This window comes from Nocardia sp. NPDC059154, assembly GCF_042755705.1.
Lineage (GTDB): Bacteria > Actinomycetota > Actinomycetes > Mycobacteriales > Mycobacteriaceae > Nocardia.
On the sequence record NZ_JBHZCS010000060.1, the window covers coordinates 1 to 54,235 of the forward strand.

General features: G+C 67.1%; 63 protein-coding genes (1 of these 63 cut by a window edge). 40 read left to right on the plus strand and 23 right to left on the minus strand.

From position 1 onward, the window contains the following. The 6 genes from ACFXN1_RS37735 to ACFXN1_RS37760 all read left to right on the plus strand — a co-directional run. Nucleotides 1-182: hypothetical protein (locus ACFXN1_RS37735; protein ID WP_379463818.1), on the plus strand; the 182-nt coding region annotated here is incomplete at its 5' end. Nucleotides 183-189: 7 nt separating this feature from the next. After that, entirely contained in the window at nt 190-1,491 is a 1,302-nt protein-coding gene (locus ACFXN1_RS37740) for a DegT/DnrJ/EryC1/StrS family aminotransferase (protein WP_379438975.1), read from the plus strand. Then, nucleotides 1,488-2,693 (plus strand): GNAT family N-acetyltransferase, encoded by a 1,206-nt coding sequence (locus ACFXN1_RS37745; RefSeq protein WP_379438974.1) that lies wholly within the window; start codon nt 1,488-1,490, stop codon nt 2,691-2,693. Before ACFXN1_RS37740 ends, ACFXN1_RS37745 begins: the two co-directional genes overlap by 4 nt. Before the next feature lie 27 nt (nt 2,694-2,720). Further along, nucleotides 2,721-3,860 (plus strand): cytochrome P450, encoded by a 1,140-nt coding sequence (locus ACFXN1_RS37750; RefSeq protein WP_379438972.1) that lies wholly within the window; start codon nt 2,721-2,723, stop codon nt 3,858-3,860. Nucleotides 3,861-3,888: 28 nt separating this feature from the next. After that, nucleotides 3,889-5,508, plus strand: coding sequence for an MDR family MFS transporter (locus ACFXN1_RS37755; protein WP_379438971.1), 1,620 nt, complete (start codon nt 3,889-3,891; stop codon nt 5,506-5,508). After that, nucleotides 5,505-5,708: a tyrosine-type recombinase/integrase gene (locus ACFXN1_RS37760; RefSeq protein ID WP_379439059.1), complete on the plus strand. Its 204-nt coding sequence runs from the start codon at nt 5,505-5,507 to the stop codon at nt 5,706-5,708. The genes ACFXN1_RS37755 and ACFXN1_RS37760 overlap by 4 nt, the downstream gene beginning before the upstream one ends. Nucleotides 5,709-5,745: 37 nt before the next feature. Here ACFXN1_RS37760 and ACFXN1_RS37765 read toward each other — a convergent pair whose 3' ends face one another. Continuing rightward, on the minus strand, nt 5,746-6,735 hold the full coding sequence (locus ACFXN1_RS37765; RefSeq protein ID WP_379438969.1) for a LysR family transcriptional regulator: 990 nt from the start codon (nt 6,733-6,735) through the stop codon (nt 5,746-5,748). Between the two features lie 288 nt (nt 6,736-7,023). On the opposite strand from ACFXN1_RS37765, the gene ACFXN1_RS37770 reads away from it, so the two are divergent. After that, a complete protein-coding gene (locus ACFXN1_RS37770; protein ID WP_379438968.1) occupies nt 7,024-8,286 on the plus strand; it encodes an MFS transporter in 1,263 nt (420 codons plus the stop codon). Between the two features lie 85 nt (nt 8,287-8,371). Here ACFXN1_RS37770 and ACFXN1_RS37775 read toward each other — a convergent pair whose 3' ends face one another. Further along, entirely contained in the window at nt 8,372-8,530 is a 159-nt protein-coding gene (locus ACFXN1_RS37775) for a hypothetical protein (RefSeq protein ID WP_379438966.1), read from the minus strand. A gap of 70 nt (nt 8,531-8,600) precedes the next feature. Then, nucleotides 8,601-9,128 (minus strand): hypothetical protein, encoded by a 528-nt coding sequence (locus ACFXN1_RS37780; RefSeq protein WP_379438965.1) that lies wholly within the window; start codon nt 9,126-9,128, stop codon nt 8,601-8,603. Between the two features lie 384 nt (nt 9,129-9,512). Here ACFXN1_RS37780 and ACFXN1_RS37785 point away from each other — a divergent pair, with 384 nt between their 5' ends. Together ACFXN1_RS37785 and ACFXN1_RS37790 are read left to right on the plus strand one after the other, a co-directional pair. Further along, nucleotides 9,513-10,163 (plus strand): GNAT family N-acetyltransferase, encoded by a 651-nt coding sequence (locus tag ACFXN1_RS37785; protein ID WP_379439057.1) that lies wholly within the window; start codon nt 9,513-9,515, stop codon nt 10,161-10,163. Nucleotides 10,164-10,175: 12 nt separating this feature from the next. After that, on the plus strand, nt 10,176-10,340 hold the full coding sequence (locus ACFXN1_RS37790; protein ID WP_379403177.1) for a hypothetical protein: 165 nt from the start codon (nt 10,176-10,178) through the stop codon (nt 10,338-10,340). Between the two features lie 218 nt (nt 10,341-10,558). Here the strand turns inward: ACFXN1_RS37790 and ACFXN1_RS37795 are convergent, their stop codons facing one another. Next, entirely contained in the window at nt 10,559-11,017 is a 459-nt protein-coding gene (locus ACFXN1_RS37795; protein WP_379438963.1) for a MarR family winged helix-turn-helix transcriptional regulator, read from the minus strand. Between the two features lie 91 nt (nt 11,018-11,108). Between ACFXN1_RS37795 and ACFXN1_RS37800 the strand changes: the two genes are divergently transcribed. Continuing rightward, on the plus strand, nt 11,109-11,900 hold the full coding sequence (locus tag ACFXN1_RS37800) for a hypothetical protein (protein WP_379438962.1): 792 nt from the start codon (nt 11,109-11,111) through the stop codon (nt 11,898-11,900). A gap of 50 nt (nt 11,901-11,950) precedes the next feature. On the opposite strand, the gene ACFXN1_RS37805 is transcribed toward ACFXN1_RS37800, so the two are convergent. Next, on the minus strand, nt 11,951-12,160 hold the full coding sequence (locus ACFXN1_RS37805) for a hypothetical protein (RefSeq protein ID WP_379403174.1): 210 nt from the start codon (nt 12,158-12,160) through the stop codon (nt 11,951-11,953). 93 nt (nt 12,161-12,253) lie between these two features. Between ACFXN1_RS37805 and ACFXN1_RS37810 the strand changes: the two genes are divergently transcribed. Continuing rightward, on the plus strand, nt 12,254-12,676 hold the full coding sequence (locus tag ACFXN1_RS37810; protein WP_379403173.1) for a pyridoxamine 5'-phosphate oxidase family protein: 423 nt from the start codon (nt 12,254-12,256) through the stop codon (nt 12,674-12,676). A 48-nt stretch (nt 12,677-12,724) separates the two neighbouring features. Here ACFXN1_RS37810 and ACFXN1_RS37815 read toward each other — a convergent pair whose 3' ends face one another. After that, nucleotides 12,725-13,162: a heme-binding protein gene (locus ACFXN1_RS37815; RefSeq protein ID WP_379438961.1), complete on the minus strand. Its 438-nt coding sequence runs from the start codon at nt 13,160-13,162 to the stop codon at nt 12,725-12,727. Between the two features lie 154 nt (nt 13,163-13,316). On the opposite strand from ACFXN1_RS37815, the gene ACFXN1_RS37820 reads away from it, so the two are divergent. Continuing rightward, on the plus strand, nt 13,317-13,628 hold the full coding sequence (locus tag ACFXN1_RS37820; RefSeq protein WP_379438959.1) for a DUF4158 domain-containing protein: 312 nt from the start codon (nt 13,317-13,319) through the stop codon (nt 13,626-13,628). 196 nt (nt 13,629-13,824) lie between these two features. Beyond that, nucleotides 13,825-14,013 carry a hypothetical protein gene (locus ACFXN1_RS37825; protein WP_379438958.1) on the plus strand — a complete coding sequence of 63 codons (189 nt, stop codon included), beginning with the start codon at nt 13,825-13,827 and terminating at the stop codon, nt 14,011-14,013. 198 nt (nt 14,014-14,211) lie between these two features. Here ACFXN1_RS37825 and ACFXN1_RS37830 read toward each other — a convergent pair whose 3' ends face one another. Genes ACFXN1_RS37830 through ACFXN1_RS37840 form a run of 3 tightly spaced genes read right to left on the minus strand, consistent with a single transcriptional unit; the run spans nt 14,212 to nt 16,198 of the window. Beyond that, entirely contained in the window at nt 14,212-14,784 is a 573-nt protein-coding gene (locus tag ACFXN1_RS37830) for a dihydrofolate reductase family protein (protein WP_379438956.1), read from the minus strand. Nucleotides 14,785-14,843: 59 nt separating this feature from the next. Further along, nucleotides 14,844-15,578: an SRPBCC domain-containing protein gene (locus ACFXN1_RS37835; protein ID WP_379438954.1), complete on the minus strand. Its 735-nt coding sequence runs from the start codon at nt 15,576-15,578 to the stop codon at nt 14,844-14,846. A 2-nt stretch (nt 15,579-15,580) separates the two neighbouring features. Further along, a complete protein-coding gene (locus ACFXN1_RS37840; RefSeq protein WP_379438953.1) occupies nt 15,581-16,198 on the minus strand; it encodes an ArsR/SmtB family transcription factor in 618 nt (205 codons plus the stop codon). Between the two features lie 194 nt (nt 16,199-16,392). Here ACFXN1_RS37840 and ACFXN1_RS37845 point away from each other — a divergent pair, with 194 nt between their 5' ends. From ACFXN1_RS37845 to ACFXN1_RS37895, 11 genes are all read left to right on the plus strand, one after another. Then, entirely contained in the window at nt 16,393-16,923 is a 531-nt protein-coding gene (locus ACFXN1_RS37845) for a hypothetical protein (protein WP_379438951.1), read from the plus strand. Nucleotides 16,924-17,031: 108 nt separating this feature from the next. Further along, nucleotides 17,032-18,213 carry an NAD(P)/FAD-dependent oxidoreductase gene (locus ACFXN1_RS37850; protein WP_379438950.1) on the plus strand — a complete coding sequence of 394 codons (1,182 nt, stop codon included), beginning with the start codon at nt 17,032-17,034 and terminating at the stop codon, nt 18,211-18,213. 188 nt (nt 18,214-18,401) lie between these two features. After that, a complete protein-coding gene (locus tag ACFXN1_RS37855; RefSeq protein ID WP_379438948.1) occupies nt 18,402-18,680 on the plus strand; it encodes a hypothetical protein in 279 nt (92 codons plus the stop codon). A gap of 718 nt (nt 18,681-19,398) precedes the next feature. Next, nucleotides 19,399-19,956, plus strand: coding sequence for a hypothetical protein (locus ACFXN1_RS37860; RefSeq protein ID WP_379445766.1), 558 nt, complete (start codon nt 19,399-19,401; stop codon nt 19,954-19,956). 70 nt (nt 19,957-20,026) lie between these two features. Continuing rightward, nucleotides 20,027-20,416, plus strand: coding sequence for a hypothetical protein (locus ACFXN1_RS37865; protein ID WP_379445764.1), 390 nt, complete (start codon nt 20,027-20,029; stop codon nt 20,414-20,416). A gap of 162 nt (nt 20,417-20,578) precedes the next feature. Continuing rightward, on the plus strand, nt 20,579-20,854 hold the full coding sequence (locus tag ACFXN1_RS37870; RefSeq protein ID WP_379445767.1) for a PadR family transcriptional regulator: 276 nt from the start codon (nt 20,579-20,581) through the stop codon (nt 20,852-20,854). 80 nt (nt 20,855-20,934) lie between these two features. Beyond that, nucleotides 20,935-21,270, plus strand: a complete 336-nt coding sequence (locus tag ACFXN1_RS37875) for a hypothetical protein (RefSeq protein ID WP_379445762.1) — start codon at nt 20,935-20,937, stop codon at nt 21,268-21,270. A 342-nt stretch (nt 21,271-21,612) separates the two neighbouring features. Beyond that, complete coding sequence (locus tag ACFXN1_RS37880; RefSeq protein ID WP_379445761.1) at nt 21,613-22,737, plus strand: tyrosine-type recombinase/integrase; 1,125 nt, start codon at nt 21,613-21,615, stop codon at nt 22,735-22,737. After that, nucleotides 22,734-23,075 (plus strand): helix-turn-helix domain-containing protein, encoded by a 342-nt coding sequence (locus ACFXN1_RS37885; protein ID WP_379445759.1) that lies wholly within the window; start codon nt 22,734-22,736, stop codon nt 23,073-23,075. The genes ACFXN1_RS37880 and ACFXN1_RS37885 overlap by 4 nt, the downstream gene beginning before the upstream one ends. 163 nt (nt 23,076-23,238) lie before the next feature. Further along, nucleotides 23,239-23,946: a hypothetical protein gene (locus tag ACFXN1_RS37890; RefSeq protein ID WP_379445758.1), complete on the plus strand. Its 708-nt coding sequence runs from the start codon at nt 23,239-23,241 to the stop codon at nt 23,944-23,946. A gap of 1,871 nt (nt 23,947-25,817) precedes the next feature. Then, complete coding sequence (locus tag ACFXN1_RS37895; RefSeq protein WP_379445757.1) at nt 25,818-26,555, plus strand: Imm52 family immunity protein; 738 nt, start codon at nt 25,818-25,820, stop codon at nt 26,553-26,555. Between the two features lie 31 nt (nt 26,556-26,586). On the opposite strand, the gene ACFXN1_RS37900 is transcribed toward ACFXN1_RS37895, so the two are convergent. Further along, complete coding sequence (locus tag ACFXN1_RS37900; RefSeq protein ID WP_379445756.1) at nt 26,587-27,033, minus strand: DUF3592 domain-containing protein; 447 nt, start codon at nt 27,031-27,033, stop codon at nt 26,587-26,589. Between the two features lie 648 nt (nt 27,034-27,681). On the opposite strand from ACFXN1_RS37900, the gene ACFXN1_RS37905 reads away from it, so the two are divergent. The 5 genes from ACFXN1_RS37905 (at nt 27,682) to ACFXN1_RS37925 (ending at nt 31,516) form a co-directional block, all read left to right on the plus strand. Beyond that, nucleotides 27,682-28,320 (plus strand): hypothetical protein, encoded by a 639-nt coding sequence (locus tag ACFXN1_RS37905; RefSeq protein WP_379445755.1) that lies wholly within the window; start codon nt 27,682-27,684, stop codon nt 28,318-28,320. Nucleotides 28,321-28,546: 226 nt separating this feature from the next. Then, nucleotides 28,547-29,128 carry a recombinase family protein gene (locus tag ACFXN1_RS37910; RefSeq protein WP_379463820.1) on the plus strand — a complete coding sequence of 194 codons (582 nt, stop codon included), beginning with the start codon at nt 28,547-28,549 and terminating at the stop codon, nt 29,126-29,128. Further along, nucleotides 29,125-29,559 carry a helix-turn-helix domain-containing protein gene (locus tag ACFXN1_RS37915; protein ID WP_379445753.1) on the plus strand — a complete coding sequence of 145 codons (435 nt, stop codon included), beginning with the start codon at nt 29,125-29,127 and terminating at the stop codon, nt 29,557-29,559. The genes ACFXN1_RS37910 and ACFXN1_RS37915 overlap by 4 nt, the downstream gene beginning before the upstream one ends. 39 nt (nt 29,560-29,598) lie before the next feature. Then, a complete protein-coding gene (locus ACFXN1_RS37920) occupies nt 29,599-30,837 on the plus strand; it encodes an AAA family ATPase (protein WP_379445752.1) in 1,239 nt (412 codons plus the stop codon). A 262-nt stretch (nt 30,838-31,099) separates the two neighbouring features. Further along, the gene (locus ACFXN1_RS37925) at nt 31,100-31,516 is read left to right on the plus strand and encodes a hypothetical protein (RefSeq protein ID WP_379445751.1); all 417 of its coding nucleotides are present in this window, start codon (nt 31,100-31,102) and stop codon (nt 31,514-31,516) included. Between the two features lie 936 nt (nt 31,517-32,452). Here the strand turns inward: ACFXN1_RS37925 and ACFXN1_RS37930 are convergent. After that, complete coding sequence (locus ACFXN1_RS37930) at nt 32,453-33,049, minus strand: TetR/AcrR family transcriptional regulator (RefSeq protein WP_379445750.1); 597 nt, start codon at nt 33,047-33,049, stop codon at nt 32,453-32,455. Further along, nucleotides 33,046-33,573 carry a nuclear transport factor 2 family protein gene (locus tag ACFXN1_RS37935; protein WP_379445748.1) on the minus strand — a complete coding sequence of 176 codons (528 nt, stop codon included), beginning with the start codon at nt 33,571-33,573 and terminating at the stop codon, nt 33,046-33,048. The genes ACFXN1_RS37930 and ACFXN1_RS37935 overlap by 4 nt, the downstream gene beginning before the upstream one ends. A 527-nt stretch (nt 33,574-34,100) precedes the next feature. On the opposite strand from ACFXN1_RS37935, the gene ACFXN1_RS37940 reads away from it, so the two are divergent. Both ACFXN1_RS37940 and ACFXN1_RS37945 read left to right on the plus strand, forming a co-directional pair. Beyond that, nucleotides 34,101-34,298, plus strand: coding sequence for a hypothetical protein (locus tag ACFXN1_RS37940; protein WP_379445747.1), 198 nt, complete (start codon nt 34,101-34,103; stop codon nt 34,296-34,298). 156 nt (nt 34,299-34,454) lie between these two features. Continuing rightward, complete coding sequence (locus ACFXN1_RS37945) at nt 34,455-34,628, plus strand: hypothetical protein (protein ID WP_379463822.1); 174 nt, start codon at nt 34,455-34,457, stop codon at nt 34,626-34,628. Here ACFXN1_RS37945 and ACFXN1_RS37950 read toward each other — a convergent pair. Continuing rightward, nucleotides 34,609-35,832, minus strand: coding sequence for a site-specific integrase (locus ACFXN1_RS37950; protein WP_379446685.1), 1,224 nt, complete (start codon nt 35,830-35,832; stop codon nt 34,609-34,611). The two genes, ACFXN1_RS37945 and ACFXN1_RS37950, sit on opposite strands and share 20 nt — an antisense overlap. A gap of 23 nt (nt 35,833-35,855) precedes the next feature. Here ACFXN1_RS37950 and ACFXN1_RS37955 point away from each other — a divergent pair, with 23 nt between their 5' ends. Both ACFXN1_RS37955 and ACFXN1_RS37960 read left to right on the plus strand, forming a co-directional pair. Then, nucleotides 35,856-36,311 (plus strand): epoxide hydrolase N-terminal domain-containing protein, encoded by a 456-nt coding sequence (locus ACFXN1_RS37955; protein ID WP_379446684.1) that lies wholly within the window; start codon nt 35,856-35,858, stop codon nt 36,309-36,311. Then, the gene (locus tag ACFXN1_RS37960) at nt 36,263-37,270 is read left to right on the plus strand and encodes a hypothetical protein (RefSeq protein ID WP_379463828.1); all 1,008 of its coding nucleotides are present in this window, start codon (nt 36,263-36,265) and stop codon (nt 37,268-37,270) included. Before ACFXN1_RS37955 ends, ACFXN1_RS37960 begins: the two co-directional genes overlap by 49 nt. Here ACFXN1_RS37960 and ACFXN1_RS37965 read toward each other — a convergent pair. Further along, nucleotides 37,177-37,605, minus strand: coding sequence for a nitroreductase family deazaflavin-dependent oxidoreductase (locus ACFXN1_RS37965; RefSeq protein ID WP_379463824.1), 429 nt, complete (start codon nt 37,603-37,605; stop codon nt 37,177-37,179). The two genes, ACFXN1_RS37960 and ACFXN1_RS37965, sit on opposite strands and share 94 nt — an antisense overlap. 57 nt (nt 37,606-37,662) lie before the next feature. Further along, nucleotides 37,663-37,857, minus strand: a complete 195-nt coding sequence (locus ACFXN1_RS37970; RefSeq protein WP_379445467.1) for a hypothetical protein — start codon at nt 37,855-37,857, stop codon at nt 37,663-37,665. A 111-nt stretch (nt 37,858-37,968) separates the two neighbouring features. Between ACFXN1_RS37970 and ACFXN1_RS37975 the strand changes: the two genes are divergently transcribed. Continuing rightward, nucleotides 37,969-38,841, plus strand: a complete 873-nt coding sequence (locus ACFXN1_RS37975; RefSeq protein ID WP_379445465.1) for a class II glutamine amidotransferase — start codon at nt 37,969-37,971, stop codon at nt 38,839-38,841. A gap of 29 nt (nt 38,842-38,870) precedes the next feature. On the opposite strand, the gene ACFXN1_RS37980 is transcribed toward ACFXN1_RS37975, so the two are convergent. Together ACFXN1_RS37980 and dinB are read right to left on the minus strand one after the other, a co-directional pair. Next, on the minus strand, nt 38,871-39,668 hold the full coding sequence (locus ACFXN1_RS37980; RefSeq protein ID WP_379445463.1) for a HugZ family protein: 798 nt from the start codon (nt 39,666-39,668) through the stop codon (nt 38,871-38,873). Nucleotides 39,669-39,704: 36 nt separating this feature from the next. Next, nucleotides 39,705-40,934, minus strand: a complete 1,230-nt coding sequence (gene dinB / locus ACFXN1_RS37985; protein WP_379445462.1) for a DNA polymerase IV — start codon at nt 40,932-40,934, stop codon at nt 39,705-39,707. Nucleotides 40,935-41,063: 129 nt separating this feature from the next. On the opposite strand from dinB, the gene ACFXN1_RS37990 reads away from it, so the two are divergent. Further along, nucleotides 41,064-42,968 carry an alkyl/aryl-sulfatase gene (locus ACFXN1_RS37990; protein WP_379445460.1) on the plus strand — a complete coding sequence of 635 codons (1,905 nt, stop codon included), beginning with the start codon at nt 41,064-41,066 and terminating at the stop codon, nt 42,966-42,968. Between the two features lie 15 nt (nt 42,969-42,983). On the opposite strand, the gene ACFXN1_RS37995 is transcribed toward ACFXN1_RS37990, so the two are convergent. After that, a complete protein-coding gene (locus tag ACFXN1_RS37995; protein ID WP_379445458.1) occupies nt 42,984-43,619 on the minus strand; it encodes a TetR/AcrR family transcriptional regulator in 636 nt (211 codons plus the stop codon). A gap of 80 nt (nt 43,620-43,699) precedes the next feature. Between ACFXN1_RS37995 and ACFXN1_RS38000 the strand changes: the two genes are divergently transcribed. After that, on the plus strand, nt 43,700-45,208 hold the full coding sequence (locus ACFXN1_RS38000) for an FAD-dependent monooxygenase (RefSeq protein ID WP_379445457.1): 1,509 nt from the start codon (nt 43,700-43,702) through the stop codon (nt 45,206-45,208). 118 nt (nt 45,209-45,326) lie between these two features. Here the strand turns inward: ACFXN1_RS38000 and ACFXN1_RS38005 are convergent, their stop codons facing one another. Next, entirely contained in the window at nt 45,327-47,357 is a 2,031-nt protein-coding gene (locus ACFXN1_RS38005) for an ArnT family glycosyltransferase (protein ID WP_379445455.1), read from the minus strand. Between the two features lie 98 nt (nt 47,358-47,455). Between ACFXN1_RS38005 and ACFXN1_RS38010 the strand changes: the two genes are divergently transcribed. After that, on the plus strand, nt 47,456-48,682 hold the full coding sequence (locus ACFXN1_RS38010; protein ID WP_379445453.1) for a serine hydrolase: 1,227 nt from the start codon (nt 47,456-47,458) through the stop codon (nt 48,680-48,682). Nucleotides 48,683-48,739: 57 nt separating this feature from the next. Here ACFXN1_RS38010 and ACFXN1_RS38015 read toward each other — a convergent pair whose 3' ends face one another. Both ACFXN1_RS38015 and ACFXN1_RS38020 read right to left on the minus strand, forming a co-directional pair. Continuing rightward, nucleotides 48,740-49,411, minus strand: coding sequence for a TetR/AcrR family transcriptional regulator (locus ACFXN1_RS38015; protein WP_379445452.1), 672 nt, complete (start codon nt 49,409-49,411; stop codon nt 48,740-48,742). A gap of 197 nt (nt 49,412-49,608) precedes the next feature. Further along, a complete protein-coding gene (locus ACFXN1_RS38020; protein WP_379445450.1) occupies nt 49,609-50,832 on the minus strand; it encodes an oxygenase MpaB family protein in 1,224 nt (407 codons plus the stop codon). A gap of 495 nt (nt 50,833-51,327) precedes the next feature. Here ACFXN1_RS38020 and ACFXN1_RS38025 point away from each other — a divergent pair, with 495 nt between their 5' ends. Continuing rightward, nucleotides 51,328-51,663 (plus strand): DUF4158 domain-containing protein, encoded by a 336-nt coding sequence (locus ACFXN1_RS38025; RefSeq protein WP_379445448.1) that lies wholly within the window; start codon nt 51,328-51,330, stop codon nt 51,661-51,663. Here ACFXN1_RS38025 and ACFXN1_RS38030 read toward each other — a convergent pair. Then, entirely contained in the window at nt 51,572-52,681 is a 1,110-nt protein-coding gene (locus ACFXN1_RS38030) for an AraC family transcriptional regulator ligand-binding domain-containing protein (protein WP_379445446.1), read from the minus strand. The genes ACFXN1_RS38025 and ACFXN1_RS38030 overlap by 92 nt on opposite strands. Nucleotides 52,682-52,762: 81 nt before the next feature. Here ACFXN1_RS38030 and ACFXN1_RS38035 point away from each other — a divergent pair, with 81 nt between their 5' ends. Then, nucleotides 52,763-53,101: a hypothetical protein gene (locus ACFXN1_RS38035; protein ID WP_379397119.1), complete on the plus strand. Its 339-nt coding sequence runs from the start codon at nt 52,763-52,765 to the stop codon at nt 53,099-53,101. A gap of 51 nt (nt 53,102-53,152) precedes the next feature. Here ACFXN1_RS38035 and ACFXN1_RS38040 read toward each other — a convergent pair whose 3' ends face one another. Continuing rightward, entirely contained in the window at nt 53,153-53,440 is a 288-nt protein-coding gene (locus ACFXN1_RS38040) for a hypothetical protein (protein WP_379397117.1), read from the minus strand. Nucleotides 53,441-53,559: 119 nt separating this feature from the next. Between ACFXN1_RS38040 and ACFXN1_RS38045 the strand changes: the two genes are divergently transcribed. Next, a protein-coding gene (locus ACFXN1_RS38045; RefSeq protein WP_379445445.1) for an endonuclease/exonuclease/phosphatase family protein crosses the window boundary here: on the plus strand, nt 53,560-54,235 show its 5' portion. It continues 182 nt past the right edge of the window; only the first 676 of its 858 coding nucleotides appear in the window; its start codon is at nt 53,560-53,562; its stop codon lies beyond the right edge, outside the window.

A 54,235-nucleotide genomic window follows, 5' to 3' on the forward strand; every position in this document is an offset into this window, starting at 1 on the left:
ACAACAAGATGGGCTATCTGCCGCCTCGGCCCGATGCGGTGCCGTTCGTGCTGCTGCGCGCCCTCGGCCGCCCGGAGAACACCGGCGATCTGCCGCTGGTGCCGGTGGCGGTGCGCGAGATCCGCGCCGCCCTCGACGTGATCGCTCAGCTGTCGGCGTCCGCGCCGGTCGTGGTCGGGTAGGCCCGCGGTGCTCGCGATACTCGGCGGCACGCCGGTGCGCTCGGCGCGTGCGTGGCCATGCTGGCCCCAGTACGACAATCGCACCGCCGCGGAACTGCTTGCGGCGCTGCACTCCTCGCGCTGGTCGGTCACCTGGTACAGCCCGAACGGCGGCAAGTCCCGGGAGCGGATGTTCGGGGAGGCGTTCGCCCGCTACAACGGCGCGGACTACGGGGTCAGCGTCGACCACGGCTCGAGCGCCCTGGTCATCGCGCTCGAAGCGCTCGGCATCGGCCCCGGCGACGAGGTGATCGTGCCCGCCATGACCTGGGTCGCCCCGGCCACCGCGGTGCTGCGGGTGGGCGCGGTCCCGGTGCTCGTCGACGTCGATCCCGCCACCGGCTGCCTCACCGCCGACCACCTCGGCGCCGCGGTCTCACCATGTACCAGAGCGGTCATCGTGGTGCACCTGGCCTGTACCGCAGCCGAACTCGACCGGATCACCGCGGTCACCGACGCCGCGGGGCTCGAGCTGATCGAGGACTGCTCGCAGGCCCACGGCACCCGATGGGCCGGACGCGCGGTCGGCACCTTCGGCCAGATCGGCGTCTTCAGCCTCGGGGCCGCCAAATCCCTCGCCGCCGGGGAGGCGGGGGCCGCGATCACAGGCAGCCACGAGCTCTACCGGCGAATGCTGATGCTGCGCGCCGACTCCCGCGGATACACCGACGATGGTCCCGCGCCCGGGGAGTACGAGCTCGTCGAGGACGGCACGGTCATGGGCGCGAACTATTGCATGTCCGAACTGACCGCGGCGCTGCTGCTCGACCAGCTGCCGCGCCTGGACGACCAGCACACGATCCGCGAGACGCGCGCCAAGGAACTCGAAACGGGGCTACCCGGAATCCCCGGCCTGGCGCCCATTCCGGTGCCCGCCCCGGTGGATCGCCGCGCGGTCTACGAATACGGAATCCGTTTCGAGCCAGGCACTTTCGGTGAAGCCGCCGTCGACCAGGTGGCCGCGGCCCTCACCGCCGAACTGGGCACCAAGGTGTACCCGCCGCGCGCGCCCCTGCACCGCAGCGCCCTGCTGCGCCCGCACACCAAACCCCGCTTCGCGCGCTGGTGGGTCGACGCCGTCGAACGCGCCGCCGGTCGTCCCTTCCCCGGAGCCGACCACTACCGCGACCACACCCTGCTGCTGCACCACAGCGTGCTGCTGGGCCGGCGCGGCGACGTCGACGACATCCTGACCGCGCTCGACAAGGTGCGCACCCACGCCGCCGACCTGCCCGCGCACCCCGCCCCCGACCCGAAAGGCATGGCATGACATCGGAACTCATGGCGGACTGGGAGAGCCGCATCATCGACGGCATCATCACCCGCCGGGCCGTCGAATCGGACTGGGACGAGCTGCGCGGGCGGTATGCCCGCGCATTCGGCGGGGTGAAGACCCACGACTTCGAGGCGTGGAAGCGGCAGTTCCGGCTCGAGGACATCGCGGTGGTCGAGGACGTCTCGATCGCGCGGCAACCGCGCATCGTGGGGACCGCCGCGATCATCCGCACCACGGTGACCGTGCCCGGCGGCGCACAATTGTCGGTCGCGGCGTGCGCGCAGGGGATGGTCGCCACCACCCACCAGAAACGCGGCATCTACGCCAAGGTCCAGGCCGAGCTCATGACCATCGCCATGGAGACCGAGGCGGACGTGCTGGCCGCCATGCCCGGCCCGGGCGGCAGCTACGCCTATGTCGGGGTCACGACGCACACCCGGCACCTGCGCATCGACCGGGGGCACGCGAAACTGCGGGTCTCCGAGCGGGATTCGGCGTCGGTGCGGGAGGCCGGGCTGGCGGAATCGGTGGGGGAGCTGCGGCAGATCTACGCGCTGTGGCAGCAGGCCACCCCGGGCGCACTGGATCGCGGCGAATCCTGGTGGGCGAGTGCCATCAGCCCGCAGTCCTTCATCATCGTGCACCCGGACGGCTACGTGATCTACGACCTGGCCGGGAATACGGTGCTGGTCAAGGACTTCTGTGCGCTCACCGTGGCCGCGCACCGGGAACTGCTGCGGTGCCTGCTCGGGCAGGGCGAGTACACGGAGATCCGGATGGACACCGCGCTCGACGACCCCACCCCGCTGCTGCTCGAGGACTCCCGTGCGGCCGCGGTGACCGGAATCGACGCGGGCATGTGGATGTGGATCCTGAACCTGCCCAAGGCCATCGCGTCGCGGGAGTTCCGCGGCGACTTCCACGGGGTGGTCGAGGTCGCCGATCCGTGGGGCCTCAGTTCCGGCGCCTACCTGCTCGATATCGCGGGTGGTCGCGGCAGCTGGTCGCCCGTCGAGGAGGCCGTGGCCGATGTCCGCATCGGCCCGCTGGAACTCACCACCGCCTACTTCGGCGCCCATACCCTCGGCGAGCTCGCGCGCGCCGGCCGCGCGGAGGAGATCACCACCGGTGCCCTCGAGGCGCTGGACCGCGCCTTCACCCCCGCGCGGAAACCGTTCAACACCACGCCGTTCTGATCGAACTCCCCTGAGGACAGCACCGCCATGACAATGCCGCTCCCTCCGTCCATCTGCCCGGTGACCGGGGTCGTCGGATCCGGGGTCACCCGGGTCACCACGCCCACGGGCGATCCGGCCTGGCTGGCCACCGGTTACGAGCTGGTGCGCGACCTGTTCACCGATCCGCGGCTGGGCCGCGCGCATCGCACGCCGGAAACCGCGGCGCGGCTGGGGGAGTCGGCCTTCTCGGGCGGGCCGATCGGCAATTTCGACACCGAGCTCGAGGATCACGCGCGCATGCGCACCCTGCTGCAGCCGCACTTTTCGCCCAGGCGGATGCGGGAGTTGCGGCCGCGGGTCGAGCAACTCACCTCGGAGCTGCTCGACGCGATGACCGATCAGGGCTCGCCCGCCGATCTGCAGGCCGCGCTCGCCCTGCCGCTGCCGCTGCTGGTGATCTGCGAGCTGCTCGGGGTGCCGTACACCGACCGGAACCTGTTCCGGGACTGGGTCGACGCGGTCGGCAATGTCGCCGACCGTGCCAAGGTCGAGCAAGGTGTGGCCGAGCTGTTCGCCTACTGCCTGGAGCTGGTCGGGGAGAAGCGACGCGATCCCGGCGACGACGTCGTGTCCCGGCTGTGCGCGATCGACGGCGTCGCCGACACCGAAATCGCCACGCACGCCATGGTTCTGCTGTTCGCCGGGCACGAGACCTCGGCGGTGCAGATCGGGGTCGGGGTGCGCATGCTGCTGGAGAATCCCGGCCAGTGGCGGCTGCTGCACGAACGGCCCGAACTGGTGGCCTCGGCCGCCGAGGAACTGCTGCGTGCCTGCGACGCCAGCAGCCTGCCCCGGTACGCGCGCAGTGCGCTCGAGGTCGCCGATGTGGAGATCGCGGCCGGTGATCTGGTGCTGCTGGGCATCGCCTCCGCCAATCACGACCGGGCGCTGTTCACCGATCCGGAGCGCGTGGACATCACCCGGCAGGAGGCCGCGCATTTCCTGTTCGGCTACGGCCCCCGCTACTGCCTCGGTGCGCCGCTGGCCCGGCTCGAATTGCAGGTCGCCTTCGGGCAACTCGTGCGCCGATTCCCCACCCTGACCCTCGCCGTCGACCCGGCCACCCTCGCCGAGCGGGACGAGGTCTTCACCGGCGGACTGACCGCGCTGCCTGTGCGCTGGTGACCACCCTTCAGCACCGAGGACTCACGAAATGGCTCTCGCCACCACCGATTCCGCGCCCCTCGTCATGACACAGCGGCGCATCTGGCTCATCTTCGCGGCCCTGTCCGCCGGACTGCTGCTCGCCAGCCTCGATCAGATGATCACCGGCGCGGCCATGCCCACCATCGTCGGTCAGCTCGGCGGCGTCCCGCACATGGCCTGGACCACCACCGCCTACCTGCTGGCCACCACCCTCATCATGCCGCTGTACGGCAAGTTCGGCGACCTGTTCGGGCGGCACCGGCTTTTCCTGTTCGCCATCACCCTGTTCACGGCGGCCTCGTTCGGGGCGGCGGTGTCGACCGGGTTCTGGGAGTTCATCGTCTTCCGGGCGCTGCAGGGCGTGGGCGGCGGTGGGCTGATGATTCTCGCCCAGGCCACCATGGCCGATGTGGTGCCCGCCCGGGAACTCGGCAAGTACGGTGCGCCGATGGGCGCGATCTACGGGCTCACGGCGGTCGGCGGACCCATCCTCGGGGGCGAGTTCGCCGATCACCTCGGGTGGCGGTGGTGCTTCTGGATCAATGTGCCGATCGGGTTGGCGGCCTTGATCATTGCCGCACGGTATCTGACCCTGCCCAGCAAGCAGCCGGCCGTGCGGCCGGACTATCTCGGGGCGGCGCTGATGAGCGCGGGCACCACCCTGCTCATCCTGATCAGCGACTGGGGTGGCAAACGCTACGGGTGGGGCTCGCCGACGATACTCGCCATGATGTTGACCGTGACGGTGGTGATCTCGGTGTTCATCGGCGTGGAATCGCGAGCCGCCGAACCGATGCTGCCGCTGCGACTGTTCCGCAACCGCACCTTCGCGACCACCTCGCTGCTCGGGTTCACCATGGGGCTGATCATGTTCGCGTCGGTGGCGTTCGTGCCGACGTTTCTCCAAATGGCCACGGGCGTCTCGGCGTCGGCGTCCGGGCTGCTGTCGATCCCCATGACCATCGGCATGTTCCTGACCGTGTCCGTCACCCTGGGCGCGGTGACCCGCACCGGCCGCTACCGGGTCTACCCGCCACTGGGCGTGGTCATCATCGCCGCCGGCATGATCTGGATGACGCGCCTGGACGCACACACCCCGGCGTGGGTGGTGTCGGCGATGTTGTTCGTCATCGGACTGGGACTCGGCATGGTCATGCAGCTGCTGGTGCTGCTGGTCCAGAATGCCGTTCCCGCAACGGATGTCGGGACCGCGACGAGTGCGAACAACTACTTCCGTGAGATGGGCGGCGCGCTGGGCGTCGCCATCTTCGGTTCCATCTTCACCCACCGCCTCACCGGCAATCTCGACGCCGCCTTCCGGGCGCACCCCGGCGAGGTGCTGTCCACCGGGGCCACCCCGGAGGCCCTGCCGCCGGCGGTCGTCAACCACCTTCCGGTGGCCCTGCGCGATGCCATCGTCGGGTCCTACGCCCATGCCCTGGTTCCGGTATTCGCATACCTGCTCCCCGGCCTGGCGATCGCCTTCGTTGTGGCCCTGCTGATTCCACACATCCCGCTGGCGGACGTATCCGGTCTGGTGGCCCGCAAGGAGGCGATCCATGACGCCGACCGCGATCCGCGCGACGAGAAGGAACCCACGACGATCCTCGGCACCCCGCCCGCCTGACCCTCTCCCGCACCGCCGAATTCACCCGCGGCCCGTTCACGCTGCACCAGCTGCGGCATTCGAAGCTGACCCACTCCGCCGAGGACGGGGCGTCCACGCCGATGCTGATGCGCATGAGCGGGCATTCCTCGGTGCGATCGCTGGCCAAATACGCCATGCCCTCGGCGGAATCGCTGATGGCATGGCTGCGACACCACTGACCGACAGCTGGACGGTCCTGTCGAGGGGACTCGTGCCTCACGGCTGGAAGATCGTGCGATCCGACTCCGGAATCCAGCAGTCGGCCAGGATGTCGGCGCTGTAGTTCTGCCGGACGTGATCGATCAGGTCCGGCAGCGCAGGGTGGGGATCGGCGGTCGACCAGAGCAGAGCGTAGGGATAAGCGGGGGTGGGGTCCAGGACCGGCAGGCGGCGGATGTGCGGATGCCATGGGAGATGCAGACCTGCAGCGGCGAACATCGACAGCGAATCCGAGGCAGCGATGCGGTCCAGCACACCCGACTTACCGAACAATCCGCGAGCTCGATCGTCCTCCCGTTCGGGCTCGCCGCCTGGTTCGCGACCGGTGAGTATCGTGATTCCGCTGAAGTCTGCCCAATCCCGGTAGTAGTCCGCCCATTCCGAGGGCACCGACGCACCGGGCGCCCAACTCGGGTAGGGCACGATGTCGGCGGGGGTGACCGCGGCGCGCCCGGCGAGCGGATGCTTCTTACCGACCAGCAGATGCCACGGGTCCACGAGCGCCGCGACGATGCCGATCCCCGACGGTAGCCGGTGCGGACCGCCGTGCGGGCGGGCGAAGGTCGCATCCACGCGGCCGTTCAGCAGGGCATCGCGGCCGGATCGGAAGGCGGTGCCGATCACGAGCTCGATGTCCGCCTCCGGGTGCCGATCCACGTAATACCGGACCAAATCCGCCGCCGCCTCTCGCTCGCTCTGCACGGCGATCCGCAGCGGACGGGCCTCCGGCCGGGCGGCGACGACCGTATCGGCCGCGATCTCCAGCAGCGACCGCGCATGCGGCAGCACCCGCTTCCCGGCGGCGCTGACCACGCTGCCCGAGGATGCCCGGTCGAACAGGCTCACCCCGAGCTGGCCCTCCAGCTTCGCAATGCGCTTGGACACGGCCTGCTGCGTGAGCCCCAGCACCGCCGCCGCATATCCGAACTGAACCTCGTCGACCGCCGTCACGAAGGCCCGTACGGCCGCCAGGTCCAGGTTTGTCACTCCACCTCCCTACACCGCATCCGTGCACAGTTGGTTGTGGAGGGTATCGCACCCAAAGCTCCGGCACAGGATCGGGAGCCCCTGCGCATCGAAAGGTTGCGGGCCAGATTTCGCACCGAACACCATTGGCTCTCAGGGAATTTCGACCCGGACCGCGACACGCCCGGACGCATCACCCGCTCCGGCCACGCTGCCCCGTACCTCGGCCTCGCCGGACAACTATTGGTTGTGCAACCGAGACGGCCGGTTGTTTGTCCGACGGTCCGGCATCCGCTTTGATCACCTCCCGTGGCATGGGGAACGAATACGCTGCGGGCGGCCGCGCGAGGACCAGCGTTGGGCCGGGAGTTCTGGTGGCTGTGGGTTGCGTATGCGGCCAGCGCTTACGGATCCGGGTTCGGGCTCGGGGCATTTTCGATCGTCGCCGTACTCGCGCTGCACGCGGGACCCTCAGCGGTGTCGGCCCTGTCGGCGGCGGGGCTGGCCGTGGGTGCGGTGCTGGCGGTGCCGCTGGCCCCCTGGGTGGAGGCGCGTCCCAAGCGTCCGGTGATGATCGCGATGGACGTGGGCCGCTTCGCCGCGCTGCTGAGCATCCCGGCCGCCTACCTCCTGGGCATCCTGACCTATACCCACCTGCTGCTCGTGGTGGTGCTGGTGGCCACCGCCAAGATCGCCTTCAACGCGGCCAGCGGCGCCTATCTGAAAACGCTTGTGCCCAAACAGAATCTGATCGTCGCCACCGGACGATTCGAAGCAACGACCTGGACCTCGGTGATCATCGGTCCGTCGCTCGGCGGCGCGGCGATCGGGATCTTCGGCCCGGTCGTCACCATGGCGGTCGACGCGATCAGCTATCTGCTCTCTGCACTGGGCATCTCCGCGATCGGCAGAGGTGAACCGCACCCCGGCCATCCGACCACGCCGGGCATGCGCGTCGCTGATCTGCTCGACGGCTGGCGGCACATCCTGTCTCATCCGTCGCTGCGACCGCTGCTGTTCAACACGAATCTGTGCAACGGGCTCATCATGGCCGGCGAACCGCTGATAGCCGTGCTCATGCTCCGCCAGTTCGGCTTCGCGCCGTGGCAGTTCAGCCTGGCCTTCGCCGCACCGTGCGTCGGCGGACTGATCGGTGCCCGCAGCGCGGCACCGCTCGCGCAGCGGTTCGGGCGGCATAGGGTCATGATCGCCTCCGGCATGCTGCGCGCGTTCTGGATAATCGGCCTGGCCTTCGTACCTCGTGGCGTGCCCGGCCTCGCGCTCGTCATCGCCGTGCAGTTCGGACTGGTCACCAGCTGCGGTGTCTTCAATCCGATCTTCGCCGCCTACCGCCTCGAACAGACCCCGAAGGCACTCACGGCGCGCACCCTGTCCTCGTGGTCGGTGACCAGCAACCTGTCCATAGCGGCCCTGACGATGGTGTTCGGCGTGCTCGCCTCCTCGGCCAGCGTGCGCACGGCGCTGGCGGTTGCCGGGGTCGCCATGCTGGCCACTCCTCTGCTGCTGCGCGGTGTGCGAGCGACCCCGACGCCGCAGCCGGTGAGCGCGTGAGGCGAGCGACATCGACGCAGTCGGGATCGATTTGCCCGATCGTCCGGACCCGTGACCAGAGACGAGCGGTGAACAGCAACGGGATTCAATCGTCTGCGGTGTCCGGATCGCGCAGCGGCCGGTGACCGCCGCCGAAGTCTGGCAGATGGAAGGCGTAATGCCCGTCCAGGCCGATGTGCTCACGCACGAACGGTGAGAGCCGCGCTGCGTCCTCGTCGCGGACGGGGTAGTCCTGGGCGCGCACCGCATCCAGGGCACGATGGCCTCCACGCGCGTCCGCAGATCGGTCAGACTCGGTGGGTCCGGGACCGCGGTCAGGGCGGCCACGTGCAGTTTCCGTCGGCGTCCACACTGGCCGGGGCGTCGTCGCCCAGGCGTGCGATCAGCTCCCGGTAGGCGGTGTCCAGGGCGGTGGCGTGCTCGGTGAGCATCGGATGCGGATTATCTGGCAGCCCAAGGGCATTCATGCCCGCCCCGCGCGCGAATTCCCGCACCAGCCCTGACAAAAGGTGCGCCCGCGGATCGCGCCACTTCGAGGAGTCCTCCACGAAGGTGTTGCGGTGCTCGAGGTTCCGGTGGAACTGCACCAGCACGCACAGCGTGTAGGCTGCCCGGTCCACGGTCTCCTCCGGGCGTCCCGTCGGAAACACCAGGCGCTGCCACCCACCGGCGACCAGGTCGTGATCGACCCGGCGCGCGTCCAGCCAGCACCCCGGTACCCCACGCGGCCGCTGTTCGGTCAGCAGATCCGCCAGTCCGACCATGGCCGCCGGCGCGGGCTTCGACTCTCCGGTGGCTCCGAAGTCGACGGTGCGCACGAGCGCGGGCAGAAACCTGCGCACCGTGTTCAGTCGTCCAGCGAGTTCCTCGAAGCGCTGGGAGTCCAGGTCGGTGTCCGAAGCCGGGACCGTTCCAGCTCCACCCGCGACGACACACCGAAACAGCCATACCCGGCAACGCCCTCATCACGCACAGCCGCACATGAAACCACCAGCACCACAACGATGCCCGCGATTCGCCATACAGGTCGGGCGGCCTGAACCCCAGGTCGCGGGCTTAGCGCCGGATTCCGGCCGGATGCGCCACTACCCCCGGACCGCTCTGCGCACTGGGCGAAGAATCTCGGCCGCCGGGCCGCTGGAGAGCTACGGATCCAGGCATCGTAGGGTTGGGTTGAGCGGCGAAAAGTCGTGTGGGGCAATCGTGCAGGGGCGGGCGTGGCGTTGATGCTGTCGGGGAAGATCGTCGAGTTGACCGAGCTGACAGTGGCCGATGTCGCGCCGCTGACAGCGGCGGCCTGCGAATCGCGCACCTCCTACACCCACGCCCATGTCCCCGCCGACAGCGCGGGCATGCGGCGCTGGGTGGACCAGGCTCTGGCCGCCCGCGCGGCCGATCGGCAACTGCCGCTGGTGATCCGCCGGGCAGGCTCCGGTGACGTCCTCGGCACCAGCAGCTTCCACCTCGAACAGTGGCCCTGGCCCGCCCACGCCACCGCGCGACCCGCCACCCCCGACGCCGTCGAGATCGGCTCCACCTGGCTGGCGCAGTCCGCCCAGCGCACCGGCGCCAACCGCGAAGCCAAACTCCTGATGCTCGACCACGCCTTCACCAGCTGGCAGGTCCACCGGGTCCGCTTCCGCACCGACGTCCGGAACGCCCGCTCCCGCCAGGCCATCGAACGCCTCGGCGCCACCCTGGACGGCATCCTCCGCGCCGACTTCGCCGGCTCCGACGCCACCATCCGCGACTCCGCGTACTACTCCATCCTCGCCACCGAATGGCCCGCCCTCCGCCCGCAACTTCTGGCCGCAACCCGGACACGAGAATTCGCCGATCCGGACCTCGGCCTCCACCCCCACAGCGGCAGTGCGTAGTACAACTACAACATGGGAAGAGCGCCAACAGTCGTTCTCTACGTCCTCGCACTGATTGTCGTAGTCGTCGGCGTGGACATCCTCTTCTTCCGAAACCATTTCTGGGAACGCCTGATGGTGAACATCGGCATCGTCCTGATCTTCGCAGCCTTCTACCTGAGGTTCCTGAAGAGCTAGCGCCGGTGAGACGCTTGGTCATCCAGTCGTAGACCTCGTACGCGGTCCGCAGTCGCCGGACACAGGCGGTGTCGGTCCCCGCCAATTCCATTCCGGCGGCGGTGACATCGCGGAATGCGGCCAGGCTGGCCACGCGCCGCCGAACCACGGTCTCCCACGCGTCGTTCGCACCGGAGGCCGTTGAGCCGATCGCCGGCAATCGAACCGACGAAACTCGGTCAGTCCGCCTGCGGGCCGAGTTCCTTGTCGAAGCCTTCCTCGACGCGGGTCAGGAAGCCGGTGATCAGAGTGAGTTCCTCGACCGTGTAGGCGGACAGGGCGCGCCGCCAGGTGCCGAGGAGGGGACCGTAGAGGGGGGCGATGTCGGCCCGAGCGCGGGCATCGTTCAAGTGGATCAGGACACGCCGCCGGTCGGCGGCATGCCGGACGCGAGTGACGAATCCGGCTTTCTCGAGCCGGTCCACCAGACCGGTCATGGAGGCGGTGGTGAGACCGGTGAGTTTCGCCAGTTCACTGGATGTGCGCGGGCCCGACTGCAGCAGTTGCAGTACCTGCATGTCGGTGGCGTTGATACCCAGGCGCGCAGCGGCGCTCTGATTCATTCGCATGCCGCGTTCGGCCGTGCGGCCGATTCCGGCCAGGGCGGCGTCGATCAAATCCGTTTTCCTCGTTGACATCTCGCAAGCCTCTCGCCATCCTTATTACTAGGTAACCTAGCAATCAAGTTTCCGTGTATTCAGGATAGTCAATCGAAGGACCGTGCGAGTCATGTCCCGATCACCGTTCCCTGCCCTTGCCCTCCTGGGCGTCACATTCGTCGTCGTCACCGCACCCGCGGCGGTGGCCGAGCCCGACTCCGGCGCGGCCTATCTCGGGCGCTGGAACTACGACTTCCCCGACCACTCGACCATGGTCAACTACGCGACCGAGAACGTCCCCGGCGTCCCGGACGGACCGCAGATCGGCGACATCATCTTCACCTCGTCCGCCCCCGGGCGGGTCACGGGGCGCACCGACGTGGGCTGTACCTGGGAATTCAAGTCCGTAGCCGACGGACTGACCCTCGACCCGCCCAACCAGACCTGCCACAACCCCACCTTCGGCTACTCCTACACCACCACCGCCTGGACCGTACGGGTACACGGCGACAAGGAAACCGAATCCATTACCGCCCTCAGTCATCACCAGGACGCCGACTACACCTTCACCCTGCAACACGGGGCGCGTACCAGGGTCCGCGAGGACGACCCGGACGCTGCGAAAGCCTTCGAGGGAAACTGGTCGGCCGACAACGCACCACAGGGAAACGTCACGCTCGCAAGGAATTACGGCGACCGGCTGGTCGCCCGCACCGGCGATGGCTGTACCTGGACGCTCGTCTCCCGCGGCGACACCGCCAAACTCGATCCCCCCGCCCAAACCTGCACTCAGGGCGATTCCGCTGTGACACTACGTTTCTGGACCATTGCCGACTCAGGCGATCACCAGATCTCGACCATGACCGGCACCGACGCCAAGGGCGACCCCATCATGATCAACAGCGAACTCACCCGGCACTGAGGGATGTTTCCACCCTCCCACGGCCCGACCGACCGGCGGCCACCCACAGGTCAGACGAGTTCAACCTCGTCGAACCGGACGGTGAAGCTGTGGCGGCGTTCGCTCAGGACGCCGCCCTCCCGGTGGACCAGGCCCTCGCTGAAGTCGATGCGTAGTTCTTCCCGGTGCTTGTCGACGGTGCGCACGACGCCGCAGATTCCGATGAACGGCCCCTCCGGGAAGTACACGACGTCGCCCGGACCATATTCGGTAAAGCCCACGCGGTCACAGTAATCCACGCTGCTGTTCTTTGCCTGCGGGCGCGCTGGCGTGGTCGCCACCGGTCCGGCCGATCGATATGACATGGTGGACCGATGGCCACCTGGAGAGAGTTCGAGCATGCCGCGCCCGAACTGGCCGCCGCCGTGCGGGCCAGGTTCGAGGCGACCAAACACCACGTGCTGGCGACCATCCGCCGCGACGGCGCACCCCGGGTCAGCGGCACCGAGGTCGAGTTCACCGAGAAGGATCTGAAATTCGGATCGATGGCCGATGCCGTGAAGGTCCGCGACCTGCAACGTGACGGCCGCTGCGCCCTGCACGCCAACCCCGGCGACGGTTCCATGGACGGCGGCGACGGCAAAGTTTCGGGCGTCGCGGTCGAAATCCCGGTGCGGGACGGCAATTCGTTCCGGCTCGATATCCGAGAAGCCGTGCACACCACGGTCGACGGCGACGAACTGGTCATTCGATGGTGGACACCGAACAACGGATTGCGCGAGATCCGCCGGAAATAGCCGGTCGGGCCCGCGCCGACTCACCCTCGGTGCGGGCTCGACACTCGGTCACGCCGTATGAGAACGGTCTTCGTGCCACTGCTCGACAGCAGTTTGCACAGCCAACTCATCTTCCTTGGCATGTGCACCCGAGGCCCCCGCCGCGCCGAGAATCACTCCGTTCTCGGTAACGAGAACACCGCCGGCGTACGGCACGAAATCACCGCCATACAGATGCTGGATACTGCCGGTGATCGCCCCTGGCAATTCGACGCCCCCGGATGCCTGCAGCGTCAGCAACGCCGTGCGGGCCTTGGCCACCGCAATCCGGCTCGTCATCGGCATCCCGCCATCCGCACGCCGCAACACGATCACCGATCCGGTGACATCGACAACGGCCACCGCAAGTGGTGGAAACCCATGCTCGGCCCCAACCCGCAGTGCGGCCGCCACCAACCAATCAGCATCAACCAAAGCGAAACCCGGCAACCGGGCAGTCTCACCCATCCACACACCCTAACCCCGCGCGCGTGGACAGCCGTCCGCCCGGTGGCTCGAATTCGCCTCGTAGTCAGTATCTTCGACGAAAGTCGAGGGGGTAGTGGCGCAACCGGCCGAACTCCGGCGCTCGGCCCGACCAGGTCTTGAAACCGGTTGACCTGTGCGCTACCTGGGGATGTTCCTGCCCGACCCGCTCGACGTCCCCGCGGAACTGGTCGACTACCTCGCCGAACAGCTCGATATCGCGGATCCGGCGTGCGTGAAGTCCTACACCGACCGGGAGAAAACCAAGCTCGAGCATGCGTGGGAGATCCAGCGCGAGTATGGGTTACGCCCGTTCGCGGAGGTCGAGGCCGAGTTGGTGGCGTGGATCGGTGACCAGAGGTGGATGACAGGCTACGGCCCGAAAGCGATCTTCGAGAGGCGGTGGCGTAGCTGCGGAACCGTCGCGTGCTGCTGCCCCAGGGTGTGACGACGCTGGAACGTCTTGTCACGCAAGGCCGTCAAGCGGCTGACCAGCGGTTGTGGGCGCGGCTGGCGGGACCGCTGACGCTGGTCGATACCGGCTGCTGCTCGGGATGCTGGAGCCACGCCTGGAGGATCGTCGGAAGGTGAGACAGGACGGAGACCCTGATCTTGGAGTGGCGAGTAGCGAAGGAGGTAGCGCGATGTCGAAGTCCGGAAGCAAAGGCGGTAGCCACAGCGGCGGCAAGATGACCGCCGGCAGAGCCTCCGCGATCCAGAGCGCCAGAGCCCGCAACCCGGGCAGCCGCACGGCCGCAACCTGGTTGGCCAGCCGAGCCCAGTCCGCGGGCGCGACCAACGCCAACAGTGGCAGCGGATCCGGCAAGAAATAGCAACAGCTACAACCGATTTCGTGATGCCTTGAACTTTGCCCGGGGCAGCACTGCGTTAGCGGCGGATTCCGGCCGGTTGCGCCACTACCGCCGTCGACCCCACATCCGAGCAACGGTGGAGTGAGGGCCGGTTGGCCTGTATATCCACGGGCCAACCGGCGAGTCCTCCAGGGAACTGCCGGATCCGGGCCGGATGCCTCAGCGGACGACGTCGAAGATGTTCTTCTGGATTCCGTTGGAGTAGGTGGCGGCCTCGACCAGCTTCAGCTTCTGGGCGTCCTTGTCGGACTCGGAGAACAGGCGCTTGCCCGCGCCGAGCAGGACCGGGAAGACCAGCAGGTGGTAGCGGTCGATCAGGCCCGCGTCGGAGAGGGCGCGGTTGAGCGAGGCGCTGCCGTGGATGATGATCGGGCCGCCGTCGGTGTCCTTCAGGGCGGCCACCTCGTCGACGGAGCGCAGGATGGCGGTCTCGCCCCAGTTCGTCACCAGGTCGGCATCGGTGAGGGTGGTGGAGACGACGTATTTCGGCATGCCCTTGTACCCGGCGAAATCCGCCATGTCCGGCCACACCGGGCTGAACGCCTCATAGCTGACGCGGCCCATCAGCATCGCGGTGGCTTCCTCCTGCTCCCGTCCCTTGATCTCGTAGGCCTCGGGAACGAATTCGACATCCTTGAAGGTCCAGCCGGAGTTCCGGTAGCCGGGTTCGCCACCCGGGCCCTCCACGACGCCGTCGAGGGAAATGAAGGCGGTGCTGATGAGAGTGCGCATGCTCTGCTCCTTGATATGTGGTGTCGGTTGGTGATTCGAATGGTTCGGCGGGGGCTGCTTCAGCCCAGCAGGCTGGTGAGCCACTGTTGCCAGGCGGCCTCGGCCCCGGCGGTGTCGGGACCGAAGAGGTGATGGAACATCAGCGCGAGTCCGGTGGGGGCGTGGTGGAAGGTGTAGAGCCCGTCGGCCGTACGGATCTCGAAACGCTCGTCGTCGGCCCACACCACCTCACCGTCCAGCGACGGCAGGCCCGCCGGTTCGGCCTGCACCCGCGCGCCCACCGCCACCGGGTCCGGTAGCGCCAGCGCCCGGATGAGCGCCGACCGCACCGCCTGCCCGGAAGAGCCCATGGCGACGGCGAATACGGGAGCCGCGATCCGGCCCGGGAAGTGCGTCAGGTATTCGCGCAGCGTGTTCAGGTGGAACGGCCAGCCGCGGCGCAGGGCGTCGTATTCGTCCTGCCAGTCGTCGCCCAGCATGCCGCTGTGGACGACCCGCAGCACGGTGCTGCCGCCCTCGCGCCCTTCGAGCAGATACTCGAAGGCCATGAACCGGCCGTCCTCGTCGGTCCCGGTGCGGGTGGCGAAGTGCTTGCCCGGCTCGTACGCGGTGATCACCGACTCTTCCCGCCGGCCGCCGGTATCCATGGCGGCGATCCCGCCCGTCCGTGCCTCGACCTCGTTGCGCCCCATGAACCAGGAGTCGATTCCCGGCCCGGTCGCGATCGCCTCCCAGACCTGGTCCGGACTCGCGGGCAGGGTCGCCTCCAGCTCGATCTCGAACGGATGCCCCATCGTCAGTTCTCCTGTTCTGCTTCGGATTCGGTGTTCTTCCGCGCGGCGGGTATCTGGTGCATGCCGACGACCACTCGATAGTCGCGCCCGCCCGGTGCGGACTCGTCGTGGTAGCGGCTGACCAGTGTCGTCACCGCCTGTGCCAGCTCCTCGGCGAACGCCGCCCGGTCGGCCGCGGAGGCGAACCGCACCTGCGCATCGATCCCGAAGGTCGCGACCCGCCGCTGCGCCCGGGCCGCGCCGGTCAGCAGCGCCCCGACCTCCTGCACCAGCCGCGCGCCCAGCGCCACCAGCCACCGCGCCGACAACTGGTCGGGCGAGCGCGCCGGATCCGGACTGACCGCACCCAGCGCGCTGGGGGAGATCACGTAAGAGGCTGCCGTGGCCCGGAATACACGCTCGGTGACATTGCCCTTACGCCGCTCCTCGACCAGCTCCACCAGCCCGTGCCGCTCCAGCTCCTTGAGGTGGTAGTTCACCTTCTGCCGCGGTAGCCCGAGCCGGCCGGCGAGCATCGCGGCCGAGCCCGGCTCGGCGAGAGCGGCGAGGATCCGGGACCGGATCGGGTCCAGGGAAGCCTCGGCCGCAGCGGGTTCTTCGATCACAGCGACGTCCAGCACCACCCCAGAGTCTCACCGACAAAAATATTTGTCAAGGAAGACGAAGTTGTCGGTTGCCGAGTGCCGCGGGCCCAGTCCGCGGTCGACCGGGTTTCCGGCATTGACACCGGCCGGGTCGCGCCGCACGCTGCGCCGGTGACGATTTTCTTCATCGTGGCCATCCCGACAGCGGCGGCTCCATCGACTGACGCGCGATGACCGTTCCTGCCGACTTCGGTCCGGACGCCTACGTCGTACGCACGGGACTGTGGCGGTGGCGCCGCGCGTCACACGGCCGAGTGGTCTTCGCCGTCCACGGTGCGGGTGTCTATTTCGCTGCCGACGCGTTCGGCCCTGACCAGACTGTGCCCTGGTCGCGAATCTGCGCGATCGAACTGTTCACCGAAACCACCTCGACACCGCGAAATCAGTTCCGCCACCGCTGCATCGGCGTGCGGGCCCGCGGCACCACCCAACCCTCCCGAGGCGGTCCGGCCGCCCGCCCGATACCCGAGTCGTCGGCCCGGCTCCTGCGCGACGCCGGTCGCGCCGACCTGATCCCGGGCGCCGACGGCACCATCCGCTGGGCATACCGCCGCATGACGGGCTGGCGCGTATCGCGTGAGAGCCTGACCGCGGCAGTCACCTGCCACGCTCCGCACATTCCGGTCATCGACGGTCCGTCCTGGCCGCCTGCCCTGACCTGGTCCGAGGCGCTCACGGCCCGCAAGCGACGGCCTCGGTGACGTCGGCGCCGCGGTGAGCCGCGTCACCCGACACGCGCCGCGATGTCACACATCGGGCTCGAATGGTGTCTTCATGTCCGATACCACCAACGGTGAAGGAGGGCGGACATGGAACGGGTCGTCAGGGTCGTCGTGGTCGGCGGCGGATATGCGGGGATCATCGCGGCCAACCGGCTGCGGACTCGGGAGGACGTGCAGATCACGGTGATCAACCCGCGGCCGCAGTTCGTGGAGCGAATTCGGTTGCACCAGTTGGTCGCCGGCTCCGGTTCCGCCGCGGTCGAGTACGACGCGCTGCTCGGCGCGGGGATCCGGCTGATCGTCGATGAGGCGACGGTGATCGATGGGGTGCGGCGCAGCGTGGCGCTGAAGAGCGGAGGCAACGTGGCCTACGACTACCTCATCTACGCCGTCGGCAGCCACGGGGCGGCCCCGGCCGTCCCGGGCGCAGCCGAATACGCCTACGACATCGCGGAATTCGAGCACGCCGAGCAACTGCGCGACGCGCTGGCCGGTGCGGACGCGGCCGCACCGGTGACCGTGGTCGGCGCCGGGCCCACCGGCATCGAAACCGCCGCCGAGCTCGCCGAGCAGGGCCGCCCGGTCACCCTGGTGTGCGGGGGCCTGCTCGGCCCGTACCTGACAACGACCGCCCGCCGCTCGGTCGCCCGGCAACTGACCACACTCGGCGTGACCATCGTCGACGGTCCGGATGCCAAGGTCATCGCCGTTCACCCGCACAGCGTCGTGCTGGCCGACGGTCGCGAACTGCCCAGCCCGATAACAGTGTGGACGGCCGGTTTCGGCGTCCCGGACCTGGCTGCCCGCAGCGGCCTGAGCACCGACGCCGTCGGCCGCCTGCTCACCGACGAAACCCTCACCAGCATCGACGATCCGCGCATCCTGGCCGCCGGTGACGCCGCCGCCCCCTCCGGCCAACCCCTGCGCATGAGCTGCCAGGCCGCCATCCCGCTCGGTGCCCACGCTGCCGGAACCATCCTGAGCCGCCTCGCCGAATCCGAGCCCGCCGCAATCGATATCGCGTTCATCGGCCAGTGCATCAGCCTGGGCCGCAAACGCGCGACCATGCAGCTGGCCCACTTCGACGACACCGCCCGTCGGGCCTACCTCGCCGGCCGCGTTGCCGCCACCGTCAAGGAGGCGATCTGCAAATCCACCGTGTGGGGCCTCGCCCGCGAAGCCCGCAAACCCGGCTCCTACGCCGCCATCAAGGGCGGCAAGCGTCAGCAGCGCATCGCGGCCGCCACAGCGATGGCCGATCATAGGTAGGGGTGAAAGTAAGAATCGCGTCAGGTGGTACATGAAGCCGCTGAAATGCCTTGCGGCAAAGCGCCGCCGCGCTTTCATTGCGTTGGGCGACCAGCGGTTTCAGTAGGTCCGGGTTTGCTGGCCGGGCAAATCGGGCGTCCTCGTCGCGCCTCGTCCGCGGAGGGCGTGGGTGGCGCTACGGTTCCGCCATGATGCTGCTGCAGCCGCCCACTATCGCGTCAGCGCAGGAGAAGGGGATGATCCTCGATGTGGCCGCTCTCGGCCGCCACGATCCCCTCGGTGCCGACATCCCGTACGTGCGCGCCACCGACGGCTGGATGTTCGAGCTGCCCGAAGAGTTGCGGGAGTGGGCGACGTTCGTCATCGGAGGCAATCTGCACAACCTCCATGCCGGATACCCGTCGGAGTTCCCGTGTCGGATCGAATTCGGGGTGCGCGACGGCCGCATGTACGCCGAGATGCTGTAGCTCGCATAGGGGCCGAAGACCGGGAGACACGCTCATGTACCAGGCGACACGATTCTTACCGGCACCCCTACCAGGGCACATCCCGAACTTCGTTGGATTTTCGGCGATTACTACTTTCGCCGCCAATTGCATTGGATGCGAACTCGCGATGGTATGCACATCGACCGGTTCGGGGTAGCAATTGCGGCTCCTGGCAGTGGATTTCGGATGCCGCGGCACTGGTGATGGTAGCGATCCCCGGCGCGTCGGAGGCCGAGTGTGGCTCAACTGCCTGCGGATTCATCCATCACTCGCATACGATGCGACTTTCTCGCATCAGATGCGAGTGATGGAGGGTCGGTATCACCGGCATCGGTCTGATGATCGCGTGGGAACGATCCGCCGAACGGCTCCAGGCCTACCTGCAGGACATCAGAGACGCACTAAAGGCTGCCTACGCACCGTACGGGCAGCCCGTGACAGGCCGTTCCGCTGGCACCCGCACCGCGTGCCAGCGGAACGGCCACCGAGTGGCATGTCGTTTTGGGGTACACCGCGGCACCACACTCCGACCTGCGGCGAAAAGTGTTGATCTAGGGCCGATTACCGATATTTCCTGACAGGCACCGTATTCGGCACTGTGCCCGTGGGCTCTACGAGTCGGTGCCGGCCACCGGCCGAGGGTGCCGCCGCGGGGTGCGCGACTGTGGGCATGTCCAGCAGAGCGTACAGACGGGCGATGAAGACGGGCGATGAAGACGTCGATGCTGCCGTAGCGCGCGAGGATCTGCGCGAGCAGTTCGTGCACGGTCGATCCCATCAGATCGGTCATTTCACCCCATTAAGGTTCACCGACCGGGCGGGCCCGGTTCTGTCCGGCATTCTGCACGACAATCTCGATCACTTAGCTAATTCGGAGATATCTGCGACCTTCCGTGCCTGGGCACTCTCGATTTGTGCCACCAGTGCGGTATTCGGGCAGCTCCGACACAGGATCTCAGTACGGTGCAGAGCGGGTGAGCTGATCGTGGAGCGCGGCAGGAATCAGGGTGCGGTTATCGCGCCGCATTCTCACGTCGGACCATCCGACCGGGGTCACAAGTGGACGACTCCGGAACTGATGCCCCGCTTCGGCAACTCCGAGCGGCGCATCATGCTCGGCAGCCGGGTGGATCGGCCCACAGACTCTTCCTATCCACCCGGCCCGAGCAGCAATCGGACCGTCACGGTGGAAATGGTCGTGTGCTATGAGCAGTACGGATGCGCGTCGCCGCCGGTCGAGGGCGCCGGGCTCTGATGGTGGTGAAGGCATGTGCCGCCTCGCAGACCTGCACGTGCTGTGTGCCCAGATCCACCGGTGGCAGTCGATGATCGCCATCGGTAATGAGCTGCACGACCGCTACCCGGAACTGTTGCCGGTGCTGACCGGTCTGGACGGTGGCGCCGGTCTCGTCCAGGCCGACATCCGGATCCGCCGTCAACTCCTCGACGCGGACATCTACAGTCGCACTGCCGATTTCACCACCATCCCCGACCGGATCCGCCGGCGCTGGCGCGCCACCACCGACGACCTGCTCCCGGCCGCCTATCTGCGCTATCAATGCGCCGCGATCGACACGGCCTGCAACGCGCCCTCGACGTCGGCCCAGCCCTGCGAGATCCGGCGCCCGGCCGCGCAACGATATAGCCCGCCATCGCCGGTGTGGCCGGACTGCTGCGTCGGGTCGATGGATGCCATTGCAGGAGAAAGACGCTGAGCCGGGTGCGGCGCTCGAACTGACATGGGTGAGGCGGGCACCTGCCCGCCTCACCCACTTTCAAGATGAGGGCTGGTTGCGACACAAAGTCTATCTAGATAGAGTTAGCGTGTGGTTGATCGCCGTCCCTCAGCGCAGACGAGACTTGTTTTGGACACCTTGATGGTCCCCGGTGATGAGTGGCGGCACGGGTACGACCTGGCGCGGGCGAGCGGGCTCGCGGCAGGCACGTTGTACCCGATCCTCGGTCGGCTCACCGATCGCGGAATCCTCGAAAGCCGATGGGAAGAGGATCCGCCGGTCGGCAGGCCACGGCGGCATCTGTACCGGCTCACGCGGGATGGTCGGGCATTCGCCGAGCAGGTGGCCGTTGCCGCGCAATCGACGCGACCACGCCCTACGAGCGGCTCGCCGCGACTGGCGGGTGGTCTGGCATGAATTACCCCGACCGGATAACTCGCGCACTGTCGTTCGGCGTGCGGCTACTGCCGTCGGGGCGTCGCGACCTGGGAGCGGCCATGCTCGCCGAGGCCGCGTTGATCACTGCCGGTCCCCTCCGCCGCCGATGGTTGCTCGGCGCGGGTTGGTTCATCGCGAAGGAAGGCATCATGACCTGGCTTAAATTCATCTCCATCGCGGGCAGCGCGCTGTTCATCCTGTGGATCCTCTACAACGGCATGGATTCCGGATGGACCGGTACCGGACCCGAGATTGTCTCCTATGTCGCCATCATGGCGCTGTTGGCTTTGAACATTGCGCTGATGAGCCGCGGCCTGCTGGCCCAACGACGCTGCGCCGGAGGTAGCGGTGGTTTCGACCGCCCCGTGATCGATCAGGCCCGTGAGGGCCAGTGACGCGAAAAGTCACGCTAGGCACCCGCGGGCGAACCTTGGATTTCGAAATACGCTGTCTGGCAGAATGTTCCGGGTCCTTGCTGATGTCGGCGGCCCACTTCCACGAAAAGTCACGCTAAGGAGTTACCGCAGACAATGACGCACTATGTGCGCTCTGTCGCGTATTTCATCTGATGAATGATTCTGGTAGCCAAGGGATTTGGGTGATGAGCTGCTGGTATTCGCCGTTTGTTGACTTGCGGCGATAGCTCGGGAGAGCTGGTCGCCAATTCTGTGATCAGGGACTTTCCAGCTGCCTTATCATCTAATGAACGAATCCTTCGACAGATGTTGGGGTGATGGGTGGCGGGATCACGGAAGTTCGAGGTCGCCGGGGCGGCTCATCGGGTCGTGGCGGCCGGAGTGCCGTTGCTGCGTCCGGACGCGCAGGTGTTCGACGCGATGCTGGAAGGATGGCGACAGCAGCAGCTGAGCCGGAACCTCGCCTTCGGCACCGTCGATTCACGATTGGAGCTGCTACGACGCTTCCAGGACCACTCCGGCGAGTTCCCGTGGCAATGGACGCCACAGCATCTCGAGGAATGGTCGACCGATCTTCGGGCGGTGCGTGGGGTCGCGTTGTCGACCGTGCGGTCCTACCAATTGGCGATTCGCGCGTTCCTCGCCTACGTCTGCGAACCGCTCTACGGCTGGGATATGGAGTGCGAGAAGCGATTTGGGACTCATCCAGTTCAGATCAGTCACGACTGGAACAGCGCCAAACATGTCCTGGACGTTGAGGGACGCCCGCAACGGCGGGCGTTGACACGGCCCGAGTTACAGCAGCTGTTCGACGCGGCCGACGAGATGGTGGAGGAGATTCGACGGCACGGCCGCAAGGGCGCGGTCGCGGCGTTCCGCGACGCGGCAATGTTGAAGACCGCCTACGCTTTCGGGCTTCGCCGGCGTGAGCTGATGCGGCTGGAGGCGCACGATTTCGGCCGCAACCCCAAAGCGGCGGAGTTCGGAGACTTCGGCGTCTGCTACGTCCGTTTCGGCAAGGGAAGCCAGGGCAGCGGTCCGAAGCGACGCAGCGTGCTGACCGTGATGCCTTGGTCGGTCGACGTCCTCACCGAATGGGTGCACGACATCTGGCCGCACTGCCGACGCGACGGCAGCGCAGCATTATGGCCGTCCGAACGATCGGAGCGGATGAGCGAAACCCGGTTCAACGCGGTATTCGTCAAGCTTCGGGAGCGCGTGGGCCTGCCCGAGGAACTGGGACCACACTGTCTACGCCATTCCTACATCACGCATCTGATCGAGGACGGCTTCGACCCGCTGTTCGTCCAACAGCAGGTCGGACACGAGCACGGCAGCACGCTGTCGGTCTACACCTCGGTCTCCTCCGACTACAAGACGACGGTGTTGCGGGCCGCCCTCGACAAGGTGATCGAGCAGGCCCGCAACGAAAAGGAGCGACGATGACGAAGAAGATGGGCTACCGCTGGCTGTTGCGCGAACGGATGGCAGAGCAAGGCATGTGGAAGACCACCGAACTCGTTCCTCTGCTGGCCGACCGCGGCATTCATCTGTCGAACGTGCAGATATACCGGCTGGTGTCGGGCACCCCCGAACGCCTGTCCTTGCCGATCCTGGTCGCGCTCTGCGACATCCTGTCCTGCACACCCAACGACCTGATCGCCCCGCAGGTCGAAACCATCAAGGCGCGCAAGGCGGTTGGGGAGAACCTCGCCGACGACGTGGTGGACCTCAACCGGATCGGCCGACCGCGTCGGGCCCGCATCACCCCAGATTCCCAATGAGCCCCGAACCTGGCCCATGCGCGCGCTGCGACCGGCCGCGCCGGCGCTCGGTCCTCTGGCCCGACGGCATCATCTGTCCCGGCTGCCATAGAGCGGCCTACCGCCGCATCGGCGTCTGCGCCGACTGCGGACACCGCCGTGTCCTTTGGATTTCCTCGACTGGTTGAGAGCACGGGGAACAACTCTGGCCGAATGCGCACAGCGCGACATCGACGACTGGTTCGCCGACGGCCCGAAAACCCGCCTGACGGCCCGCATTTTCATGACATTCGCCATCCGGCGGCGGCTCTGCCCGAAGCTGCAGATCCCCAACCCGCCCAGAGTCACACCCGAGGCACAGCCCCAGGCCGAAAGAATCGCGCTGGTCCGTCGTCTGTTCGCCGACGACTCGCTGGCGCCCATCGATCGCGTCGCTGGCTTGTTGGTCCTGCTCTACGCCCAGCCAGCCACTCGCATCACCCAGATCAAGGTCGACGACTTGACCGCACGCAATGGTCAAGTGCTCCTGCGGATCGCTGAGGAAGACCTGCTGATGCCAGAGCCGTTGGACCGCCTCATCACCGGCCTGATCACCCAGCGCCGCAACATGGGAACCGCCGCCAACCCCACCTCGCCCTGGCTGCTCCCAGGGCAGCGGCCGAACCGACCGATCACGACGAGCCGACTCCGAGTCCGGCTTCGCAGCTTGGGCATCACCGGCACCAGCCGGGTCGCAGCCTTCAACGAGCTTCTACGCGAAATCCCCGCACCAGTCCTGGCCGACCTGGTCGGCTGCCACCCTCGATTCGCCGCGGAACGCACTTCCGCCCTCGCGACCGACTGGGCCAACTACGCGGCCATCCGGGCACGCCCGTCACCCACGAATGCGTGAGATCCGAGGGCATACGAGCACGCCGAATATGGGATGGCACCGGTCGTAACTCCCGCGCCAACCCGAGGAGACGGCCCGGCCTGACAGCCATGACTCCGCAAGCTATCTGCGATAGCGGGCTACCGCCGGATCCGGAGGATTTGGCCCTCACATGTCTAGCTGGACCGAAACCGGCTGGCCGGCACTGAGATACTGAATCCTGCGATACCACTGGCCTTCTCGATGCAAGGACCCTGAGGTGAGTGCTGCCACTGTCGTGCCGCTGCACGCACACGTCGCTAGCGCTGTGTCGGAGGCGATCGTGCGAGCCCGCCCGCAATCGGCGGGAGCGGACCCAGTGGTGTGCTGATCGGACCGGGCCGACTTCTAATCCAATGCCGCCCTGCCTGTGACTCGCAGCGCCACCTGGCGGTGTCCTCGCACCGTCAGGTGGCGCCGATGACGCCGATTATTCGGCCCCGATGCCCGGGCAGGACGACAGGCATCCATGGTGGAGGAGGTTGTCAAGCAAGGCCGACCCGGTCGACGTCGTTGCTGCCGACCCCGTCGCGGGCGAGTTCGAAGACCCAATCGGTGCGGCGGGCTGAAGGGTGATCGGTGTAGCGACGGCTGCACCTTTGGCTGCAGCCAGTCCGGCGAAAAGCACAGCGGCAGCGAGTGATCCACGAAGCGTCGTTCGAGCGTCAAATTTGGACACTGTAAGTCCCCCGAATAGGTAGGTGCAGAGGGCCTCGAAGCTACCTTCTGTGAAGTATCTGTATTTCATATCGCGTGCCCTATTTTTCGGCGCACTGTTCCGACTGAAGGTCCCCCAAGACCTGAACGACCAGCGCATGGACACGCACATTCGGCGAACGCACCGTTCGGCCGCGTGGCACGCAGCATCGTGGTTCGGGAATGATCATCTCCCCGAACATTCGGGTGTCGTTTTGGGGTAGACCCTCACCCGACACCACGCAGCGCCGACCGACCGTGCGAGGACAGTCACCGTGGCGCTCCCCGCCTCGGACGGTGAAACAGCCGGGTCTAGCCGTTCGCGAGCGGACTAACCGGCGTAGGCAGAGAGCTACCGGTAGCGCCGGCAATCGGTGCGGCCATCGGGGAATCAGCGGCTACCGAAGCATCTGCGGCTGCCGGAGTAGCAGGCGTGAGCGAGAGCGGCTCGGCCGCCGCCTGGCTGGCCCCGACGGTCAGCGCCGCCGCGATACCCGCCGCGACAATGAATATGCGCATGAGAGAAACCCTTCGATGGAGTGCGCGACCGGACCTCCTGGCCACCCGAACCAAAGTTAATCATGCACATTTCAAAACATGCCCGGAATCCGCCGCCCCGGTCGCCCCCAATTACATGGGCCCCAGACGAAACCAATGCCCCTCGGCGGCAGTGGTTGGGGTGCCGCCGGTAAGAGTCGCGCCACACGAGGCAATCGGGGGCAGCGATAACGAACGACCGCGAGACGCCGGCCGGGGCCCGAGTCTTCATCCGCCCGCCGCAGCAATGGGAAGCCGATCCCGCCGTATGGCAGCCGTTCTCCGACGCGATCGACGCCTGGAAACAAACAGGCACCGGCGCAGCAATCTGCCCCTCCTGCACCACACCGAGCCCCATCACCTCCTGGCAATGGCCAGACAACTTCGCTCTGGGCACCCTCGCCTTCGACTTCTGGAGTTGGCCGCCCCTCACCGAGGACTTCATCACCGAATTCTCCGCCCGAATCGGGCACCGAATCGAACACCACACCGGAAAGTTCTGAACCGAGGCTTCTCACAACCCCGTGCGGATCGAAACCCGAAATACGCAGGGCCAGAAGCAGAAGAGACCGGCTGTCGGCCCCGCGTCTTATGGTGGCGGCGAACCAAGGACTGAGGGAGTGCGTGTCGTGCTGTATGTCGTAGTTAACGGATTCTGGGGTCTACGCGGGGAATCCGTGCCGGGCATCGCCGAACGCTGGTACGCCACGCTGCGCGCACTCGCGGACATCGACGGCTCGATGTTCGAGCGATGGCACGAGGCCGGCGCCGACCTCCCGACCGATCCCGTGGTGGAGCCCTCGGTGCCCGCACTGGCGGAGTACATCGAGCGCACGAACACCGGTCCCGATCTCGACGTCATCGGATACACGACGTCGCTGTGGGCGCAGAACCCCGGTACAGCGCACGTGTCCTTGGCGATTCACGCGGGCAGTACCTCGCGCTACGCGGTGAACTCCGTTGCACTCGCCTTCCGCTCGCGCGAGATCGACGAAACCGCGCAGGTGATCCGGCGCGCTCCGCAGATCCTGCGCTTGCTCGCGGAAAACTGGGAGATCGACGCCGGACAGGTCTACGACAGGCACCAGTACCGGGCGGTGGCCGAACGGTTCGACCTGGCCAACAGCGACCCGCGCTGCGGCCGTGCGGTTTTCCTCTCCGCCGGCCGTGCCGCCCTCGCACCCGAGGGGCTGCCCGCAACCTACGTCCGCACCGCGCACGGTGGACTGGTCATCGACCTCACCTGTGGTGGTGCGGACGCCCCGGCCATCGAGACGATACTCGAGGTGAACACACGACTGCGGGCTGCCGGGGCTCTGGACAAACTCCCGATTCCGTTCGACCGGGCCACGTTCTGACACCTGCGTGCCGCTGAGCGAGCGTGCCCCCTCAGAGCCAGCCCCGCTCCGCCGCGAACCCCGCCAGCGACCCCACCGCGAACATCCCGAGCACGAGCGCGAACACCGCGGGCATCACCACCGGCCCCCACGCCCCAGGCCCGGCCACCGTGGCGTTCGCCGCCGGGTCCGCCGGGTCGTAACTGACCCGGACCCGCGCCCCGACCGCCATGCCGAACGGGCCCGGGGCATGGTCGGTGAACTCGATGCCGCGGCCGTCACGGGTGTGGAACGCGAAGACGTACTCGGTGGCGTAGCTGCGCTCCATGTCCGGCCGCTCGACTATCCGGCGCTCCACGCACCGCCCCTCGGCGTGTTCGCCGTGTCGCACCAGCCGCAGCACCCGGAACAGGCGCAGCGCCGAACGGATCGCGAACGCGCCGAGGAACAGGCTGAACAGCAGCAGGAACGTGGACACACCGCCGAGCAGGAACTGCATGGAGCGCTCCCAATCCTCTACTCGGCCATGATCGAGTCAACGAACCCGATCCGGGCGTGCGTTACAGGCGCTGTCAGCACCCCACTGCTGTGGCGGGCCGAGTTCGAGCAACTGGCCGCGCTCGGTGACCGGGCCGGCGCACCCGGCTCTCGCGCCACCGCCCGCCGGTCCCGCAGTGTCAGCAAGTCAGACTCCAATTCGCTCATACCCCAACCACTTTCGACACGATCCGAGCCTAGCCGCGCCCACTCGGCAATCGGTAATGCTCCTACACACGACACCACCCGACCCCCATCCTCGATTCGCGTACCGTGCCCGAGCATTCGTGTTCGGAAAACCATCGTCTGACGAACCCGAACACGACCGACCAGCCGCGCGCGTTGTGACTCGCGCCGATAGATGGCGGTCTTTCGCGTTGTCAGGTGGCGCCGATGACGAGGGTGCTGCGGGCGGTTTCGACGACGCCATGGGAACGATTTCTGGGCTACGCGCGTGCCCGATGCGCAGACGCGGGACGGCCGAACCCGGATGTTCACCGATGCGGGAGGGTGACGGTATGGGTGGCAGGTGGCGGGTCGTGCCGGGAGGCACACGGAATCCGCACATTTCTCACGCGGATTCTGCACATCGTCCGGATAGGTTTCCAGGATGCCGTCTGAAAAACGCAGTTCGGTTCTGGGGCTGGGAGTGGCCGCCGCGCCGGTCGTGGTTTCGATTGTCGTGACACTGCACGCCGAGCTCTTCTTGTACTGGATCGGGGTGCTGTACCTGCCGTTGTTCGCCTTCGGTTATCTGATCCTGGCCATCGTGTTCGTGGTGTTGCAGCGGCGTGTTACTCGCAGTGGTTCCCAGGGGCTGGCGGTGGCCACCGCGGCACTGGCGGTCGTGGGTGTCAGCGGGTCGTTGTTCCTGTTCGTCGATACCAAGGCCAGCGGGTGGGCGCGGTTCTGGCTCGAGTATCCTGCGTTCGCCGCGGCGGCCACGGTGGAGGTGCCCAAGCACGGCGAAGGTGATCTCTACGGTGTCGAGCTACCGAGTCATTTGTGCGTCGTGGCGCCGAACTGCCGGATCGCGAACCTCGGTTACAGCAATGGAGCACCGGTCCGGTACGCCGCCGACTACGTCGACGTCTTCGAGGACACCTACGGTTACGGGCACTTCGTCGGCACGCCGGAGCCGAGGCCGTACAACGGATTCGGAATTCCCTTGTGCCCCACCGTGGAGTTGGCGGGCGGATGGTGGTGGCTCGAACGTTGCGACGGCCCGGAGTACGAGCGAGCCCGGTGAACTCGACGATCAGCCTGCTAGTCAGGAACTAAGGTCTGATCGGGAAGCTTCTGCCACATGCTATTCGGCACTACATGACGTTCGCCTGATCTGGAAAGGCGAGCGCGACGGCATGGGCAGCTGGTAGCAGCGTCCGCGAACGAACGTTCACGAGACACTTTGGGGTGCTGAAGATTCCCGCAGGTCGTATCCCGTCAAATCTGTAAAGGTTGCCGTGTACGCTCCAGTGTCAACCTGTCGGGGGTTCGCAATACACTGCGCCGCATGCGAATCGGCTATGGGCACCGCGGCCGGCTGCGAGCAGATCTTCATCGACAAGGCCTCGGGGAAGCTCGCCTCCCGCCCGGAGTTGAGTAAGGCGCTGCTGGTGGCCAACCGGCGCAAAGATCAACTGGTGGTGACCAAGCTCGATCGGCTCGGCCGTTCCCTCGAGCACCTCATCGAACTGTCCAAGACATTGCAGGACCGCGGCGTGGATCTGGTGGTGCTGGATCAGGGCATCGACACCTCCACCGCTGTCGGGCGGATGTTCTTCCAGATCCTCGGCGCCATCGCCGAATTCGAGCACGCCCTGATGTCCGAACGCACCCTCGACGGCCTGGCCGCGGCCCGCGCCCGCGGCCGCACCGGCGGCCAGAAACCCAAACTCGGCCCCCGGCAGGTGGATCTGGCGCGCCAGATGTACGACGAACTCGACGAGCGTGGCAAGCGCCGCTACACCGTCGAGCAGATCGCCGCCGAGTTCGGGGTCACCCGCCCCACCATTTACCGCCATTTGTCAGCTGCCGCACCGAAAATGGAGGCGTGACCGCAGTCGGATTGACCGAACTGACCGACGCGGACCGCCGCCAGGCGATGCGTCGTTACGAGATCCTGCGCCCGCACCTCGACGATGGTGTGCCCCTGACCCGCTCCGCAGCACATGCGGGCGTGCCACTGCGGACCGCACAGCGATGGCTGCACCGCTACCGGGACGCGGGCCTGGCCGGATTGGCGCCGTCGCGACGCCGATCGACCCGCCGGCGCACCAACCCGGAGCTGGTGAGACTGATCGAGGGCATGGCGCTGCGCCGGCCGCGACCGTCACTGGCCACCATCACCCGCCGCGCCACGCGGGCGGCCACCGGTCGGGGATGGACCCCGGTGTCCTACAACACCGTTCGCGCGATGGTGGGCGACGTCGAACCAGCGATGCTCACCTTGGCCCACGACGGCGCCGTCGCCTTCCGCGACACCTAAGAGCTGGTCTACCGCCGCCGTGCCGAATACCCCAACGCGATGTGGCAGGTCGACCACATCCAGCTCGACATCCTCATCGACGACGCCGGCACCCTGCGCCGGCCGTGGCTGACGGTGGTGCTCGACGACTGCTCGCGCGCGATACCCGGCTATGCCGTCGCTTCGGGCGCGCCCTCAGCCCTGAACACCTCGCTCGCTCTGCGACAGGCGATCTGGTCGAAAGCCGATCCGGGCTGGCCGATGTGCGGGATCCCCGAGATCGTCTACGTCGACCACGGCAGCGACTTCACCAGCGACCACCTCGCCCAGGTCGCCGCCGACCTGAAGTTCCAGGTCGTGCACTCCACCGTGGCACGGCCACAAGGTCGCGGCAAGATCGAACGCTTCTTCGGCAGCATCAACACCGAACTACTCACCGAGCTGCCCGGCCACCTCGTCCGCGGTACCCCGGCCACACCGCCGACGCTGTCGCTACGCACGCCACGGAACTGGCCGTTCATCGCCACCAAGGAACACCGCCGGTTCGTCGAGTTCGCCGACGTCGTCAAACGCGAGCAGACCATCGGAATCTGTTACGGCCCAGCAGGAATCGGCAAAGCCCTCTCCGCCACGCACTATGCGCGATGGGACACCGCCGAACCCCTGCTGCGGACCTGGGGCCCGCGCGCCGAATCCGACCACGACGTCTATGCCGCACTCGACGACGCCCGCACCGTGCTCTACACCCCGATTGTTGCCGCGCCCGTGCGGCAACTACGCGACGACCTCAAGCTCCTGCAGAGCCGAGTCAGCATCTGCATCGACCAGCACGACCACAGCCGACGCGACAGCAGGATCGGTGACAACGTCGAACTGGTCGTCATCGACGAATCCGAACGCCTGTCGGCCACCGCCATCGAACTGCTGCGCGACCAGTACGACCGCGGCCACCACGGCCTGCTGTTCATCGGGATACCCGGCATCGAGAAGACCTTCTCCCGCTACCCGCAGCTCTATAGCCGCGTCGGCTTCGCCCACCACTACCGGCCCCTGACCGGCGAAGAACTCACCTTCGTCCTGACCCGCCACTGGCACAAACTCGGCCTCGAACTCGACGCCGACGACTTCGCCGACGCCCAAGCCGTCGCCGCAGTTGCCCGCATCACCGGCGGCAACTTCCGCCTCCTGCAACGACTCTTCGCCCAGATCCAGCGCATCCTGCAGATCAACGAACTCCACACCATCACCGCCGACGTCGTCGAAACCGCCCACAGCACCCTCGTCATCGGCGCCACCTGACCCTACGAAAACACCGCCACCATCGCTGCGAGTCACACGCTCGCAGTCCGCAGGTCGTGTTCGGGTTCGGCGAACGATCGTTTTCCGAACGCCTCGGCTTGGGTCGCCGCGTCCGCACCTCGGGCAAAGAACCTATGTCGAGCGCGGTTCGAGCACCCCCCAATTCCTTTGCCTTGACACCCCTTCCACCCCACCCCAATATGAAACAACTGCATTTCATATGGGGTCCGGCGAAATCCGGGCCCCGCTCGGGGAGGAAACCTTGATCAACCGACTGGCACCCCTGACCGCGATCGCCGCAGGCGCACTGTTCTTCCCCACACTCCTTGCGCCCCCGGCATCGGCGGCAATCGGCGATTTCACCGCCGAGACCCAGGTTGGCGCCCCCGAGATAGGCAACCTCGTCCCCTGCACCACCACGGGGAAAGATTGCCTGGTCGGCGCCTGGTTGGTAGGTGAGGACCAGCACACCCCCGCATCACTGACCCTCAACGGCCGCCTGGTCGCGAGGACCGACAACGGCAGCATCTGGCTGACATACAACTGGACGCCCACCGCCACGGGCACCTACACCTTCACCGCAACCCAGGGCGCATCGACCAAAACCATCACCGTCGACATCACGAAGGTCGGCGACACCGGATCCTCGAATCTGTTCCCCACAGGCTCGGCCAGCTGACAAAACGCGGCCCGCGCCTCCATCGACCGGACCACATGGGCCGTATCGGCCTCATCATCAATAGGCCACGATCGGGCACCGACCGGTTGAGAAGGCCGACCTGTTGGTATGCGCTGTGTGTCAGCGCAGTGCACGCGAAATCCGCCAGATGTTTTGAAATGGAAATGATTAACTCTCCGGCGGTGGGCCGAGATGTTCGGCCGCACGCTCGATCGAAGGGTTTCCCGCATGCGCACTCTCATTGCGGCAGTTGGCATTGCCATGGCATTGACCATCGGAGCCGGACAGGCGGTGGCCGCGCCGCTCCCCGTCCACGACGCTCCAGCCGCCCCGGTCGCAGAGACCGGCTCTTCCAGCGGGTCGGCCGGGGCCCTGAACTTCATCGCAGCTCTCCTGCTGTGCCTCCTCCCACCGTCTCCCGGTTGCACCACAGGAGGAGGTGATATCTCGTAGCGCCGCTGCGCTAGGCCATCGTTTTCCGAACGCGATCGAAGGCCTGGATCACTGCGGCGGAACGAATCCGTCCGGCCATTGTGTGGTTTTGGTACATCGTGCTTTGGTCAGGTTTGCGCCGATCAGGTACGCGTTGGGCTGCTGGTTGTCGATGCGCTGCTGGGGATGTCGCGGTTGCGGTGGTTGTCGACTGGCCCGGTGGAGGCCTCGGCGAGCGCGGTGGAGGTGGAGAAGCAGGGGTTCCTGCGCGGTCTCGGTGCCGACCGCCTCGGCATGTCGGTGCTGCCCCGGGACCTGGTTACCTATCCGCCGAGCGCGAGCCGGGGCCGTGACTGGGACCGCCTCACCTCTGTCGCTGCCACAGCGCCAACGTCGCGCCGCCGGGTTCGTCGATCACGACCACCGACCCTGGCGGAAGGTCGATGCGGGGCTTGACGATTCGGGCGCCAACATATGACGACGGCCTGGACGGGTAGCACGCGGTCAGCGCGGGCCCGGCTGGTCGGGCTCGGTTACATCGATGAACAGGGGGCGTAGGGAGTGGATCACGTCGTCGACCGGGTCGATCGAACCATCGACGCGACTGAGCACCACTGCGCCTTCGATCGCTGCCACCGCTAGGTTCGACAAGCGTCGGGCTGTGGCCGGTGCCGCGCCGTGGTCGCGCAGCACCGACTCCAAGGCGGTGCGCCAGGCTGTGAAGGCCCGGCCGGCTGCGTCGACCACACCCGGTGTGCGGTCGGCGGATTCGATGGCGGCCGCCAATATGGGGCAGCCCGAACGGAATTCGCCGGAGATCAGGGTTTCGCGCCAGGCACCGGCGAAAGAATCGAAGACCTCGACCAGGCTGCGTTCGCCGGCATCGCCGAGGATTCGGTCGATACCGCCTCCGGCGATATCGACCGCCTCCTGGATGAGTTGGTCACGTCCGCCAGGGAAGTGGTGGTACAGCGAGCCGCGTGGTGCGCCGCTGTGGGCGAGGATCTCATCGAGACTGGTGCCCGACGCACCGGCGCGGCGGATCAGGGCGATGGCGCTGGTCAGCATGCGTTCGCGCGCATCGGAACGGCGTGGGCTCATCGCTGCCGTCCGGTCAGGGTCCGGCGGGGATCGAGCTGTGCGGAGATGCCGCGCGCGGGAAAGCCGAGCCCCGACCTCCACCAGCGGCCCCAACCCCGGGGTCGCAACGCGATCGCGGCGAAGAGAGGCAGAGGATCCAGGTAGGTCACCCGGCCGCGCACCAGACCGTCCTCGAACCAGAAGCGGTCGCAGGCATCCCACGTCAACGGCCTGCCACCGACGGTCCCGGTGAGCCGCACCTCGATGTACACGCCACCGTCGAACACATTGGCCGCGAGGACCTCTCCCCGCATGTCCGGAGCCAACGCGTAGACCCGCGCGAAGAAGTCGAGCAGCCCCGCCGGCCCCACCGCCGGTGGAGTTCCCGGCTGCACCGCAACGTAATCCGGATGCGTCACCAGGGCCAGGTCGGCCACCGCATCGAAACGACCGGTGGCGAAGGCCGCGGTGAACAGCTCTACCCAGTGCCCCGGGTCGCGCACCCGTTCAGGAAAGGGACGATGGTCGACAGGTGTGTATTTCACGAGAACCCCTCCAGCCCAACGTATTATGTTATATGGCATAATATATAGTCCACGGGCTGAAGAGGTCAACCGTCCACCCCACGCCGAGCGGTGACCGCAACAACCGGAACGTCGTTGTTCGGTTGTCTCTCTAAGTGAGGTTTCGTCGACGAACCAGGTGGCCCATGGCGATCTCGGTCCGTTCCATATCCACCTGGCGCGCGATGTAATCGACTGCGGCATAAGGGATTTCAGGACGCCTGCGTGAAAACCGGCCCCGCTCGGTATAGGCTCATGAGGTCCAAACGGCCGAAATCCGGCGGTAAGCCGTGTCCGCAGATGGTTTCGGGAGTCGGCATCCCCTGCACGGTGGAAGAAGTCGAACGGCCGGACAGCGAAGTCGCCGGATGGCAGCCGGTCTGCGAATGCGGCTGGCGCGGGTCGCTGTGGCGGCGCGTGGCCACCGAAGCCGAGCAGGACCTCACCGCATACCGCGCCTACAGCCCAGATTCGCTCAGCGACGACTTCGACGACGTGCTGATGGTCGAGTGGGAACAGCACATCGCCCCGTCACCGCGGTTCACGAGGTCGCGCTCATCACCGCAGAGATCAGGGACGCCGAGCAGCGGCGCATCGAGGCCGTGACCCGCGCCCGCGTCGCCGGCGCCTCCTGGGAAGCAATCGCCCAGGCTGCGAACATCACTCGCCAGTCCGCTCACGAACGCTGGTCGAAGATCACCTGCTGATCGATTCCCGACACATGGGTCAACTAGTCAGCGACGTCTGTACCAGGCGGGCGAGATGGATCGCCCGCTCGGCTCCGAGCCAGCCTTTGTTGTATAGATGCTGCTCCCAATCGATTTCGTCGAGGCGGGCGTACAGGATTTCGTACGACGTATCGTGTGGCACACTTCTATGCCGACGGCAAGCCCCTGCGCGCTGCCGATATGACCGACCGATTCCGCAAGGGCATGCTCACCCTCGCTGCGGCAACCAGCCGCGCGGACCGCGCCCGGTTGGAGTCCACGATCGCAGACCTCGTACCCGATCGGGGCTCTACAGGCCCAGCTTGGTGACGGCGTTGTCTTCCAAAGGATTTGCCGTGCGGATGTAGCCGTGGACGGTGCGGGGGTTGGACCAGCGGCCCTGGCGCATGATCTCGCGGTCGCTGGCGCCGCCGAGGGCGGCCTGGGTGGCGAAGCCGGCGCGCAGGGAGTGCCCAGAGAAGAGGGTGGGGTCGAGGCCGGCGCGGGCGGCGTAGCGCTTGACGAGTTCGGCGACCGCGCGGCCGGACATGGCGGTGGCGGCGATGCCGCCGTGGCGTGAAATGGCCGGGAACAGCGGCAGATTCGGGTCGGTGAGGGTGGTGCCGGTGAAGCCGTGGCAGCGGTGGATGCGGGGGTCGGGCGGTGGGGTGGCGTCGAGCCAGGCGCGGAGGTCGGTGGCGGCGTGCGCCTCGCGCAGGCGGGTCCAGTCGGCGAAGGCGCAGACGGGGCAGGTGTGCGGGCGCCGGCCGCGGGGCAGGGCGACGCGTTGTTCGTTGACACCGGTGGCGTCGGTCTTGGTGGCGGGCAGCTGGATCAGCAGCAGCGGCTCGCCGGTGGTGTGGTCGGTGGTAACAGCGACATCGGCGACCCGCAGCGCGGCGATCTCACTGCGGCGCAGCGCCCCCGCGAATCCGACCAGCAACAGCAGGGTGTCGCGACGGCGGGCCGGTTCGGTGGGCCACTGCGCGGTCGGCAACTCGTTCAGCAGCTGATCGAGGGTGTGCAGCAGCACCGGCCGCTTCCGCTTGGGACGGGTGCGCCGGGTACGGCGGATGCCGCGCAGGGTCAGCCGCACCACGTCGGCGCGGGTGGGGGAGGGCAATCCGTTGGCGGCGTGCACGGCGGCCAGCGCCGCGGCCTTGCGCTCCAAAGTGGCGGCGCTGAAGGCCCATTCGCCGTTCTCGCGCCGTGCGTCCGCCGCCGCGGCCAGATACACCGCCACATCCAGGGCGTCCGCCGGTAGTGCCTGCCGCGTTTCCGCCGCGCACCAGGCCGCCCACGCGATCCAGTCGGTCCGGTACGCGCGCAAGGTATTCGCCGACTGCGACGCCTCGAGATACCGCCGCAGCGATCCGGCCTGTACCTCGTCGAAGCGATCGCGCACCAGCCGCAGCGCCGCCGCGTCCACCAGCACACTGCGCACCCCGCGCCGCAATTCGCCGCGCACCTCGTCGGGCACCGCGATCACCGCGGCCTGTTCCACCGGCTCGGTGACCTCCGTCGGATCTGGCATGTCCCCGACCCTAGATTGAATATGTGCTCCCGTTGCAGCAGACCCCGATTCACGTGTCCGACGACATCCTCGACGACCTCCGGCAGCGCCTGACCCGGACCCGCTGGTTCGACGACGACGGCAATGCCGACGGCCACTACGGCGTGCCCACCGCCTACCTGCGCGACCTGGTCGACCACTGGCGTACCGACTTCGATTGGCGTGCACAGGAAAAGGCCATGAACGCCTACGAGCACTACCGCGTCGAGGTGGACGGCGTCCCGATCCACTTCCTGCGTAAACCCGGCGTCGGCGACAACCCGATCCCGCTCATCCTCACCCACGGCTGGCCCTGGACCTTCTGGCACTGGTCCAAAGTGATCGACCCGCTGGCGATCCGGCGGCGCACGGCGGTGATCCCGCCGACGGGTTCGAGGTCATCGTTCCCTCACTGCCCGGTTTCGGCTTCTCCACCCCGGTCCCGTCGCGCCCGGATCTGAACTTCTGGAAGATCGCCGACCTCTGGCACACCCTCATGACCGATGCGCTGGGCCATCGCACCTACGCCGCCGCCGGATGCGATGTCGGCGCGCTGGTCACCGGCCAGCTCGGCCACAAATACGCCGACGCCCTCTCCGGGATCCATATCGGCTCCGGTCAGCGCCTGGACATGTTCAACGGCGAACGTGCCTGGGACGTCACCGGCGGCCGCCCGATTCCCGAGGGCCTGCCCGGCGACGTGCACGCGCGAATCATCGAGCTGGAGAAGCGATTCGCGGTCCACCTGTCCGCCCAGATGCTCGCCCCCGCCACCCTGGCGCACGGCCTGTCGGATTCACCCGCGGGCATGCTGGCCTGGATCCTGGAGCGCTGGAGCGACCACCGCGGCGGCGACTTCGAATCCGTGTTCAGCAAAGACGAGGTGTTGACCCACGCGACCATCTACTGGGCCACCAACTGCATCGGCAGCTCGATGCGCCTCTACGCCAACCATAATCGCTACCCCTGGACCCCGTCCCACGACCGCTGGCCCGTGATCGAGGCCCCCACCGGGCCTCACCTTCGTCGCCCACGAGAACCCGCCCGGCGTCACCACTGCCCAACGCGCCCAGCAGTTCCGCGACAGCGACCGCGGCGCCTGGTACCACCTCGTGAATGTGACCGCCCACGATCACGGTGGCCACTTCATCCCCTGGGAGGTCCCGTCCGAATGGACCGACGACCTCCGCCGCACCTTCCGCGACCTCCGTTAGGCTTCCGCCACCGCTGTGATGGGGCTTGCGGGGAGGTCGCTCGCAAGCCCCACGGAACTCCGGCGGAAATCGTGTCAGGGGTCTTGCCGCGATCGGGCGAAACGCGACACACTCACGCTGCGGCCGTGCGGGTCAGCACGACGACGGGAATCTCCCACTCCACCTTTGCTTGGAAATCGGCCATGAACGGCGTCATCTCGAGCTGACGGTCCCACAGCCGCGCCCGCTCGTCCCCACTCGCGACGACGGCGGTGACCGGCCAGGTCTCGGTGCCCACCTCGACCGTCCCGGCCGGGTTTGCCACCAGGTTGTGATACCAGCCCGGCCGGTGCGGCCGGCCACCATTGGCGGCGAAGACCACCAGGCGGTCGCCGTCGCGCTGATAGGCCAGCGGCCAGGTGCGGTCCTGCCCGGTGCGGGCCCCGGTAGTGGTCAGCAACAGGAGATCACGCTCGGCGAACTGCCCGCCGACCTGTCCGCCCCCGGCCCGGAATTGCTCGATCACTTCTTCGTGCAGTCGCTGACGCGCAATGTCGGTCATGGTCGGCATCAACTGTGTTGCCGCCGTGGGTATTCCGCTCCCGGCGGCGAATCCGCCTCAGTGCTGCAACCGCCATTCCGCATCCGGTTTCGGAAGCGGCCAGGTCCACCCGCTCTTCATCCGCAGCTCCAGTAGCTGCTGTCGGCGACCACACGACTGCTCGGTGTCACCGGCGCCCTCGACGCAGTTGCGGTGGATCCACATCATGGCTTCCACCGTGCCCGAGAGGCGCATGGCGTCATGCTCGGGCATACGATGATGCTCGAGTACCGACGGCGTGTCCGACATGGCCCAATCATCCCTCAGCCCGGCCGTGCTGTCGTCCAGTCCACGCGTCTTCGCCTCTCGTGAGAGGAGTTGGTCATGTGTCGTCTGTTCGGACTCTCGGCCGCGCCGCAGCGGGTGCACGCCACCTTCTGGTTGCTGGAGGCGCCCGACAGCCTGTCCCAGCAAAGTCACCGCGAACCCGACGGCGTCGGCCTGGGCACCTTCACCGCCGCGGGTGCGCCGCTGGTGGAGAAGCAGCCGATCGCCGCCTACGAGGATCGGCTCTTCGCGCAGGAGGCCCGCGAATGCGAATCCGAAACCTTCGTCGCGCATGTCCGCTTCGCGTCCACGGGCGGGCTGAACACGCGCAATACCCATCCGTTCGAGCAGCACGGGCGCCTGTTCGCGCACAACGGGGTGCTGCAGGGACTCGACGAGCTGGATCACGAACTCGGTGACTATCGCCGACTCGTCCACGGCGACACCGACTCCGAGCGCTTCTTCGCCCTGATCACCGCCCGGATCGACCATCATGCGGGCGATGTCACCGCGGGCATCACCGACGCGGTCGGCTGGATCGCCGACCGGCTGCCGCTCTACGCGCTCAACCTGATTCTCACCACCGCGACCGAGCTGTGGGCCCTGCGCTATCCCGACACCCACGACCTGTATGTCCTCGAGCGCGCCGCCGGTGGCGCACAGGGCGATCGGCGGCTCGACCACGCGAGTCACCGTCATAAGGGCATTCGCACCAGCAGTGGCGCGCTGACCGACTATCCTGCTGTCGTCATCGCCAGCGAACGCATGGACGACGACCCCGGATGGAGGCTCCTCGCCTCCGGCGAACTGCTCCACGTCAACGGGCGTCTGGACGTGCGGTCCAGCATCATTCGGGATTCCCCACCCCGCCACCTGCTTTCGCTCGCCGACCTCGACGAGACCGCCGCCGCCTCCCAGACCGCGCACTGACGATCACCGTTGCGGCATGGTCCGCTCGGTCACTCGGGTCGCGAGGCCCGGGCGAGATCGACAGTGGCCGCACGCAAGTCGGCGATGCTGTCGATCGGCGCGAGATAGCCGATGCGGGTGACCGCGATGCCACGCGGGGTGGTGACCCGCAGGTCGAGGCCGAAGCGGTCGGCGCGTTCGCAGACCGCGGCGGTCGCGTCCGGATAGCCGCCGCGGGCGTGGGCCATGTCCAGCAACGCGTCCGCGTGATCGCCATTGAGGTGTGCGATGGCGCGGGCCGCGCCCGGGATGATCGGATCGGCCTGGGCGGCCGCGTATTCGTCGGCGGTCGCGGAATCCATGCGGCCGTACCCGCCGACCCAGCGGGCCCGCTGCACACGCAGCACCCACACCGTGAAATCGCTGAAGTCGATGTAGGTCTTGGCCGCCGGGACCGCGGCCAGGTGGGCCTCGCGGGCCGCTACCGCCTCCTCGCCCTGCGGGCGTTCCGCGACACCGGCGAGCGTCAATCGCGTTCCGGCCAGCGGGTCCTCCGGCAAATCCGGGGTCACGATGGACAGGCTGGCGCGCGGATCGGCGGCCAGGTTGCGGCCGTGCTCGGCCATCCGGGACACGCACAGGACCGGTTGTCCCGCAAGCAGTCCATACGTGACGAAACTGGCCCAGGGTCCGCCGTCGGCCGACAAGGTCGCCAGGGTGGCCGTATTCGTCGCCGCGGCAACGGTTCTGGCCTCATCCGCCGCGGACGGCCGGGTGGTGATCGCGATGGGGGTCAGCGGCGGGGGAGTCGAGGGCGCGTCGCCCGGGTCGCCGTGGTCGAGAGCCATGTGTCACAGGCTACCCGCGCGGCCGAACAGGACCGATCAGTCGGGAAGGATTGGCACCGACAGCCCTTCGCCCTTCCGCAGCAGGGCCGCACGCGTGACGGTGCCCGCGCCGAAGCGATCGCGCAGTGCGTCCAGGGTCGAATCGAGGGTGGATTCCGCACGCGGCTCGAACGGCAGCGACAGCTGCATGGTGTCGGCGTCGTCCAGATTGGTGAGGGACAGGCCGATGAGAGTGAGGCCGCCGCGCTCCCGGATCAGCGGCATGGTCGCGGCCAGCAGAGTGCGGGCCGCCCGCAGAACGGTCTCGCCGCTGTCGGTCGCCTCGGCCAGCGTGTGCGAGCGGGTGGCGCGCGTGAAATCGTCGAAACGCATGCGCAGCACCACCGTTCGGCACACCCGCCGGGCTTTGCGCAGCCGGTGCCCGAGCCGGTCGGCCAGTCCGTGCAGATACGCCTCGAGCTCCTCGTCGCTGCGATGGCGGCGGCCCAGTGCCCGCTGCGCGCCGATGGAGCGCCGGCGCCGCCCGGTGTCCACCCGGCGCGGGTCCCGCGCCCACGACAGGGCGTGCAGATGCCTGCCCGTGGCCGGTCCGAGCACCGCCGCGAGCGGCCCCTCGCCCAGGTCCGCGAGTTGCCCGACCTTGGTGATGCCGCGTTCGCGCAGCTCTCGCGCGGTCACCTCGCCGACACCCCACAGGCGTTCCACCGGCAGTGGATGCAGGAATTCCAGCTCCCGGTCGGGCGGAACCTCCAGCAGCCCATCGGGTTTGGATACCGCGCTGGCCACCTTGGCCAGGAACTTCGTGCGCGCCACCCCGACCGAGATGGGCAGTCCGACCTCCGCGCGCACCCGCGCCCGCAGCCCGCGCGCGATATCGACCGGAGTGCCGGCGATCCGCCACAGTCCGGCCACATCGAGAAACGCCTCGTCGATGGAGATGCCCTCCACCTCGGGCGTGGTATCGCGAAAGATCTCGAAGACCGCCTTGCTGGCCTCCGAATACGCCGACATCCGCGGCGGCACCACGATCGCAGTGGGGCACAAGCTCAGTGCCTGACGCACATTCATGGGCGTCCGCACCCCGAACGCCTTCGCCTCGTAACTGGCGGCCAGTACGACCCCGCCGCCGACCAGCACCGGCCGCCCCCGCAGCCGCGGACTGTCGCGCTGCTCCACCGACGCATAGAAGGAGTCCAGGTCGGCATGCAGAATCGCCGCCCGCTCGGGGCGCGCGCTCATCCTCGTGATCGAACCGGACACGAACATATGTTCGCATACCCGATGGTCTGTTGTCCGCGTGTCCCGCTCACCCGACCGATTCGCGCCGAACGGCTGAGGCGTAGCTTCAAGGCGCGGCAACACTTCGGGCAACACGGATCGAAGAATGGAGTCGACATGTGCACCCAGCCGAAACCTGCGACCCCGGACACCGCCCGCGTGCATCGTGAAGCGGCCGCGCGCTACGACCTGGCGAACGTGCAGGACTACTCGGATGTGCGACGCGGCCTGATCGCCGAACTGCCGGGCAATGTCGTCGCCGGTGACGGTTCGGTCATCTTCGACCCGCACGCCCTGGACTGGATCGAAGAGGGTGCGCCTGCGCCCGACACGGTCGATCCGAGCCTGTGGCGGCAGAGTCAGCTCATCAAACTGGGCGGCCTGTATCAAGTGTCCGATCGGATCTACCAGGTCCGCAACAACGACATGGCCAACCTGACCGTCATCGAGGGCGACGACGGATTGATCGTGGTCGACTGCATGTTCGGGGTGGAGTCGGCGAAGCAGGGCATGGACCTGATCCGCGCGCACATCTCCGACAAACCGGTCGCGGCCGTCATCTACACCCACACGCACGTCGACCACTACGGCGGCGTGAAAGGCGTGATCGATCCCGCGGACGTGGCATCGGGGAAGGTTCCGATCATCGCCCCGGGCACGATCAAGTCGTTCGACAAGTTCGCCATCGGTGAGAACGTCATCGCCGGAAATGCCATGTCGCGCCGCAGTTTCTACGCCTTCGGCGGTCTGCTGGACCTGGACGCCACTGGACACATCACCTGCGGCATCGGCATCGTCTCCACCAAAGGCGCGACCGTCTCCTACATTTCGCCCACCGACTCGATCACCGAGACCGGCACGCGGCGCGAGATCGCCGGACTGGAATTCGAATTCCTCTACGCCCCCGACACCGAGGCGCCCGAGGAACTGCACATCTGGATTCCGGAGCTGAAGGCGCTGACCTGCGCGGAGAACGCGAACCATGCGCTGCACAACATTCAGACCCTGCGCGGCGCACGCACCCGCGACGCCCGCAATTTCGCCCGCTACCTCGACGAGTCACTGGAACGGTGGGGCGACGATGCCGTGGTGCACTACGGCCCGCACACCTGGCCGGTGTGGGGCAACGACCAGGTGTGTGCCCTGTTGGAATCACAGCGCGACACCTACAAGTACATCCACGACCAAGCGCTGCGGCTGGCCAACAAGGGATACACGCCATTGGAGGCGGCCGAGATCATCGAACTGCCCGACGAATTGGGCCGCACCTGGGCCAATCGCGGCTACCACGGCACCGTCCATCACAATGTGCGCGCGGTGTTCACCAAGGAACTCGGCATGTGGGACGGCGATCCGGTGTCGCTGCACCCGCACACGCCGGTCGACTCCGCCACCCGCTTCGTCGAATTCGCCGGAGCCGACGCGATTCTCGCCGAGGGCCGGCGCGCTTTCGACGCCGGCGACTATCGGTGGGCGACCGAGATCCTGCACAAACTGGTCTTCGCCGATCCGGGCAATACCGCGGCGCGGGAATTGCAGGCCGACGCCTACGAGCAGATGGGGTATCAGGCCGAGGGGCCGCAGTGGCGGGGCGTCTTCCTCAGCGCGGCAAAGGAATTACGTGCGGGTGTGCAGCCGCCGCCCTATGTGACGGCCAGCCCGGACTCGATTCTGGCCATGCCGATCGACATCCTCTTCGACTTCGTCGCGGTCCACGTCATCGGCGAGCAGGCCGCCGGCGCGAACATCAGCATCAATCTCGATTTCACCGATTCGGGACAGCAGTGGACGATGTGGGTGCGCCGCGGCGTTCTCAACGCCCGCCAGGGGCGCGCCGACGATGCCCGGGTGACGGTGTCGGGTCCGAAGGCGGCGCTCGTCGGGGTGCTGCTGACCCCGGGAGGCGCCGGGGAACTCGCCCGCTCGGGCGCCATCACCCTCGACGGCGATGTCACCGCACTCGGCGAACTCGCCACACTGCTGGACGATTTCGAGCCGACATTCCCGATCGTCACCCCCTGATCGGGCGGTACTCGGCTACCGGCGATCCTCGCGGACCGTGCCCGCGAGGATGGCGGTGAGGCCGGCGGTGAATCTGCGGTCGCGTTCGCCGGTCATGATGGAGATGGTGTCGCCGGTGGGGTTCGGGCGGGGGGCGTCGGCGGTGAGGGCCGAGACCAGTGGCTGCCATTCGCCGGACCGCTCGAGTTCCAGGTAGGCCTGTTCCTCGATGACGAAACCGGTTGTGTAGGAACGCAGGACCGATTGCAGGTCGCCGGGTTCGAAGGGCGGTACGACGATGCCCTGTAGAAGTGTCATGAGGTTGCCCGACAGTTTCATCGTGGCCGCGAAGGGGGAGTAGGAGCCCGCGACGATGCGGCCGCCGTCACGGAATCGGAGCATCGCGGCGCGCATGCGCTCGCAGCAGGCGATGACCTGGGCGCGGGTCGGGGCGCCGAGGTCGATATCGGAGAGGTCGATGGTGGCGTAGACGGCATCGGACATGGCGCGCTGGAGGTCTCGGCGATCCTTCAGATGCTTGTACAGCGCGCCGGGAGTCACCTCGGCGGCCGCTGCCAGTCGCCGCATGGTGAGCGCGTCCAATCCGTTCGCCGACACGTACTCGTGGGCGATTTCTACCAGCCGATCCCGGCTCAATCCACGTTTGACCATCGGCCCAGAGCCTAGCGGCGGCCTGGGCGGCCGGGTTTGCGTGGTTGACGACACGGATCACCTCCCCTAGCCTTCGTGTGGTGAACAATGTTTACCACACTGGTGTCGTCATCGCCGGAGCCGGTCCGACCGGGCTGATGCTCGCCTGCGAATTGCGGCTCGCGGGAATCGAAGTGGTCCTGCTCGACGCCCTCACCGCGCGCACCGGGCAGTCGCGGGCGGGCGGCATCAATGCCCGGACCATGGAGATCCTCGATCAGCGCGGGCTGATGGAGCGAGTGCGGCCGCACAGCTATGTGTTCCGGGGCCGGGGTCCGGGGCACTTCGCCGGGCTGCCCATCGAGTTCGGCGATCTGGCCACCCGGTATCCGACCGGGCTGGTCATCACCCAGGCCGACCTCGAGACCCAACTCGACAGGTACGCAACCGAATTGGGTGCACCCGTGCAGTGGGACTCACCGGTTGTCAACCTCGAACAGGACTCCGATGGTGTCGAGATCCGGGTCGGTGGTGCGCACGGCCGCCGCATCCGGGCCGCATATCTGGTCGGCTGCGATGGTGGCCGCAGTGCGGTCCGCAAACTGGCCGGGATCGAGTTCGCCGGGACCGACGCGACCATGGTCGGCATGATCGCCGACGCCGAACTGGCGGACCCGTCGCCCGGCTGGATCCTGACCGAGCGTCGCGGACCGGGTGATTTCTCGGTACTTCCGTTGCAGCCCGGCTGGTTCCGGCTCATGGTCAACCGGCACGACCGCGTCATCGACCACGCGGCCCAACCCTCCTTCGAGGACTTCCGGGCATCCTTCCGCGAGGTGGCCGGCACCGACTACGGAATGCACAGTCCCCGCTGGGTGTCGCAGTTCGGCGACGCGGCCCGCCTGGCCGAACGCTACCGTTCGAACCGCGTACTGCTGGCGGGCGATGCCGCGCACATCCATTTCCCCGCCGGCGGCCAGGGATTGAACACCGGGGTGCAGGATGCCGCCAATCTGGGTTGGAAGCTGGCCGCCGTTCTGCACGGCCGCGCGCCCGAGGCCTTGCTCGACACCTACGAATCCGAACGCCGACCCGTCGCCGCGCGCGTCCTGCAGAACACCCGCGCCCAGACCGCGCTCATGCGCCCCGGGCCGCACACCGAGGCGCTGCGCGAAACGCTCGCCGGAGTCTTCGATATCGACGAGGTCCGAAACCGCCTCGGCGGCATGCTCTTCGCCCTGGACATCCGCTACGACGTCGGCGACGGCCACCCGCTGTCCGGCTATCGCGTCCCCGACGTCGGCCTCACGCTGCCCACCGGCGGTACGCGCGTCCACGAACTGCTCCGCGGCGGCCGCCCGGTCCTGCTGTCCCTGAACGGAACCCGCCCGCGGATCGGCGACTGGCAGGGTCACATCGACGTCGTCCACGCCCAATGCGATGCAGGCCGGTGGTCGGTACCCGGCCTCGGCGACATCCCCGCGCCGACAGCAGTGCTGGTCCGGCCGGACGGCTATGTGGCATGGGCCGCGGATGAACCCTGCGACACAGGTCTTTTCGAAGCGCTCAGCGCCTGGGTCGGTCCGAGTGCTGCTGCGCACCGGGCCTGACAGGCGCGGCGCGCGTTCACGAGGTTCTCCACAGCCGGCCCGGAAAGACCTCGGCGGCGTCCCAGGATCTTCGGGACTCGGTGGGCCGAGCCGGAATCCGGGGACGCCGCCGTATGGATCAGTGCGGCTGGACCGTCAGGTCGTAGGCCGCCATGTAACCGAAGTGCTGGGTCGCCGTGTAGTGGGCGGTCACCCAGTCGAGGATCTCCTTGTTGCCCGTCGGACGCCAGACGCCTTGCTTCGCACCCGATTGCGCAGGCGCGGCGGTGTCAGCGGGCTTCGGATCCACTCGCCAGGAGTCGGGCAGCGGAACCTCGGGAGCCAGGTAGTAGGTGATCTCGTGGTTGCGGACCATCTCCTCGAACTGGGGCAGCGTCGGCACCGGGTCCTCGGAGGTGAAGCCGCCGATGGCGAGGACCGATGTGCGGCTGGCCAATTCGAGCCCGGCCGCGGGCGACGAACGGTCGATGGCGGCCGACCACTTGGTATTGGTCTGCTGCAGCAGCGTGACCAGCTGCGGATCGGACTGACCACCGAACAGCGTCTCGAGCTGCTTGCGGAACTGGTCGGCCGGTCCGGCCTTCTTGGGCTGGGGCGGGCCCACGGTCGGGCCGCCGCCGGTGTGCGACTGCGGCAGGGTCGCGGCCGCATACGCCGAGGAGCCGGTCAGGCCCGCGATCACACCGACTACGAGCAGCACCGTGGTACCGCGGCCGCGCAGCCGGTCCCAGCGGGCCGCAACCGGCAGCGCCAGCACGAGCAATCCCAGCGCCGTGACCACCGTGACCGCCAGCACCGTCCAGCGCAGCCACGGCTGCCAGTCGGAATTGCGTTGCAGCAGCACGAAACCCCAGATCCCCGCCGAGAGGATCAGCCCGGCGCCACCCACGCGGCCGAACGCCTCGGCCCGTCGCCGCCACATCTCGTGCGCGCCGATGGCGAAGCAGCCCGCGATCGCCGGGGCCACGGCGAGAGTGTAGTAGGCATGCATGCCCGACTTCATCGCCGAGAACAGCACCCCGTCGATGACCAGCCACAGACCGAACACCAGCCCCGCGCCGCGGATCAGATCGGTGCGCGGCCGGCGGCCCCGCGACACCAGCACCAGCACGAACGCGAGCAGCGCGGCCGGCAGCAGCCACGAGATCTCGAATCCGATCTCACCGGTGAACATCCGGTCCGGCCCGTTGCCGAACCCGCCACCGAATCCGCCACCCTCGAGCGCCTTCGGAATCTGGTAGCCCTCGGGCAGTTCGAAGGGATTCTTGGCGTTGCCGCCCATGTGGTTCTTGCCCAGGTAGCGGGCGAAACCGTTGTAGCCCAGCACCAGATCCATGAAGGTGTTGTCCTTCGATCCCGCCAGGTAGGGGCGCGAATCGGCGGGCCAGAGAATGGTGAGCAGCACGTACCAGCCGGAAGAGACGATCAGCGCGCCCAGCGCGGCCATCGAGTGCAAGAGCCGGTTGCGCAGGGTGGTCGGCGCGACGATCACATAGGCCAGCCCGAGCGCGGGCAGCACCATGAGGCCCTCGAGCATCTTGGCCAGGAACGCGAATCCCAGTGCGACACCGGTCAGCACGATCCACTTCAGGCTCGCCCGCGGCAGCGCGCGCACGGTGCAGTAGGCCGCGGCGGTCATGAGCAGCACCATGGCGGCGTCCGGATTGTTGAACCGGAACATCAACGCCACCACGGGCGTCACCGCGAGCACCAGACCTGCCAGCAGGCCCGCGCCGCGGCTGCGGGTGACCCGGGTGACCGCGCCGTACATGAGCGCGACCGCGCCCACCGCCATGATTGCCTGCGGTGCAAGCATGCTCGCGCTGCTGAACCCGAACAGCTGCCCGGACAGGCCCATGACCCACTGCGAGACCGGCGGCTTGTCGACGGTGATGAAGTTGCCCGGATCCAGCGACCCGAACAGCAGCGCCTTCCAGTTCTGCGATCCGGACCAGGCGGCCGCCGCGTAGAAGCCGTTGCCCATCTGGTTGACCGTGATGTTCCACAGGTATGCGACGGCGGTGCCGATGAGCAGCAGCGCCAGCGCCGGCCGTTCCCAGCGGCGGGCGGGGGAGAGGCCTTCCGATGATGTCTCGGATGGCGGGGCGGTCGGTTCGGACGGGGCCAGCTCGGCAGTGGTCACGCTCACCGCGGGAGTGTGTCGCGCCAGCCGGTGAAGACCCTGACTCCTTGCTGGGAGCTTCCTGTGAACCGGGATCTCCCTATGCTGGTCGGATGAGCCCAGGTATGACAGCGCTGGTGCGGATCGACCCGGACCTCGACGCGGTGACCACCCTCGGACCCGAAGCCGACCCCGCCGACGCCGGACTCGCGCCCGGCGATATCGAGGCGATCTGGCGGTCCGTGCAGGACTGGTACCGCATGGGGACCACACCCGCCATCCAGGTGTGCCTGCGCCGCCACGGCCACATCGTGCTGAACCGGGCCATCGGCCACGGCTGGGGCAATGCGCCCAAGGATTCCCCCGACGCCGACAAGCGCCCGGTGACCCCCGACTCGCCCTTCTGCGGATTCTCCACGGCCAAGGGCGTATCCGCCGCCCTGATGTTCATGCTCATCGAACAGGGCACCTTCGCGCTCACCGACCCCGTCCGCGACTACATCCCCGAATTCGCCGGCCACGGCAAGGACCACATCACCATCGGCGACGTCCTCTCCCATTCCGCGGGCGTCCCGTTCGTCACCCCGCCCCACCGCGGCTCCGACCTGGTCCTCGACGAGGAACTCGCCGTCCAGGGCCTGGCCGACCTGGTTCCGAGCTGGCCGCCCAACCGGTTTCGCGTCTATCACGCGCTGACCGGCGGACTGATCCAGCGCCTGCTGGTCCAGCGCGCCACCGGCAAAGCGATGCGCGACCATCTGCGCGAACAGGTCCTCGAACCACTCGGCTTCCGCTGGACCAATTTCGGTGTCCGCCCCGAGGACGTCGACCAGGTGGTGCCCAGTGTCAAGGTCGGCCCCGGGCCCTCCAAACTCTGGCGCCATCTGGCAGGCCGTGCCCTCGGCGGCGGCCTCTCGGGCCCGACCGACCCGGCCGCCGCCCGCGCCTTCCTCACCGCCGAACTCCCTTCGGGCAACCTCGTCACCACCGCCGCCGAACTCTCCCGTTTCTATGAAATCCTCACCCGCGGCGGAGAACTCGACGGAATCCGCATCATGCGCCCCGAAACCCTGGCCGCCGCAATCCATCCCGCCCCATGGCTGCCCGGCATGGCGGGCCGCGTCTCCGTGGCGGGCTTCGAACTGGGCGCCCGCCGCTCGAAGTTCGGCCGCAACACCGAATCCCACTTCGGCCGCAGCGGCCTCACCACCCAATACGGCTGGTCCGATCGTGCCCGCAACCTCTCGGGCGCCATCCTCACCAGCGGTAAGGCCCAGGCCGACGCCGACCGCCCCTGGCGCCTGGTCCACCAGATATCCGCGACCATGAATCCCCGCACCGATCGCGGATGAGGATTCAGCCACCCTGACAAAACCGGACTTCGCAAGACGATCGCCGGTGTTTGCGTGCTATCGCCCGTGCGGATCGAGCATGGGGACCAGGAATTGGCGGGCGATGGCGGCGAGTTGTTCGTCGTCGTCGAGGTCGACCACCTGGCTCGGAATTGCCAGGAACGAGGCGCAGATTCGAACCATCAACTCGGCGACCAGCTCGACCTGCAGGTCCGGGGGGATGGTGCCGGCCCGCTGTTCCTGGCGGAGTTGACGGGCTACGAATTCTCGGACCATGGCGACCGCTCGTCCGCCGTCGCCGACCAGCGAGCTGACGAAGTGGTCGGGTTCGGTGGTGATCAGTCCACCGATGAGGGGGTTGCCGCGCAGCGCGCGCAGGGAGCTCACGAATCCGAGGACGACGCGGTCGCCGACATTCGCCGCCGCCGCGATGTCGACGAGGAATGTGTCAAAGTACCGGCGGAATTCACGCAGGATGACGCGTTCGACCAGTTCTTCTTTGGTGGCGAAGCGGCGATAGACGGTGATCCGTGAGATCCCCGCGGTGCGCGCGACATCCTCCATGGTCGAGCGCTGGATACCCCACCGCCGGAATTGTTCCTCGGCCGCGTCGAGGATGCGGGTGCGCATCAGGTCGGTGTCGTCGACCTGTTCGACGGCCTGCAGGTAGGCGCGTTCGAGCAAGGATTTCCCGGCGGGGAGCTCATTCGCGGGCGGCGCAGATTCCACGGTGTCCTCCTGAAACATTTTGTCCTGCGTCAGTTCTCGGGCTGCGCCGCGATCGCGCTTCGCCTGATGGTCGCGTTGCACACACTCCACATCGTTGTTGATACGCGGGTACGTTAGCTGTTTCATCGGATCCAGCGGGGTACCCCGTACCGGCCGAGTGTCGTCCGTACCTTATGTCCCTGGACGAGGGCGGCGAATCACCGGTTGGTCAGCGGGATTTCGATACTCAGGGGCATCCGCAGCTCGGCCACGTACCACAGGGCGAACTGGCGCAGGAACTCGTCGAACATCCAATACGGTGCGTCCACCACCGGCGCCACCGACAACACTCCTTCCCGAACTGCCACGAACGGGCCCCACGCCACCTCGAGCAGCGGGCTCCAGACCGGTTCCCGAGGAATGTTGAGCCAGTCGGCGACCTTGTCTCCCATGATGAATCGGGTGAACGCGCCCAGAATGCCGCGGCTGAGCAGCGTCAGGTCGAGATCGGCGCCGAGGTTGAGCAACTGGTTGGCCAGGTCGTTGCCCTCCGCGGTCGGTGCCAGGATCGGGTCGAGCTGCTGGCTTGCCTGCGCGTTGGCCTGCTCCCAGGTCGCAGGTATGTACTCGTCGCGAATGCCGAGCAGATGTGCGGCCAGCTGCCAACTGTGCAGGTAGCCATCGGATTCGGCGGCCGGGATGGGTATCTTCCACGCGGTGAGGGTCCGCATGATGGTCGTGGCCAAGCTGTGCCAGGTGACCATCATGTCGTCCTGGCTGATCGGCGTGACGCCTGCGGGCCAGTGCGGCGACTGCGGCAGCAGATGCCGGACGGACGCGTGGATGATCCTGGTTTTCACACAGGTCACGATCATCTCGCCGCCGTCCCCGTAGGCATTGACGGTGCCGATGTCGTACCCGAATTTCGCGGTCTTGGCGATGCGCTCCTTCAGGTGCGATCCGCCGCGTGAGTAGTACACCGCGAGGGCCTCGTGCGGGATGACCGTGGACATCATGCCGCTGGCGAACGCGTACAGCACGCCGAGATACAGACCGCGCTTCTTGTTGAACTCGAAGGAGCTGGCCAGCTTGCCCTGGTCGGTCCACGAGGGCAGCTGACGAGCGGATTCGATGAAGTCCGCCAAGCCTTTCGGCAGGCCGGCGGGCAAGGGCTGGTCGTTGTAGACCCAGGTCGCCAGCAGCCTGTTGACCTCGGGCACATCGGCGTGGTCGATCACATCCGCCAGGACGGAATCGGCATCGGGGTCGTACACGGTCAACGGGTCGGCGCCGCCACCGGCGCCGACCACCGAATCGGCGGGCGACCACCTCCAAGGCTCCGCCCTCGCGGTGCGTGCCGTCAGTGCCATCGCACCGACGACGCCCACCAAACCGCCACCTGTCCTCAATGCGTCGCGCCTGCTGAGACGGTGTGCATCCATGCCGATTTCCTGTTCGTGAGTCTGATACAGAGACACATGAGATGTATCTGTGTATCTTGATGAGAGCACACCGTGACGGCTGTCACAACCAGTTGGCACGAATTTCCAGACGAAGGACCGGTCGATGAATCCGTACGTCGTTATCCAGAACCTCCTCAACCACCTGGACCTGGGGTCGGCCGGAAGCAGCGGCCCCGTCGGACTGGCAGAACACTCGGGAATCGCCATTTAGGTTCGGACACAACCGCTCTGGATCGGCTCCGTCGCGAGTAATACGTCCAATGCCGGTTCAGCGGACCCGATCCTGATCGGCCGTTGATCTACTCGGCCCGTGAGGGCCAGCGACGAGAAGAGTCACGCTGATCGGCTGGTGGTGCAGACCGCTCGTTATTCAGTTCGGTGAGCTGCGGCGATGTTGTGGCGCTGGTGGTTTCATGTCCGGCTCTGCGTGATGAGGGCTTGGGTGAGTACGGCCGGTTTCCGGCGTTGTAGCGGGTGGGGCTGGAGCGGTTCCTCCATCTGGACGACAAGGACCGCAAGCTAATTGCCAACCGTCGGCGCGACTACAACAAGCTCGGGTCCGCGGTGCAGATGACGACGGTGCAGTACCTGGGCATGCTCCTGCCGGATCCGGTCGACGTCCCGGTCGACGTGGTCGAGTATCTGGCCGCGCAGTCCCTTGCGATGCAGTGGGCGGTCGTTGGTGCTTGGCTTAGTTGCTGGTGCGTGACCTTTTCATTCACACCAATTCCTCGGTGTCGCCCCAGCGTTGAAGAGCGCGGCGTAGCGATCGTGCATCCGCATACCCGAGGCGGGATGCAACTGTGCTGAGGGACATTCGGGCATGGTGCAGTAGGTGTTCGGCGCGCGCGTGGCGTGCTTCGTCGAGTTGCTGTTGCCACGTTGTGCCGTAGTCGGCCAGCCGGCGTTGCACGGTGCGGGGGCTGAGCGAAAGTCGGTGTGCGACCGCGTCCAGGGACGGTGTCTTCTCGGCGAAGGCTTTCGCCAGGGCGTCGTCGAAGCTGTCGCGCCAATCGGGCAATGGTCTGCTGCTGGATGCCGTCATCTCGGCGTAACGGCGAAATATGCGGGCGAGTTCGGGATCTGCCGGCTGAAGTGGTTGGGTATCGGAGCCTAGGAATGTGATCGAGTTGGTCTGCCCACCGAAGTCGAGACGTCGCGTACCGAACGCATCCGCCAGCAGTTCGGATGTCCATGGAGCCGGGTGGGCGAACCCGACATGCAGCGGCACAATCGAGTGGCCGATGGCTTCCCGGCAGCGGCGCAAGATCAGGAGCATGATGAATTCGTGGATCGCGCCCGCAGCCGTGGTCCACGATGTTTCCGAACCGTAGCGCAGTGTCAGCTGAGCCCCGTCCGATCGAACGCTCATCGTCGCTGAGGGGTCGACGAGCAGATACAAGTATTCCGCAGCCTGCTGGGCTCCGTCGGCGAGAGTGGCACCGCTGGTGAACAGGTAGTCCCAGACATGCAGGCTGCCCACTGCGGCCTGCTCTGCCGCCCGCAACCCCGGCATGCCCTCGGGTGCCGCGGTCGTCATCCTCTCCCAGAGGCGCAGGAGCGAGTTGGTGGGGGGACGAACAAGGTCGTCGTCCAACTGATGACGTGTCAGACCGGTTAGGTTTTCGGCGTCGGCGGTCGCAATACCCAACCGACCAGCAGTCCTCAACACCAGACGGGTGATGTGTGACGACACCGTGCCCTCGATCGCAGCGCGATGTTGCGCGCCCGAGCCGATTTCTGCGCCACTCCTTCGAGGGTGACCTCCCATGCGAGAGGAAACCGCAGCGGTGTCGTGTTTAGTCCCGAGATCGACGCGCTCCTGCATCCGAACGCCTTTGCCGCGCACCTACTTTGGGTCAAGAACGAGCCGCGATCCGCGGCCCGATCGATGGAAGGAGCTTCGAAAATGGCCGTACTGAGTGTCATGGAATGGGTCGGCAATTCGCCGACTTTCTACGTTGCGATCATCGAGCGCATGGGCGTCCAGAACGCTCCGGCTGAGGGCATCCTCCTCCATATCGCGGGGGAAACCGCGACTGGAATGCGGATCGTGGAAGTGTGGGATAACGAGGACGCATTTGAGGCATTCGTCCGCGAGCGACTGCTACCTGCCGCCGAAGACGTTGGTTTGACCACGGAGCCCGCCTACACGGTCACCGCGGTCGCCAACCTGTTCGCCCCTACATTTGATCCGCTCCGGGAACTCGCGGATGGCTTCGCGGCCGTGGCTGCCGCGCAGCAGTAGGTTCCGTTCCCACGCACTGTTCGTCGCCTCATAGGTCAGCGGTGGATGAAGTCATTCGCCGCTGGGTGGCTCCTCGGCCAGTCCGACCGCGGATGGAAATGACCGCAGTTGTTCTTGACGTGCTGGGTTTTCCTCAGCGTTTGCCAGTTCGTGGAGGACTCCGAGGAGCCGTTCTTGCTGCTCGAAGGGGAGCTGGCCGATGGTCCAGGCCATGCTGTCCATCATGCTGACCACCGCGGCGTCCAGGTCGTCGTCGGTGCCGTCGTAACTGTCCAGCCACCACATGACGTCGACGACAAGGCTGGTTAGCACCGGGACCAAGGGGTCTGTATTGTTCATCCTGACAAATCCTATCGAACGTTGATTCAGCTGCGAAGTTGTTGGTGGGCAACGTTTTCCACGTCGGCTTGCGCGCCGAGCTCGGGCCTGCGGTCAGATGCTCCCCGTCGCCACCGGACGTGAGCCAGAGCCGTTATCTGGACAGACCCGAGAGTCTCGTTTTCGCCCGTCCTGGTCTCCTGTCTCCGGTTGGTCAGCGACATGTGTTGTGGGACTTGTGTGTTTGTCTGTTGGGTGTGATGTCGAAGTTGGTTCGGGTCGGTGTCGGCGTGCTCGCGTGGATTGCGACACTCGCGGGAGTCGCTGGGGTCGCGTTGCACTTCAGTCGGTCGGGGTCTCGAGTGTTGGTCTTGGCGGCTTCGGGTGCGCCGTATTTGATGGGTGCTGCGCTCGTTGGGACGGTGGCGTTTGTGGCGATGCGATGGTGGGTCGGTGCGGGTGTGGCGGTCGTGGTGGTGGCCGCTGCGGTGTGGACTCGAGCTCCGCTGTACGTCCATCGCTCGGGTGGTGGCGAAGGACCTGCGGTGATGGTGATGCAGGCCAATCTTCTGTTCGACGGAGCGGATCCTGGGGCGCTGGTCGACCAGGTGCGCGCGCGGAACATCGGCGTGCTGACCGTCAACGAACTCACTCGGGCGGAGGTTGAGGGTCTCGGCCGTGCGGGGCTCGACCAAGTGTTGCCGTACCGGTATCTCTCCCCGGGAAGGACCGCGGCCGGGACAGGAATCTGGAGCAGGTATCCGCTGTCGGAGACGGTCGAGTATGACGGGTTCGTACTGAATCAGCTCTCGGCGA

Excerpts from the sequence above, each read along its gene's own strand:
- ACFXN1_RS37930 (WP_379445750.1), bottom strand. The coding sequence starts at position 33,049 with ATGAGCCCACGCCGTTCCGATGCGCGCGAACGCATGCTGACCAGCGCC.
- ACFXN1_RS37795 (WP_379438963.1), bottom strand. The coding sequence starts at position 11,017 with ATGTCAACGAGGAAAACGGATTTGATCGACGCCGCCCTGGCCGGAATC.
- ACFXN1_RS37970 (WP_379445467.1), bottom strand. The coding sequence starts at position 37,857 with ATGCCCGAGCATGACGCCATGCGCCTCTCGGGCACGGTGGAAGCCATG.
- ACFXN1_RS37975 (WP_379445465.1), top strand. The coding sequence starts at position 37,969 with ATGTGTCGTCTGTTCGGACTCTCGGCCGCGCCGCAGCGGGTGCACGCC.
- ACFXN1_RS37790 (WP_379403177.1), top strand. The coding sequence starts at position 10,176 with ATGGGAAGAGCGCCAACAGTCGTTCTCTACGTCCTCGCACTGATTGTC.
- ACFXN1_RS37920 (WP_379445752.1), top strand. The coding sequence starts at position 29,599 with ATGTGGCAGGTCGACCACATCCAGCTCGACATCCTCATCGACGACGCC.
- ACFXN1_RS37785 (WP_379439057.1), top strand. The coding sequence starts at position 9,513 with ATGCTGTCGGGGAAGATCGTCGAGTTGACCGAGCTGACAGTGGCCGAT.
- ACFXN1_RS37810 (WP_379403173.1), top strand. The coding sequence starts at position 12,254 with ATGGCCACCTGGAGAGAGTTCGAGCATGCCGCGCCCGAACTGGCCGCC.
- ACFXN1_RS37855 (WP_379438948.1), top strand. The coding sequence starts at position 18,402 with ATGATGCTGCTGCAGCCGCCCACTATCGCGTCAGCGCAGGAGAAGGGG.
- ACFXN1_RS37870 (WP_379445767.1), top strand. The coding sequence starts at position 20,579 with ATGGTCCCCGGTGATGAGTGGCGGCACGGGTACGACCTGGCGCGGGCG.
- ACFXN1_RS37990 (WP_379445460.1), top strand. The coding sequence starts at position 41,064 with ATGTGCACCCAGCCGAAACCTGCGACCCCGGACACCGCCCGCGTGCAT.
- ACFXN1_RS37825 (WP_379438958.1), top strand. The coding sequence starts at position 13,825 with ATGTCGAAGTCCGGAAGCAAAGGCGGTAGCCACAGCGGCGGCAAGATG.
- ACFXN1_RS37800 (WP_379438962.1), top strand. The coding sequence starts at position 11,109 with ATGTCCCGATCACCGTTCCCTGCCCTTGCCCTCCTGGGCGTCACATTC.
- ACFXN1_RS37980 (WP_379445463.1), bottom strand. The coding sequence starts at position 39,668 with ATGGCTCTCGACCACGGCGACCCGGGCGACGCGCCCTCGACTCCCCCG.
- ACFXN1_RS37950 (WP_379446685.1), bottom strand. The coding sequence starts at position 35,832 with ATGCCAGATCCGACGGAGGTCACCGAGCCGGTGGAACAGGCCGCGGTG.
- ACFXN1_RS37830 (WP_379438956.1), bottom strand. The coding sequence starts at position 14,784 with ATGCGCACTCTCATCAGCACCGCCTTCATTTCCCTCGACGGCGTCGTG.
- ACFXN1_RS37815 (WP_379438961.1), bottom strand. The coding sequence starts at position 13,162 with ATGGGTGAGACTGCCCGGTTGCCGGGTTTCGCTTTGGTTGATGCTGAT.
- ACFXN1_RS37900 (WP_379445756.1), bottom strand. The coding sequence starts at position 27,033 with ATGCAGTTCCTGCTCGGCGGTGTGTCCACGTTCCTGCTGCTGTTCAGC.
- ACFXN1_RS37905 (WP_379445755.1), top strand. The coding sequence starts at position 27,682 with ATGCCGTCTGAAAAACGCAGTTCGGTTCTGGGGCTGGGAGTGGCCGCC.
- ACFXN1_RS37755 (WP_379438971.1), top strand. The coding sequence starts at position 3,889 with ATGGCTCTCGCCACCACCGATTCCGCGCCCCTCGTCATGACACAGCGG.
- ACFXN1_RS38020 (WP_379445450.1), bottom strand. The coding sequence starts at position 50,832 with ATGGATGCACACCGTCTCAGCAGGCGCGACGCATTGAGGACAGGTGGC.
- ACFXN1_RS37860 (WP_379445766.1), top strand. The coding sequence starts at position 19,399 with ATGAAGACGGGCGATGAAGACGTCGATGCTGCCGTAGCGCGCGAGGAT.
- ACFXN1_RS37850 (WP_379438950.1), top strand. The coding sequence starts at position 17,032 with ATGGAACGGGTCGTCAGGGTCGTCGTGGTCGGCGGCGGATATGCGGGG.
- ACFXN1_RS37875 (WP_379445762.1), top strand. The coding sequence starts at position 20,935 with ATGCTCGCCGAGGCCGCGTTGATCACTGCCGGTCCCCTCCGCCGCCGA.
- ACFXN1_RS38010 (WP_379445453.1), top strand. The coding sequence starts at position 47,456 with ATGACAGCGCTGGTGCGGATCGACCCGGACCTCGACGCGGTGACCACC.
- ACFXN1_RS37865 (WP_379445764.1), top strand. The coding sequence starts at position 20,027 with ATGATCGCCATCGGTAATGAGCTGCACGACCGCTACCCGGAACTGTTG.
- ACFXN1_RS38035 (WP_379397119.1), top strand. The coding sequence starts at position 52,763 with ATGGCCGTACTGAGTGTCATGGAATGGGTCGGCAATTCGCCGACTTTC.
- ACFXN1_RS37995 (WP_379445458.1), bottom strand. The coding sequence starts at position 43,619 with ATGGTCAAACGTGGATTGAGCCGGGATCGGCTGGTAGAAATCGCCCAC.
- ACFXN1_RS37845 (WP_379438951.1), top strand. The coding sequence starts at position 16,393 with ATGACCGTTCCTGCCGACTTCGGTCCGGACGCCTACGTCGTACGCACG.
- dinB (WP_379445462.1), bottom strand. The coding sequence starts at position 40,934 with ATGTTCGTGTCCGGTTCGATCACGAGGATGAGCGCGCGCCCCGAGCGG.
- ACFXN1_RS37745 (WP_379438974.1), top strand. The coding sequence starts at position 1,488 with ATGACATCGGAACTCATGGCGGACTGGGAGAGCCGCATCATCGACGGC.
- ACFXN1_RS37835 (WP_379438954.1), bottom strand. The coding sequence starts at position 15,578 with ATGGGGCATCCGTTCGAGATCGAGCTGGAGGCGACCCTGCCCGCGAGT.
- ACFXN1_RS38030 (WP_379445446.1), bottom strand. The coding sequence starts at position 52,681 with ATGCAGGAGCGCGTCGATCTCGGGACTAAACACGACACCGCTGCGGTT.
- ACFXN1_RS37885 (WP_379445759.1), top strand. The coding sequence starts at position 22,734 with ATGACGAAGAAGATGGGCTACCGCTGGCTGTTGCGCGAACGGATGGCA.
- ACFXN1_RS37965 (WP_379463824.1), bottom strand. The coding sequence starts at position 37,605 with ATGACCGACATTGCGCGTCAGCGACTGCACGAAGAAGTGATCGAGCAA.
- ACFXN1_RS37750 (WP_379438972.1), top strand. The coding sequence starts at position 2,721 with ATGACAATGCCGCTCCCTCCGTCCATCTGCCCGGTGACCGGGGTCGTC.
- ACFXN1_RS38040 (WP_379397117.1), bottom strand. The coding sequence starts at position 53,440 with ATGAACAATACAGACCCCTTGGTCCCGGTGCTAACCAGCCTTGTCGTC.